A 55,488-nucleotide genomic window follows, 5' to 3' on the forward strand; every position below is an offset into this window, starting at 1 on the left:
GCGTGGCCGGGGGCGGGGCGGGTGAGGTGCGTTTGCCGGCACAGCCAGCCAGGGCCAGCAGCAGGCACAGCAGCAAGAGGGGAATGCGCGGGTTCACGCTGGTAGCCTCCCTGGGTAGAGGCTGGATGAGGTCTTCTGATTATAGGAGCGGGAAGGGCCGCAGAGCGGCCCCTTTTTGCAGTGCGAAAGCCATGTTCAGCCCTCGCGTTTCAGATGCAGCAGCGGATACGGATCGCCCTGGCCATCGACTTCGCTGCGTCCGGTCTGGACGAAGCCCTGGCTGAGGTAGAAACCCACGGCCTGCGGGTTCTGTTCGTTGACATCGACCTCGCGTACGCCCAGTTCGGCGACGACGTCAGCCAACAGCGTCTTGCCGATGCCCTGGCCGCGGTAGATCGGATCGACGAAGAGCATCTCCAGCTTGCCCTCGTGTACCCCGGCGAAGCCGAGGATCTGCCCCTGTTCATCGTACGCGGCGCGCAGCTGGACGAAGCCCAGGTACTGGTCGCGTACCAGCGGGCGCAGGCGTTCGATGTAGCCTTCGGGAAGAAAATCGTGCGTGGCCCGCACCGAGGCTTCCCACAGTTCGGTCAGTCGCTCGAACTGCTCTGCGCCGACTGGCGCGATGGTGTGTTGCATAAGACCTCCTGGCGTGTAATTGCCGGGCGCATGGTAAGGCGCCCGGCAAGCCTTGGCCAGCGAGGCCTCAGCTCGGCCAGCAGGACTGGCGGATCACGCTGCAGAAGTTGCCGGGATGGAAACCCGGTTCCTTGTCGGCGATGACATCGCCCTTGACGTTGCCGAAGGTGGTCTGCGGCTTGTGGCGGATGCCATCGTAGAAGGCCTGGATGATCGCTTCCTTGAACTGCTCGCCGCGAGGGTGGACCTGGACCACGGCGTCGCGCTCGGTGGCGCTCAGCCCCTCGTGGTGCAGGCCGAGGACGTCGGTCTCGACACCGGCGGTCACCAGTGCGATCAGCGGGTGCATGAACTCGGGAATACCCGGTGTGGTGTGCAGGGCGATGGCGGTCCAGACCCGCTCGATGTCGCGTTCGGCGATGCCATGGCCCTTGAGGAAGTCGCGGGCGGCGTTGGCGCCGTCGACCTCGAAGCGGCAGCAGTCGCTGCTGTGCTGATGGGTCAGGCCCATATCGTGGAACATGCAGCCGCAGTACAGCAGTTCGCTGTCGAACTTCAGACCCAGGCGCTTGCCGGCCAGGGCGGCGAAGTAGAACACCCGGCTGGAGTGGTGGAACAGCAGCGGCGAGGCGGTGTCGCGGACCAGTTCGGTGATTTCACGGGCCATGGCGCTGTCAGGCACCTGGATACCGGCGATGGAGGTGGACATGGGTGACTCCTGGTGTGGTGGTGGAGTCAGTGTGGCGGGGCGAGTGATTGTCCTCAATTGACGTTATGCGCCATATCCTGCCATTGTCGGTCTGCGACAGACATGGCCTGCGCATGGGGTCGGCCGGGGTTTTATGCTGTCGCTACCCACCCTTTGCGCGCCTACAGGATCTCCAGATGCCCTCGCTGACCCTCGCCATCCTTGCCATGCCCGGCGTCCAGTTGCTCGACGCCAGCGGCCCGCTCGATGTTTTCGCCGAGGCCAACCGCCAGGCCGGTCGCGAGGTCTATCGCCTGCGCCTGCTGGCCTGCGAGCCCGGCCCGCTGGTCAGTTCGTCCGGCGCACGCCTGCTGCCCGATGGCTGGATCGGCGACACCCACGAGCCCATCGACACCCTGCTGATCGCCGGTACGCCACAGGCGGCCAGCCAGCACCTGCGTAGCGGCATCCTCGACTGGCTGCGGGGGCGCGCCGCCAGTTGTCGACGCTACGGATCAGTCTGTACTGGCGCCTTCGCCCTGGCGGCTGCCGGCCTGCTCGATGGCCGACGCATCACCACGCACTGGGCGGTCGCCGAGGCCTTGGCCGAGCGCTATCCCGAGGTGCAGGTGGACGCCGATGCGATCCAGGTCCATGACGGCAAGGTGCGCACTGCGGCAGGGGTGACGTCCGGGCTGGACCTGGCGTTGAGCCTGGTGGAGGAAGACCTGGGGCGAGAGCTCGCCAAGCAGGTGGCAGGGCAGTTGGTGATGTACTTCAAGCGTCCGGGCGGGCAATTGCAGTTCAGTCGCCAGGGCGCCTCGTCGCCGGTCGGGCGCTCTGTGTTGCAGGGGCTGCAGCGCTATGTGGCCGCCAATCCGGCCGAGGATCACAGCATCGCCAGCCTGGCGCAGCGGGCGGGTCTCAGCCCGCGGCACTTCGCCCGGCTGTTCCAGGCCGATGTGGGCATGACCCCGGCCGCCTGGGTGGAACTGGCACGGGTCAATGCCGCCCGTGAGCGCCTCGAGGGCGGACGCGAGCCGCCCAAGCAGGTGGCCGCCTTGTGTGGCTTCGCCAATGTCGACACCCTGCGCCGCGCCTTCGTGCGGCATGTCGGGGTCACCCCGGCGGACTACCGCAAACGTTACGCGCGCACGCTCTGATCGAGGTCGAGCTTGGCTTCGAGGCGGTCCAGGTGCTGGTGCATCAACGCCAGCGCCGCGGTGCTGTCGCCATCTTCCACCGCGTCGATGATTGCCGCGTGCTCTTCCCAGGCGCAGTGCTCGCAGCAGGGCGACTCGTAGCGGGCGATGATCAGCGAGGTCATCGGCACCAGGCCATTGAGAAAGCGCGCCAAGGGTGCGTTGTTGGCCATCTGCGCAAGCTTGAGGTGGAATTCGCCGCCCAGACGGATGGCCGTGCAGCGCTCGCCGCGTTCGTGGTGCAGGCGCTCGCGCTCGACCAGTTGGCGCAGTTGGCGGATCTGCCCCGGACGCGCGCGCTGGGTGGCCAGGCCGATCAGTGTGGTTTCAGCCAGGCGCCGTGCACTGAGCACCTGGCGCGCCTGCTGTGGATCGGGCGCGGCCAGGTGTGCGGTGTGGCTGGGGCGCTGCACCACCACCTGCTGGTCGGCCAGGCGCCCGAGCACCCGGCGGATCACTGTGCGGCTGACGCCGAAGGCATTGCCCAGCGCTTGCTCGGGCAGGGCGCTGCCAGGTGGCAGGCGCTGTTCGAGGATGGCGTCGAACAGGCGCGGGTAGATCTGTTCGGCTCCCAGGCGGCCTTCGCCGGTCTTGATCAACTGGGGCAGGCACGGGTCGGCGTGGGCGAAGGCGGTCATGATCGCTCTCCTGACGTCAAAGATGCGGGTCCGGATGGTCGTCCGGGATATTCAGTTCGATGCCCATGCGCTGGCCCTCGGCAAGGATGTGCCGGCGCATCTGGGCGCTGGCCTGGGCGCTGTTGCGTGCGCGGATGGCGCGCACCACCGCCTCGTTCTCGTCGAGCCGTGCGGCAAGGTGTTCGGGGGAGTCGCGCAGCATGGCCGCGCTCTGCTTGAGCGCGTTGCTGGTCTGCTGCACCACGCTCTGGAAGATCGGATTGGTGGTCAGTGCGAACAGCGCCTCGTGAAAGGCGATGTAGGCGGCTACGCCTGCCTCGCTGTTGCAGGCGTCAACGGCTTCGCGCAGGTCCATCAGGGTCAGGCGCAGCTGACCGATGTCCTGGTTGCCCGCCGATTGCGCGACCAGCCCGGCGATGAAGGGCTCGAGGGTGTAGCGCAGCTCCAGCACATCGGCCAGGCTGGCAGCGCCGACGCTATCGGTGCTTTGTACCAGCGTGGCGTCGGCGTCCAGCACCAGCACACCTTTGCCAGGCATCGAACGCACCAGCCCGAGGGTTTCCAGTACGGTCACCGCTTCACGCAGGCTGGGGCGGCTGATGCCCAATTGTTCGGCCAGCTCGCGCTGGCCTGGCAGCATTTCGCCGCTGCGCCACTGGCCGCGGGCCAGGGCCTTGCGCAGCTTTTCCACCACGGAGTTGACGACGGTCGATGAGCTGATCACGGTTCGCTCCCTGATTGAAACCTGAGTCTCGGCGCCTGTGGGCCGGCGCTGAACGCCGGCCCTGGCACGGTCAGAATTCCTGCTGATGGGCCTGGCCCGGTTTGCGCGCTACCGGTGCGAAGCCGGGCTTGCCGGCCAGCACGTTGTTGGCGCGCTCCATGTCGATGTCCTTCTCCCAACGGGCGATGGCCACGGTGGCGACACAGTTGCCGATCAGGTTGGTCAGTGCCCGGCCGATGCCCATGAACCAGTCCACGGCCAGCACCAGCACCAGGCCGACCACCGGGATCGCCGGCACAGCGGTCAGGGTGGCGGCCAGGATCACCAGCGCCGAGCCCGGGATGCCGTGGGCGCCCTTGGAGGTGACCAGCGACACCAGCAGGATGGTCAGCAGGTCGGTCATGGCCAGCGGCGTGCCGGTGGCGTTGGCGATGAACACGATGGCCAGGGTGAGGTAGATCGAGAAACCGTCCAGGTTGAACGAGTAGCCGGTCGGAATCACCAGTCCCACGGTGGAACTGCCGATCCCCAGGTGTTCGAGCTTGCGCATCACCTGTGGCAGTACGGCGTCGGAGGAGGCGGTGCCGAGGACGATGGTCAGTTCCTCGCGCAGGTACTTGATGAACGGGATCAGCTTCAGGCCCGACACGCGCATTACCGTGCCCAGGATCAGCAGCACGAAGCCTGCACAGGTGATGTAGAACAGCGCCACCAGCCCGCCCAGGTGCTGCAGCGATTCCAGGCCGTACTTGCTGGTGGTGAAGGCGATGGCGCCGAACACGCCGATCGGCGCCAGGCGCACGATCATGCCCATGATGCGGAAGATCACATGGCTGAGTTCGTTGATCAGGCGCGAGATGCCCGAGGCTGACTCGCCGACCAGGTTCAGTGCACTGCCGAACAGCACGGCGAACAGCAGGACCTGGAGGATGTTGTTGTCGGCGAAGGCACCGATCACCGAGGTCGGGATCAGCTCCATGAAGAACGCCGTGGCGCCGTGGATGTGCGCACCGCGATCGGCCAGGGCGCCGGCATCGGCGCTGGAGAGCTGGTCGAGGTGGATGTTGGCACCTTGACCAATGCCGGTGGAGAAGGCCAGCACCAGGCCGATGACCAGGGCGATGGTGGTGAGGATTTCGAAGTAGATCACCGACTTCAGGCCGATGCGTCCGACCTTCTTCAGGTCGCCCGCGCCGGAGATGCCGCTGACCACCACGCAGAACACGATGATGCCGATGAGCATCTTGATCAGCTTGATGAAGCCGTCACCGAGGGGTTTGAGCTGCAGGGAAACTTCGGGAAAGCTGAGACCGCAGATAACGCCCAGGGCTAGGCCCAGGACAACTTGGAGGAAGATCGAACGCGAGCACCATTTGAGCATGGGAGGGATCTCTGATTCGGTGTCCCTGCTTCGATGCACGCCAGGGGATGGCGGGCGAAAGAGCGCAGGACTTAATTATTGTGGTCTTACCGGTTTGTCCAGTGCGGGGTAAATGTAAGCGCGAATTTCCGAGCTTGGCAAGGGCTTTTGGACTTACCGGTCTGACCAGTTTCAGGCGAGTGCACTGCAGGCGCTCTGCGCGGGGTGTTGGAAGGGAAAATAAATTTTGACGGGTGCGGCGTCGCTGGATACCGGGCCGACGGGCGGCCCGATATCAGCGAATGGGGGATTTTGAAGGGGTCAAGCTTGTGGTGCGAGGCTCTTGACCGACGCCAGTTCCGGGTGGGCGACCAGCTTGTCGATATGCAGTTCGTCGTCGTTCATCCAGGCTTCGGTCAGCACCCGGTAGTGCTCCATGTCGCGGCAGCGCATGCGCAGGCTGTAGTCGAAATGGCCGCTGATCAGCTGGCATTCATAGACCTGCGGGCAGGCCCGCACGGTGGCCTCGAAGGCGCGCTGGGCGGAACGCCCGCTCTGGTTGGACAAGGCCACCAGGACCAGCAGCGACAGGCCAGGCGACACCTGCTGCAGGTCGATGATCGCACCGTAGCCGCGGATCACACCTCGGCGCTCCAGCTTGCGCACCCGCTCAAGGCAAGGCCTGGGCGTGAGGTGCACGAGGGTCGAGAGCTTCTCGTAGGTGATCCTGCCGTGGTGGCGCAGCACATCGATGATCGCTTCATCGATGCGGTCCAGCGGCGGGTTGGCGGGGGAGCGGGTGGCCTTGCTATCCATACGGCGTGACTTCACTTCAAACGGTTTGAGAGAAACTGTTGCAGCCGCGCGCTCTGCGGGTGGTCCAGGATGTCGGCACTGCCGTGCTCCTCCACCAGTCCCTGGTGCAGGAACAGCACCTGGCTGGACACCTGGCGGGCAAAGCCCATCTCGTGGGTGACCATGAGCATGGTACGTCCTTCCTCGGCGAGCGTCTGTATCACCTTGAGCACTTCGCCGACCAGCTCGGGGTCGAGCGCCGAGGTCGGTTCGTCGAACAGGATGATCTCCGGCTCCATGGCCAGTGCGCGGGCGATCGCCACCCGCTGCTGTTGGCCGCCGGAGAGGAATGCAGGGTATTGCTCGGCGGCGCGCGCGGGCAGGCCGACCTTGTCCAGATAGGTGCGCGCTCGTGCCTGGGCCTCGGCGGCACTGATGCCCAGTACCTTGCGCGGCGCCAGGCAGATGTTTTCCAGCACGGTCAGGTGGCTCCACAGGTTGAAATGCTGGAACACCATCGCCAGGCGTGTGCGCAGGTTCTGCAGTTGTGCAGGTGGCGGTGTGCGGGTGCCGGGGCGGATCTGCAGGGTCTGGCCGTCGAGGGTGATGCTGCCGGCATCGGGCTGTTCGAGGAAGTTGATGCAGCGCAGGAAGGTGCTCTTGCCCGAGCCACTGGCGCCGATCAGGCTGATCACGTCGCCCTTGCGGGCTTGCAGCGATACGCCCTTGAGCACCTGGTGCTCGCCGTAGTGCTTGTGCAGGCCGTCGACGCTGAGCTTGATCGCGCTCGCATGGGCCTGGGTGGAGGGCGCGTGTTCGAAGTTCAAAGGCAGTGCGGTGGCGGTCATGGAATCAGCCTCGTACGGGATCAAGGAAGCGCATCCAGCGGCGCTCGGCGAGTCGGAACAGGCCGACCAGGGCGAAGGACAGCAACATGTACAGCAGCGCAGCCACGCCGAAGGCCTGGAAGGTCAGGAAGGTCGCGGCGTTGGCGTCGCGCGCCACCTTGAGGATGTCGGCGACGGTGGCGGTGAAGGCCAGCGAGGTGGCATGCAGCATGAGGATCAGCTCGTTGCTGTAGGCCGGCAGCGAGCGGCGCAGGGCCGCCGGCAGTACCAGGAACAGGTTCAGCTTCCATCCGCGCAGGCCATAGGCCTGGGCCGCCTCCAGTTCGCCGGCGGGCAGGTTGCGGATCGCCCCGGCGAAGATCTCCACGGTGTAGGCGCAGGTGTTGAGCACGAACGCAAGCAGGGTGCAGTTGAGTGCGTTGCGCAAGAACTGGTCGAGCACCGCGTGTTCGCGTACCACCTCCAGGCTGTAGAGGCCTGTGTAGCAGATCAGCAACTGGATATAGAGCGGTGTGCCGCGGAACACGAAGGTGTACACCTGCACCGGCACGCGCAGCCAGCTGTGGCGCGACACCCGCGCCAGCGCCAGGGGTAGCGAAAGGACGAAACCCAGGACCATGCTCGCCAGGAACAACCACAGCGTCATGGCCAGGCCCGACAGGCCACTGCCATCGTTGTACAGATAGGCGATGCCGTATTGCTGAAGGAGTTCGATCATCGTGCCAGTCCCCGCACGCCGGTGTTGTAGCGCCGCTCAAGGTGCTTGAACAGACGATTGGAAAGGGTGGTGATCAGCAGGTAGACCAACCCGGCCACGCACAGGAAGAACAGCATGTCATTGGTGGTCTTGCCGGCGTTCTGCGCGGCCTTGACCAGGTCGGCCAGGCCGATGATCGACACCAGTGCAGTGGACTTGAGCAACACGAGCCAGTTGTTGCCAAGGCCCGGTAGGGCGAAACGCATCAGTTGCGGGAACAGCACCAGGCGAAAGCGCTGGGCACGGCTCAGGCCGTAGGCGGTGGCTGCCTCCAGTTGACCCGCTGGCACGCTGAGGATCGCGCCGCGAAAGTTCTCGGTGAAGTAGGCGCCGTAGATGAAGCCCAGGGTCAGCACGCCGGCGCCGAAGGGGTCGATCTCCACGTAGTCCCAACCCAGTGCTTCGGTGAGGTCGTTTAGCCAGATCTGCATGCTGTAGAACAGCAACAGGATCAGCACCAGGTCCGGGACGCTGCGGATCAGTGTGGTGTAGAGGGTGGCCGGGATACGCAGCACCTTGGAGTGCGACAGCTTGGCGCTGGCGCCGACCAGGCCGAGCAGCAGGCTGAGCAGCAACGACAGGAATGCCAGCTTCAGGGTCATCCAGGTGCCTTGGGCCAGCAACGGGCCGAAGCCTTGCAAAGAAAGCAAGTCGTTCATGAGAGGGGTCTCGTGCGACGGGATGGCTTGGGGATCGAAGCTGTCGGCGCTGGCCGCTTCGCGGGCAAGTCGGGGCCAGCGCTGGCAGCGACGATCACTCGTTGTAGATGTCCAGGTCGCCCACGTACTTCTTCTGGATTTCGGCGTAGGTGCCATCGGCGTGGATCGCCGCGATACCCTTGTCGAGCAGGGCCTTGAGCTCTGGATCGGTCTTGCGCAGGCCCATGGCGATGTCCAGCGGCAGGCTTGGGTCCTTGATCGCCGGGCCGCTCTTGAAATCGGCGCCCTCAGGCTTGGAGAGGAAATTCAGCTGGGCTTCGAGGCGGTCGGTGACGGTAGCGTCGAGACGACCGTTCTGCAGGTCGGCGTAGTTCTGGTCCTGGGACTGGTAGGCCTTGACCTGCGCGCCGAGCGGGGTCAGCACGGCGCGGGCGTAGGCTTCCTGCAGCGAACCCTGCAGCACGCCAACCTGCTTGCCCTTGAGCGACTCGGGGGTGTCGCCGAAGGTGGCGGACTTGCGCGCCACTACCGAGGTGGGGCTGAGGAACAGACGGTCGGTGAAATCGATCTGCTTCAGGCGCGCGGGCGTGACCGCCATCGATGACATGATGGCGTCGAACTTGCGCGCACGCAGCGCCGGGATCATGCCGTCGAACTCGTTGTGCACCCAGGTGCACTTGACCTGCAGCTTGGCGCAGATGGCATTGCCCAGCTCGATGTCGAAGCCTTGCAGGCTGCCATCGGCGGCGACGGATTCGAAGGGTGGGTATTCGGGGAAGACGCCGAAGCGGATTTCTGTCCATTCCTTGGCCTGGACGGCAGTGGCACACAGCGAGAACAGCAGGACGCCGAAGCGTTTTCGCATGGAGAGCATAGGTGTGGTCCCTGGGTGTTGTTATTGGTTGTAGGGCGGCGCAAGTGCGTAGGTCTGTCCGTGACTCTGGAGTCGGGGTCAGGATGCGCGAGGCAGAGGGTTTTTTTGTGTCGTTTGTGCGGGTGCTGGAGACCGGATTCGGTCGTTAACGGCGGAGCGACGGCGGAATCCGCTGTCATGACATCGATTTACAGATGTGCGACAGCGGTTTTGGTGGGTGGGCCCGGAAATAGGGCGGGTGCGATCCTGGTCGTCGCTATTCGGTCGGCGCTATTCCAGGGTGCGCCCGGCCCGCCAGTAGCCCATCAGCGTCAGGCTGTCGCGTGCCAGGCCACGCTCTTTGATCAGGTAGCGGCGGATCTCCATCACCGTCGCTGACTCGCCGGCGATCCAGGCGTGAAAGGCGGCGGCCTGGTCGCTGGCCAGCTCCCAGAGGCGCTGGTCGATGTCGACCTCCTCGAGCTCGGCGTTGCGGGGCGCTGTCGCGTTCGGCAGCGTGGCAAGTTCGTGTATCGCGTGCAGCATGCCTTGGCCGTGATCGCAGGCCAGCACGTCGCGGGGCAGCCAGTGCACCCGGGTGGCCGGGCCATGGTGCAGGTCAAGGCAGTCGAGCTCCAGGGGAACCTCGATAAAGGCTTCGACCGCCAGGTGCGGGCGGGTGTCGGCCAACTGTTCGAGCGCCCCGGCGATCGCCGGCAGCGCGGTCTCGTCGCCTACCAGCAGAATCTGCCGTGCCTCGCGTGGGGGCTTCCACTCATAACCGCCGGGGTCGCCGTCATAGGCGAGGTTCGGTGCAACCATCTGCAGCCGATCACCGGGACGCGCATGGGTCGCCCAGGCCGAGGCGGGGCCATTGATCCCATGCAGGACGAAATCCACCTCCACCTCATGCTGCTCGCGCCGCAGCGCGCGCAACGTGTAGGTGCGCATTGGGGGCGTCTGCTCCGCCGGGAGGTCGCGCCGTGCCTGCTGCCATTTCTCGTGCTGGGGGAGTCGTGGCGGCTGGCCGTCAGGGGAGGGGAAAAACAACTTGATGCGCTGGTCCGGCGCCAGGGTGGTCATCTGCCCGATGTCTTCGCCGGTGAAGACGAAGCGACACAGCGAAGGGCTCAAAGGCACGATGGTCTTGAGTTCGACATCGAAGATCCGGTAGGCGCTGGCGCGATGCGGGCGTATCAGGCGCGACAGGAAGGAGGTCATCGGCAGCCTCTGCTGGCAAGGAGTCTTCTGAAGGAACGAGTGCCACCTGCGGTGAATTAGCCCCGGTAAATTTTGCCCGCCAGCGTACGTTCTAGCTTGGATAGAAGCCGCAGCATGGCTGGAACGGATAGAGGCGCAATGACCATTTCCCGACGAGGATTCATCGCAGGCCTGGCAGTGGCGGGGGCCGCGGGTACCGCCGCCTACTATGCGCACAAGGAGCTGACCCACGACCCTGAAGACGACATCGTCACCCCGGGCGAGGCCAGCGTCGAGCTTGCCGACCTTGCCGGGCAACTGCTGGCCGACCATTTGCGCGGTGTCTGGGATATCCGTTTCGAAGGCGCCGATGGCGGCCTTGAAGGCCTGCCGCGTGAGGGGGTCGAAGTGTTCTTCGACGTCGCCACCAAAGGCCGTGGCCTGCGCGGTTTCGTCGATACCGGCGAGCGCCTGCGGGCTGATGGGCCCGCCGCCTACCGGGTGCTGGGCGATCTGGTCGGCGCGTCGTCTGCCCAGGTGCGCTGGTGTCTGCTCAGTGAGAAAGGCGGGCCGGGCTATGAGTGCGTGGCCAGCCTCGACGAGGTCTGGGGCGAGTTCGCCAACGCCGGCAGCGGCACCCTCAGCGGCCGCTTGCAGCGCCTGGACCGGCCCTTGACCTTGCCGGTGGAGGACAGCCGTTTCGTTGCCGTCAAGCGCCTGTTCCCAGAGGCGCGTGAGCGCCTGCCCTATACCCCGGCCATGCAGGCCTGGGTCATCAGCCCCGAGCACCGCCTTTTCCACCAGCTCTGGCATGCGACCCGCGATCAGTGGCACAAGATTCCCGAAGACAAGCGCAATGCGTTGCGCGGCCTGGGTTGGCAGCCAGGGCCGCGGGACCGCGAACGCGATGCCCGCGGGCCGCGCAAGCACCGCAATGGTTCGGGCGTGGACTTTCTGTTCATGCACCGGCACATGCTCGATGCTGCACGCGCCCTGCAGGACCTGCCCTCCTGGCAGCGCTTTCCGCTGCCGCAGCCCAATGTCGAGTTCGACCGGCAGGGTTTTGCCCGCTATTACGACAACCACGACGGCTGCTGCGTGCCGCCGCCCTGGCAAGCGCCGGGCGACGACGAGTATGGCCAGTGGGTGTCGGCGATCAAGGCCGGGGAGACGTTCTGCAGCAATTTCCAGGTCTGGGAATCGCAGTACCAGGACCCGCAGTACCTGTCGAAGTTGAGCCTGGGTACCTTCGGCTCGGAAGTGGAGATGAACCTGCACGACTGGCTGCACATGTGCTGGGCCTCGGTCCCCCGGGACCCGTCCAACAGTGCACCGGTGCCCTTTGCGCGCGACCCGTCGGATTTCGCCGGGCGCTGGTTCGGCCGCGAGAACGACTTCCTGGGCGATCCGTTTTCCTCTCACGTACACCCGGTGTTCTGGGGTTTCCACGGCTGGATCGACGACCGGATCGAAGACTGGTATCGCGCCCATGAGCGCTATCACCCGGGCCAGGTGCGGCGCCTGCAGGTCAATGGTGTGAAGTGGTTCGCGCCGGGCCCTTGGGTGGAAGTCGCCGACCCCTGGCTGGGGCCGGACACGCATGGGTGCAGCACCACGCCGGGTATTCGTCCGGGCAAGACGGTGGAGATGGATGTCGAGGTGATGAAGCTTGCGCTGCGTATCACCTTCGGCGAGGAGGACGGCATCGCCGACCTGCTGCGGCGGGTGCCGCGTCGGCCTTGGTACGCGCGTAACCTGTCGATGAAAAATATTCTTTCCTGAGTAACACCGAGTCGTGCTTATCGCGCGCAAGTCTCAGCGGCGGTTCGCCGCTGCGACTTGCCCGCGAAGAAGACAACCCGCGCCGACGGGCTGACCTCAGAGCCTCCATCCCCCGCCCAACGCCTTGTACAGCGCCACGCTCCCCAGCAACCTGGCCAGGCGCAGCTGCGCCTGCTGGTCTTCAGCCAGGTACAGGGTGCGCTGCGTTTCCAGTACCGTCAGCAAGGTTTCGGCCCCCGACGCATAGCGCTGTTCGGCGAGGCTGAAGGCGATGCGCGCCTGTTCCACTTCCTGATCCTGCCACTGGCGTTGCCGGTCGACGCCGTCGATCGCATTGAGCGCCTTTTCCACGTCGGCAAATCCCGCCACGATCTGAGCGCGATAATTTTCCAGCAATTCTTCCTGGCGCGCCTTGGCCTGGTCACGTTCGGCGCCGCGTCGGCCTCGGTCGAAGATGGGCGCGGTGAGGGCGGTGGTGAGGGTATAGAAGGGGCTGTCGAGCACGTTGGCGAAGGTTCGGGCGCCACTGCCCAGGTCGGCGCCCAGTACCACGCGCGGCAGCATGGCGGCCCTGGCGACCTGCACGTCGGCGCTGGCCGCCGCCAGGCGTGCCTCGGCGGCGGCGATGTCCGGGCGGCGACTGAGCAGTGCACTGGGTACGCCGCTGCCGATGCCTGGCCAGTTCAGTGCACTGATCGACTCCTGGCTGGTACCCAGGCTCTGCACCGGGTCACCGAGCAGGGTGGCGAGTGTGACGCGGTTGTCCTGCCACTGTTGCTCCAGCAACGGCACCTGGCGCTCCTGGGCGGCGACCAGGCCGCGTTGCTGGGCCAGTTCCAACCGGGTCGCCGAACCGGAGCGTTCACGGGCTTCGACCAGGCGCAGGACATCGCGCGCGTTGTCCAGGTTGAGCCGGGCGATACGCCGCTGCTCTTGCAATGCCAGCCCTTGCAGGTAGCTGTCGGCGACAGCGCTGAACAAGGTGAGCTCGACCGTCTGGCGGTCGAATCGGCTGGCGTCGAGGTTGCGCAATGCACTGTCGCGGGCGGCGCGCAGGCCGCCCCAGAAATCGATTTCGTAACTGGCGCTCAGGCGCGTGGCGAAGGCGGTACTGGTGCGTTCGCTGCTGGTGGCGTCGAGCTGGTCGTTACCGTCGCCGCGCAGCAGGCGTTGGCGGCTGCCGTCCACCCCCAATTGCAGTTCGGGCAACAACGGCGCTCCGGCGATCACGGCGCGGGCCTGGGCCTGGCGCACCCGTGCGGCAGCGGCCGCCAGGTCGTGGCTGTTGCTGCGGGCGCGCCCGATCAGGCGATCCAGTTCGCGGCTGGCGAACGCCTGCCACCAGGCGCTGTCCGGCAGCGCCTGGTGGGTGTCGGTGGCGCCTTGCCAGGTGGGCGGTGGCGTGATGTCGGCCTGCGGCGGCGGTGTGCTGTTGCAGGCGGCGAGGCAGAGGCTCAGGGTCAACAGGCTGATGCGGCTTGGCAATGTCATGGGCTACACGCTGGTAAGGGCTTTGACCGGGTCGAGTCGGGCGGCTTTGCGCGCCGGCATGAAGCCGAACACGACACCGGTGATCACGGCGCAGGCAAAGGCGCCGAGGATGGCGGGCAGGGCGAAGGCCACGGCGATATCGGCCAGCAGCAGCGCACCGCCGATGGTCAGGGCCAGGGCGATGCCGGTCACGCCGCCGACCATCGACAGCATCACCGCCTCGGTGAGGAACTGGCGCAGGATGTCGCGCTGGCGAGCGCCGGTGGCCATGCGGATACCGATCTCGCGGGTACGTTCACGCACGGTCATGAGCATGATGTTCATCACCCCGATGCCGCCGACCAACAGCGAGATGGCGGCAATCGCGCCGAGCATCAGCGACAGGCTGTTCTGGGTGCGCGCCTCGGCCTGGATCAGCGCCGCGTCGTTGGTCAGGTCGAAATCCTGCTTGCCCTGATGACGCTTGCGCATCAGGTGGGCGATGGCCGCTTCGGTCTCCGAGACCCGGCTGGAGTCGGCAGCGGTGATGATCACGTATTCGGGATCGTGCTTGCCGAACAGGCGCATGGAGGCGGCCGAGTAGGGCACCACGATGCGCTCGTCGCTGTCCTGGTTGCCGGAGCTTGCGCCTTTGGCCGCGAGCACGCCGACGATCTGGAAGGGCACGTTCTCGATCAGCAGGTACTGGCCCAGCGGATTGCTACCGGGGGGCAGGAGCTTTTCCTTGACCTTCTGGCCGATCACCGCCACGGCGGCGCCGCTGCGCTCGTCGGCGTCGGTGAACAGGCTGCCTTCGACCACCGGCCAGTTGAGGATGTGCGGGAATTCGGTGTTGTTGCCCCCCACATAGAACGACTGGTTGTTGTTGCCGTGGCGAACCATCAGCTCGCCACCGATCACCGGCATGATGCGCTGCACCTGGGGCAGGCCGGCGATGGCGGCAACGTCGTCGAGGGAGACCAGGCCCGCCGCTTCGCGGGCGGTGGCGTGCTTGCCGCTCAGGTAGAGGATGTTGGAGCCGAAGGCGGCCATCTGCGCCATCACCTGGCGCTTGCTGCCTTCGCCGACGGCGAGCATCACCACCACCGAGGCCACGCCGATAACGATGCCGAGCAGGGTCAGGGCAGTGCGGAAGCGGTTGATCCACATGACCCGCCAGGCGGCCTGCAACGATTCGACCAACTCGCCTTTCCAGGCGCCGCGCAGGCTGGCGCCGCGGTCCAGACGCTGGCGCAGATCATCGGCCTGCAAGCCAGGTGTGGGCGCAGCGGGCGAGCGATCGGCGGCCGAGTCGCTGATGATCGCACCGTCGCGGATCTCGATGATCCGCCGCGCCCGCGCCGCCACCTCACGGTCGTGGGTGATGAGGATGATCACGTGACCTTGGCTGGCCAGTTCGTCCAGCAGGGTCATGACCTCGGCGCCGCTGTGGCTGTCGAGGGCGCCGGTGGGTTCGTCGGCGAGAATGATGTGGCCGCCATTCATCAGTGCCCGGGCGATCGATACCCGTTGCTGCTGGCCCCCGGACAACTGGTGCGGGCGGTTGCCGGTGCGGCTGGCCAGGCCCAGGCGTTCGAGCAGCGCGGCGGCGCGCGCATGGCGTTCGGCTGCAGGTGTACCGGCGTAGATCGCCGGCATCTCGACGTTCTCCTGGGCCGAGCCTGAGGGAATCAGGTGATAGCCCTGGAACACGAAACCGAAGGCCTCGCGGCGCAGCCAGGCCAGTTCGTCGCTGTCGAGTTCGGCGACGTCACGGCCAGCGAAGCGATAGCTGCCTCTTGAGGGGCGGTCGAGGCAGCCCAGGATGTTCATCAGGGTGGATTTGCCGGACCCGGAGGCGCCGACGATGGCGACGAACTCGCCAGGCTGGATGCTCAGGCTGATACCACGCAGCACCTGGACCTCGGGCGAGTCGATGCCGCCGTAGACCTTGTGGATGTCATCGAGCTCGATCAGCGGTGCGTTCATTCAGCCTCCGCTGGCGCGTGGTGCGCCGATGACCAGTTGCTCGCCTTCGCTCAGGCCGTCGAGGATCTGTACCCGCAGGCGATCGCTCAAGCCGGTGCGTACCTGGCGCTGTTCGACTTTGCCGTTACGGTTCAGGACCTGCGCCAGGCGCATGCCTTCGGTGGGCGCGTCGTCCAGCGCCGCCAGCGGCGCGGTGAGCACCTGGCTGGCCTGGCCTGCGACGAAGAACACCTGGGTGGTCATCTCGGCCATCAGTGCGCCGTCAGGGTTTTCCACGTCGAGCAGTACCGTGTACTGCACCACCTTGCTGCCGGTGGTGCCGCTGCTGGCGCTGGCCGGGCTGCCGCCGCCCTGGCTGGTCTGGTCGAGCGGCTTGGGTGGGATCGGCAGGATCTGGCGCACGGTGCTGGTCCAGCGGCGTTTGCCACCGGCCAGTGTCGTGAAGTAGGCGGTCATGCCAGGCTTGACCTGGCCAATGTCGGCCTCCGAAACCTGGGCCCAGACGGTCATCGGCGACAGGCGGGCAATGCGCAGGATCAGCGGGGTCTGCTGCTGGGCGTTGAGGGTCTGGCCTTCGCGCGCGTCCACCGCCACCACGGTGCCGTCCATCGGTGCGTAGATCCGCGTATAGCCGAGTTCTGCCTCGTCGCTGCGCAGGCTGGCCTGGGCCTGGCGGATCTGCGCCTGGTACATGTCGATGCGTGCCTGGGTCACCTTGAGCTGCGCCTGGGCCTGCTGGACATCCTCCTGGCGGGTCGCGCCGGCCCTGGCCAGGTCGTGCTGGCGCTGAAACTGCTGTTGGGCCAGCAGATACTGGGCACGCTGTTCGGCAAGCTGGGCCTTGAGGTTCTCGATCGAGTAGCGGCCGGCGTCCAGGCGGGCCTGTTGAGTGGAGGGGTCGATCTCCACCAGCAGTTGGCCCTTGCGCACTTCATCGCCGGCTTCCACGTGCAGTTTGCGAATCTGCCCGGAGGCCTGGGCGCCGACATCCACATAGCGACGAGGCTGCAGGGTGCCAAGGGCGGTGACGCTGCTTTCGATGTCGCCGCGGGTGACCTGCACGGTGCTGACCGGCAGAGTGCCGAACGGCAGGGCTTTCCAGGCCAGCAGGCTGCCCAGCGCGGTCAGGCCCAGGCCGCCGAGAACGAGGCGGCGACGGAGTGTGGATGTACGTCTCATGCAGACTTCCAGCCAGGGATGAAGGGCGTGTCGCGCCTTGCAGGGCACGCACGGAGGTCACAGTTAGACGAACACTGGGGAAATGGATTTAGCCGCAGGTGAGAGGGTGTGTTGCTGAGAATGGTTGTAATTTGTAAGATGACACGCTGATATCACTGATGCGTATTTTCAATCGCATTGACGTTGCCCAACGGGAGAGGCAAGGGCCGTGGTGGAACATTACTATCGCGAACTGGTGAGTTTCCTCTCCTCGCGTCTGGGCAGCCGGCACGCGGCAGAAGATGTTGCCCATGACGCCTGCCTGCGCCTGCTCGAGCGCGGCGGTCACCCGCCGATCGAGCGACCCCGTTCCTTCCTCTACCGCACGGCACTGAACCTGGTGATCGACCGGCACCGGCGTCAGTCGGTGCGCCAGTCCGAGCCGCTTGAAGTGCTGGACAGCGACGAGCGCTGGCACAGTCCGGCACCGTCCCAGCTGCTGCACCTCGATGAGCGCCTGGAGATGGTTCGGCGCGCACTGGACGAGTTGAGTGCGCCGTGCCGCGAGAGCTTCCTGCTGCGCAAGCTCGAGGGTCTGTCGCATCCGCAGATCGCCGAGCGCCTCGGGGTTTCGCAGAGCGTGGTGGAAAAGCACATCGTCAATGCCATGAAGCACTGTCGCCTGCGCATGCGTCAGTGGGAGCAGTGAAAAGCGCGTGAAACAGGGGTGAAAAATCCCTGTGCAGCGCCTTGATTTATCGTCGGTTCCCGACAACTATCAAGAAAGAGACCCGTCATTGCCCGCACAGGCGCAGCAAGGCCAGGCAGTGTCTCTGACCACCTTGCCGCCAGGGTCCGGACCATGCCGAACAAGTCCATGCGTATCCTCATCGCCGACGAGCATCCCGCTCAGCGCCTGCAGCTGGAACGCATGCTCAATGGCTTGGGCTACTACCGGATCGCCCCGGTGGAAAGCTTCGAAGACCTGCAGCGCCTGGTGCAGAGCGCGTTGCACCCGTTCCAGCTGTTGGTGGGCAATATCGAACTGGGCAGCCATGCCGGCGTCGATCTGGCCCGCTTCTGCCGCGTCAGTCCGCAGATCCAGCATGTGCTGCTGTACCACTCCCAGCATCTGAAAGTGCCGAGCGTCGCGCAGAGCGAACGCCAGGCGGTCAGTGTCAGCCTGCCCAAAGTGCCCGATAGCGAGGCACTGGAATCGTTCATGGCGATCATCGACACCCCGCAGTTGCTGGGGCAGGTTGCGCTGCCGTCGGCGCTCGCTGGCGGTGCAGGCTGCTCCTGGCGGCGGATGAGCTTCTCGCACACCGCTTTCAGCCGTTCCAGCTGAGACGCATCGGCTTTTGCTATCCTCTTGCCCTTTGCCGATCTGCGGAACCCAGAAATGACTGCCATCGATACCGCCCGCGCGCCTCGTTTCAGCCGCGGCGATCACCGTACCCTGGGCCTTGCGGCCCTTGGCGGCGCGCTGGAGATCTACGATTTCATCATCTTCGTGTTCTTCGCCCTGACCCTGAGCCAGCTGTTCTTCCCGCCACAGATGCCGGAGTGGCTGCGCCTGCTGCAGAGCTTCGGGATCTTCGTCACCGGCTACCTGGCACGCCCTCTGGGCGGCATCCTCATGGCGCACTTCGCCGACCATCTTGGGCGCAAGCGCGTGTTCAGCCTGAGCATCCTGATGATGGCCCTGCCGTGCCTGCTGATCGGAGTCATGCCGACCTACGCCGACATCGGCTACGCCGCTCCTCTGCTGCTGCTGGCCCTGCGTATCCTGCAGGGTGCTGCGGTCGGCGGCGAGGTGCCCAGCGCCTGGACCTTCGTGGCCGAGCACGCACCGCCTGGGCGTCGCGGCTACGCCCTGGGCTTCCTGCAGGCGGGGCTGACCTTCGGTTACCTGCTTGGCGCGCTGGTCGCCACCTTGCTGGCGCGGCTCTACACCCCACAGGAAATCCTCGACTTCGCCTGGCGTTATCCCTTCCTGCTCGGTGGGGTGTTCGGCGTGTTCGGTGTCTGGCTGCGCCGTTGGCTGAGCGAGACGCCAGTGTTTCTTGCCCTGCGTGAGCGGCAGGCGCCGCCCGTGGCATTTCCGCTGCGCACGGTGCTCACCGGCCACCGCGCTTCGCTGATCCCGGCCGCGTTGCTGACGTGCGTGTTGACCTCTGCGGTGGTGGTGCTGGTGGTGATCACCCCGACGGTCATGCAGCAGCGCTTCGGGATCGACGCCGGGCATACCTTCGCGCTCAGCAGTGTGGGTATCGTCTTTCTCAATATCGGTTGCGTACTGGCGGGGCTGCTGGTCGACCGCATCGGCGCCTGGCGCGCGGTGACGATCTACAGCCTGTTGCTGCCGCTGGGGATCGGCGTGCTGTATGCCAGCCTGGTAGGGCAGTGGGGCTGGACCTGGGCGGCTTATGCGTTAGCCGGGTTGTCGTGTGGCGTGGTGGGGGTGGTGCCATCGGTGATGGTCGGGCTGTTCCCCGCGCAGATCCGGGTGTCGGGGATTTCCTTCACCTACAACCTGGCCTATGCCCTTTGGGCGAGCACCACGCCCTTGGCGCTGATCGCGCTGATGCCGTGGAGCCCCTGGGTGTGCGTCGGGTTCTGCCTGATCATGGGCGTGGTCGGGGCCTTGACCAGTGTCTTCTACGCCCAGGCCACGCCCCTGTGTGCCGAGGAGCGTGCGGTCGGTTGTTGAGTGTGCAGGCGCGCGGCACGTCGGGGCGCCGAACCGGCGCCCCACAAGGAGGGTCAGGACTTGAAGCGCCCGACCAGCCCGTTCAACTCTTCCGATAGCTGCGACAGCCTGCCCGAGTCCGATTGCGCCGAGCTGGCCAGGCCTTCCACCAGCCTTGCCTCGTCGTAGATCTGCTGGATGTGCCGGTTGATCTCTTCGGCCACGCTGTGCTGCTCTTCGGCAGCCGCCGAGATCTGCAGGTTCTGATCGCGGATCTCGTTCACCGACAGCTGGATACCCTCGAAGCTGTCCCGCGCACGTGCGATCGACGACACGCTGGCCCGCGACAGGTCCAGGCAGCTTTCCATCTTCTGCGACACCTCCTGGGTCTTGTTGCCCAGGGTGTTGAGCAATTGGTCGATCTCGCCGGTGGAGTCGGCGGTACGCTTGGCCAGCGCCCGCACTTCATCGGCGACCACGGCGAAACCGCGGCCCTGGTCACCGGCACGGGCAGCCTCGATCGCTGCGTTCAGTGCCAGCAGGTTGGTTTGTTCGGCGATGGCGCGGATGGTGCCGAGGATCTGGTTGATGTTGCGGCTGCCTTCCTCGAGCTCGACCATCGCCTGCGACGACTCGCTCAGGCGGCTACCCAGGCGATTGACGTTGTCGGTGGTCAACTCGATCTGCTGCTTACCCTCGGCGACGCGGTGATGGCCGTTCTCTGCGGCGTCGGCTGCGCTGCTGCAGGACCGCGCGACCTCGTTGGCGGTGGCGACCATCTCGTTGAAGGCGGTGGACACCAGTTCCACGGCTTCACGCTGGCGCCCGGCGGCTTCGTTCATGTTGCCGGCCAGTTCGCTGTTGGCCCGCGATGCCTCGTGCAGGTTGCCCGAGGCGGCGCCGATGTGCTGGATGAGTTGGCGGATCGCCGCGAGGAACTTGTTGAACCAGCCGGCCAGCTCGGCGGTTTCGTCCTTGCCCTGGATCACCAGGTCCTGGCGCAGGTCGCCTTCGCCCTGGGCGATCTGCTGCAAGCCCGTGCTGACCTGGCCGATAGGCTTGACGATGACCCGCGAGAACGCGGCTGCAACCAGGGCGAAGACCAGTGCCAGCACCAGCACGATGACGGCGGTGAGGTAGGTCATGTGGGTGGCGGCGCCCATCACTTCGCTGTACTCGATCAGGCCGACGAAGCGCCAGCCCAGGTCAGGCGAGGTCCAGACATTGGCCATGTAGCGCACACCATTGATCACCACCTCGGTGGATCCTTGCTCGGTGGCTGCCAGTTGTGCGTAGGGCTCGCCCAGGTCCTTCAGTTGCTTGAAGCCATGGCTGGCATCACGTGGATCAACCAGTACGGTGCCGTTCTCGATCAGCATCACGTAGCCGCTCTTGCCCAGCTTGATGCTCTTGACCAGCTCGGTGAGGTTCTTCAGCGACACGCTGACCACGAACACCCCCTTGGGCTTGCCGCTGGCATCGTTGAGCGTACGCGCGGTGCCGACCAGGGCGACGTCGTCCTTGTCGTAGTAGTAGGCGGCGGTGCGCACGGTCTTGCCTGGGGTGGCCATGGCGGCCTTGTACCAGGGGCGTGCGCGTGGATCGTAGCTGGCCAGTTTCGGGTCATCCGGCCATTTGGCGTAGGTGCCATCTTCGAGGCCGATGGAGATGATGGCGGCCGCAGGATGAGTGGCGCCGTAGCGGGCAAAGGCGTCGATGACCTGTTGGGTGGCTGCAGGCAGGGGGTGGCTGGCAGCGTCGGCAGAGGTGTAATCCTTGAGTGTACTCACTGATGTGTATACAGGATCCGTCGCCATTTGTTCCACGTTCTGCAGCGTGCCGTCGAAGAACTGCCGCATGTTGCCGTCGATCTGGCGAATTTCGCGGGTGCTGCCGTCGAGGAACTGATCCACCGCCTCAGCGCGGATGTTCACCACGGAAATCACACCGACCAGGGCCACCGGGATGAAAGCCACCAATACGAACGCAAGCACCAGCTTATTTTTTATCTTCATCGGGACGAACCATTCGTGGGAGTGAAAAGCAGTGGGCCATTTCGCACGCGTGATGGCTAACTGCTATTTATCCTGTTTCGGCGCGTCGCGGTGAAATCTTTAGCGCATATTTCGTGTACAAAAAAATAAATGATTGTTTTGGATTCTCGGGCCTGCCCGGGGCGCGGAAACGAAAAACCCGGCGCAAGCGCCGGGTTGTAAGGGATTCATGGGCTTCTCAAGCCTTGCGGACTTTCTCCACCCGGCTCTGCTCGAGCTCCTTGCAGGCCTCCTGGATCATCTGTTCGGTGATCGGAACCTCACGGCCCTGGGCATCGATGATCGAGCCACACACCTGCGGTTTCGGGGGCTGGGCGTTTTTTACGGTGTCGCTGCTATGTTGCAAGCTCATTTCCTGTCTCCTCATCAGGTTGCAAGCTCAGGGTAACCACTCGCCGTGACTGACCTGTGACAGCTCCTTCGGTATCACGACAGGCACAGTGCAACAGAAAGTGCAGTAAAGCTCCAGTGACAGGTTAGATCGATAAGCTATAGCCACTGGCCCTACCGAACTGCGACCCCGCGGCGGTTGCAGGCGTTCCACTCGGGCAGATGAATGGTAGTCTGCAGGTTTCCCGCTCACCGGTCCGCGCCATGTCCGATCCGCTTTCCTCCCGCCAGCGCCGCGCCTTGGGGCTGGCCTGGCAATTCGTGCGTCCCTATCGCCGACAGGCCATGCTCGCCTTGCTGGCGCTGATCGTCACGGCAGCCATCACCCTGTCCATGGGCCAGGGTATTCGCCTGCTGGTGGATCAGGGTTTCATGACCGGTTCTGCGCACCAGCTCAACCAGACGATTGCGCTGTTCATGGTGCTGGTGCTGGCCTTGGCGGTTGGAACCTTCAGCCGCTTCTACCTGGTGTCGTGGATTGGCGAGCGTTGCGTCGGCGATATCCGCCGTGCGGTGTTCGATCACTTGATCAGCCTGCATCCGGGGTTCTTCGAGGATAACCGCAGCTCGGAGATCCAGTCGCGGCTGACCGCTGATACCACGCTGCTGCAATCGGTGATCGGCTCGTCGCTGTCGATGTTCCTGCGTAATGCGCTGATGGTGCTGGGCGGGGTGGTGTTGCTGTTCGTCACCAATCCCAAGTTGACCAGTATCGTGGTGCTGGCGCTGCCGCTGGTGCTGTCGCCGATCCTGCTGTTCGGCCGCCGGGTGCGCAGCCTGTCACGCCAGAGCCAGGACAGGGTCGCTGACGTCGGCAGCTACGTCGCCGAGACGCTCGGGCAGATCAAGACCGTGCAGGCCTACAACCACCAGGCCCATGATCGCCAGTTGTTCACCGATACCGTCGAGGCGGCTTTCGATGTGGCGCGCCGGCGCATTGCCCAGCGGGCGTGGTTGATCACCGTGGTGATCGTTCTGGTCCTGGGCGCCGTGGCCGTGATGCTCTGGGTGGGCGGCATGGATGTGATCGCCGGGCGCATCTCCGGGGGCGAGCTGGCCGCGTTCGTGTTCTACAGCCTGATCGTGGGCAGCGCCGTGGGCACCTTGAGCGAAGTGATCGGTGAGTTGCAGCGGGCTGCCGGGGCCGCCGAGCGTATTGCCGAGTTGCTCGCGGCAAGCAGCGCGATCGTACCGCCGTCGCAGCCCTCGACACTGCCCGGCGCACGGGCCAGCGGGCAGATCGAGTTGCGCGATGTGCACTTCGCCTATCCGTCACGCCCGTCGGTGGCTGCCATCGATGGCCTGAGCCTGGTCATAGCACCTGGGCAGACCGTGGCGTTGGTGGGGCCATCGGGGGCGGGCAAGTCGACGCTGTTCGACCTGCTGCTGCGTTTTCACGACCCACAGTCCGGTAGCATTCTGCTCGATGGACAGCCGATTGCAGCGCTCGACCCCGACGACCTGCGTCGCCAGTTCGCCCTGGTGGCGCAGAACCCAGCGCTGTTTCGTGGTACGGTCGAGGCCAATATCCGCTACGGAAGGCCGCAGGCGAGTGCCTCCCAGGTCGAGGCGGCGGCGCGCAGTGCCCATGCTCACGAATTCATCCAGCAATTGCCCCAGGGCTACCAGACGCCGCTGGGCGAGGGTGGCGTCGGCCTGTCGGGTGGTCAGCGCCAGCGCCTGGCGATTGCCCGGGCGCTGCTGGTGGATGCGCCGGTGCTGCTGCTCGATGAGGCTACCAGCGCGCTCGACGCGCAGAGCGAGCACCTGATCCAGCAGGCCTTGCCGCAGTTGATGGCCGGGCGTACCACCTTGGTGATCGCCCACAGGCTGGCGACCGTGCAGCATGCCGATCGCATTGCGGTGATCGACCAGGGTAGGGTGGTTGCTGTCGGCAGTCATCGCCAACTGGTCGAGGAAAACCCACTCTATGCCAGGTTGGCGGCGCTGCAATTCGCTGCAGGCAGCGCCTGAATGGCGATCACCCAGGCACGAAAAAGCCCGCACTAGGCGGGCTTTTTCGAAGGATCTGGTCGGAGAGACAGGATTCGAACCTGCGGCCTTCTCGTCCCGAACGAGACGCGCTACCTGGCTGCGCTACACTCCGATTTCGAAAATCCTACTGCATCGTATTTTTGAACGCAAGCCCTTGTTGTTAAAAGGCCGTTTGCTCAAAACGAGGTGCAGATCAGAGCTCTTTCACGGTGCGAATCTGATCCTTGTTGATGCGTGTACGCTTGCCATCGAGTTGTTCGAATTCGTAGAAGCCGGAGTCTTCGTCATAGGAAGGTTTGTCCACGGCCTGAATCTCGCGGCCGTCGTTCAACGTGATGACGGTTGGCGAAGCGCAACCGGCGAGGGTGGCCAGGCCCAGGGCGAGCATGAAGGCGGGAATTGTCCGTTGAATCATCGTGTTTCTCCAGTGCGATGGTGCTTGATGACGTTATGACGCGAGGCGTCCTTGCAAAGTTCCTCGCATAGTCGAGCATAGCGGCAATCAGCGGGCATTGACCAAGAACAAGGCTGCGCTGTGATATAACTGGCGCATTCTTTCCCCCTGCGACGGACCCTCATGAAAGCCAAGGCAGATACCCCCTTCGTGCCGTTGAACATTGCCGTGCTGACAGTCAGCGACACCCGTACCTTCGACAACGACACCTCCGGGCAGATGTTCGTCGATCGCCTCAGCGCCGCAGGCCACCGCCTTGCAGAGCGGGTGCTGCTCAAGGATGACCTCTACAAGATCCGCGCCCAGGTCGCCACCTGGATCGCCGACGACCAGGTACAGGTGGTGCTGATCACCGGCGGCACCGGGTTCACTGGCCGCGACAGCACCCCCGAAGCCGTCGCCTGCCTGTTGGACAAGCAAGTCGATGGCTTCGGCGAGCTGTTCCGGCAGATCTCGGTGCCGGACATCGGCACGTCCACCGTACAGTCCCGCGCCCTTGCGGGCCTGGCCAACGGCACCCTGGTGTGCTGCCTGCCCGGCTCGACCAACGCGGTGCGCACGGGCTGGGACGGCATCCTCGCCGAGCAGCTCGACGCCCGCCATCGTCCCTGCAATTTCGTCGCGCACCTGAAGCAGGCGCAGGCCTGTGACAGCCGTGGCTGAGGCTGCGTCGAGCCGGCCGTTGATGCCGGTGGAAGAAGCGCTGGAGCGCCTGCTGGCGCTGGCCGAGGCGGCGCCGATCAGTGAAACCGAAGAGGTCGAGCTGGCCGATGCCGAAGGCCGTGTACTGGCGCACGACCTGTTCGCCAGCGTCGACCTGCCGCCCTGGCCGAACAGCGCCATGGACGGCTACGCCTTGCGTCTTGCCGACTGGCAGGGCGAACCGCTGCCGGTGAGCCAGCGCATCTTTGCCGGTCACGCTCCGGCACCGCTGCAACCTGGCACCTGCGCGCGGATCTTCACCGGTGCGCCGCTGCCTGAAGGTGCCGACTGCGTCGAAATGCAGGAAAACGCCGAGGTGCTCGACGATGGCCGCGTGCGCTTTGTCGAAGCTTTGGCGCCGCACCAGAATGTGCGCCCCCAGGGCCAGGAAACCCGCGCTGGCGAGCAGGTGATGAACGCCGGCACGCTGTTGGGCCCGATCGAACTGGGTCTTGCCGCCACCCTGGGCCACGGCTACCTGCGTGTGCGGCGCCGGGTGCGGGTCGCGGTGTTGTCGACCGGAGACGAGCTGGTCGAGCCGGGGCTGCCGCTGGGCCCGGGGCAGATCTACAACAGCAACCGCCGACTGCTGGTCAGCTGGTTGCAGCGCATGGGCTGCGAGGTCATCGATGCCGGCATCCTCGCCGATGACCTGGCGCTGACCCGCCAATGCCTGGCCAGTCTGGGCGACGTCGACCTGATTCTTTCTACCGGCGGTGTGTCGGTAGGGGAGGCCGACTACCTGGGCATGGCCCTGCGCGAGGCTGGCGAGCTGGCGCTGTGGAAGCTGGCGATCAAGCCGGGCAAGCCACTGACCTTCGGGCTTTTCCGTGGCGTGCCGGTGATCGGCCTGCCGGGGAATCCGGCGTCCACCTTGGTTACCTTCGCCTTGCTGACACGTCCCTACTTGCTGCGTCGCCTGGGCGTCGAGCAGGTCACGCCGCTGCGTTTCGACGTGCCGGCAGGTTTCGACTGGCCCAAGCCGGGCAATCGTCGCGAATACCTGCGTGCGCGGATCGAGGGTGGGCAGGTACGCATCTACTCGAACCAGAGCTCGGGTGTACTGCGCAGCGCAGCCTGGGCCGAGGGGCTGGTCGAGGTGCGTGAGGGCACGACGGTGAGCCCAGGCGACAGCGTGACGTTCATCCCATTCAGCGAGCTACTTGGCTAGCATCCCGCCGAGCGGCGCGGCCTGCGCCGGTGCCAGTTGGGTCAGGCGCATGTGCACGTTCTCCAGTTGCTGGGCGGCAACGCTCCAGTCATGGCGCTGCCGGGCGAACTGTCGCCCGGCTTCCCCCAGTTGGGTCATGCGCCAGGGCTGGTTGAGCAACTGGGTCAGCAGCAGCGCCAGTTGGCTGCCGTCGTCACCGCCCAGGTAGTGCTCGCCATTGTTCACTGCCAGGCCCGAAGCGCCCTTGCCGGTGGTGATCACCGGCATCCCGGCGGCCATCGCCTCAAGAATCTTCACCTTCGACCCGCCGGCATAACGCAGCGGCGCGAAGAACAGCGCCGAGCGCCGTTGCACTTCGCGAAGGTCGGGGCGGTAGCCAAGCCATTCGATGCGCGGGTCGTTCCAGTGCAGCTTCCAGTGCGCGGGCAGGGCGTGCCCGGCGATGGCCAGGCGCACTGCCGGATTGCTCTGCCAGACCTGGGGCAGGATGTCTTCCAGTGCCCACTCGATGGCCTCCAGGTTCGCGCCGTATTCGAAGTTGCCGACGAACAGCAGACGCTGACTGTGCAGGGCCGGTTGCACGTGCTGGTAGTGATCGCAGTCGACGCCATTGACCACCACGTTCACCGTCCGCCCGCTGATCTGTCCGATCAGCTCGGCGTCGTGCGGGCTGACCGCCACGACTTCGTTGGGCTGGCGCAGCACGCGCTGCTCCCAGCGCCGGTAGCGCCAGCGATCGAAGGCGTTGAGCGGACGCAACCACAAGGGCAGGCGATCATGGCAGGCTGCGCCCATCACCGACTCGAGGGTGTGTTCGCTGAGCAGGTAGGGCAGGCCGCGCCGTTGCAGGGCCTTCTCGAAGGGCTGGAAGGCGTAGCTGTGTTCGATCTGGATGACATCCCAGGGCTCGTCGAGCAACTGCTCGAAGCGGTGCCGAAGGCAGGGCGCCAAGCCATTGATGATGGCGCGCATGGGGTAGTCGATGATGGGTGAGGCGAGCAGGTTGAGCGGGCTCTGCACGGGGCGCCGTGGCAACACGATCAGGCGTTCGAGCAGCGGTTCGAGGGCTTGGCGCGCGGGATCGGACAGAGGCACCTTCGATTGCACCAGCAACGTGATGCGATGGCCGTGATGTGCCAGTTCGCGCAGCAAGTGGTACTGGCGGGTCTTGCTGCCGCTGGTGGTGGGCCAGGGCAGGTAGGGCAATGTCCAGAGAATACGCATGACCGCTCCTGTCAGGTGAGGCTGCACAAGGGTCAATAATATGACTGTGTGGCGGGGCTCTCTTAAGCGTAGCCAATTATTTGTCGAGTGATGGCCTGGGTTGAATTTTACGTTGCCGTGCAGCAATTGCCGGTTGCCTGTGGTCGAGATTGAGGTTGGCGTGTTCTAAGGAGAATCTCGTATGCACGGGCACAAGGCGATGTTGATCCTGCATGGCAAGCAGGCCATGAACGAAGAGGTGCGCAGCGCCGTGGGCGTGCGACGCGAGCGCGGGCAGGTACTGGATGTGCGCCTGACCTGGGAGGCGGGCGATGCCCGGCGTTTGGTCGAAGAAGCCCTGGCGGGCGGTTACACGCACGTGGTAGCCGGCGGTGGCGACGGTACCCTTCGCGATATCGCCGAGGCCATGGCCCAAATGCAGGCCGACGCCAGCCTGGCCTTGCTGCCGCTGGGCACTGCCAACGACTTTGCCCGCGCCGCCGGTGTGCCGTTGGAGCCAGCGGCCGCCCTGGCCTTGCTGGATGTACCGGCCCGTCCCATCGACCTGGGGCGGGTGGGTGAGCAGATGTTCCTCAACATGGCCACCGGCGGCTTTGGCAGCCAGGTGACAGCCAATACGTCCGAAGACTTGAAGAAGGTACTGGGTGGGGCGGCGTACCTGTTCACCGGGCTGTCGCGCTTCAGTGAGTTGCAGGCCGCTTCGGCGACCCTGCACGGGCCTGATTTCCACTGGCAGGGGCAGTTGCTGGCCTTGGCCATCGGCAACGGTCGCCAGGCCGGCGGCGGCCATGTGCTGTGCCCCGAGGCGCTGGCCGATGATGGCTTGCTGGAGGTCGCGATTCTGCCTGCACCCGAGGCGATGGTGGGCGCACTGCGTGACTTGCTGACGGGCGAGGAGCTGTTCGTGCGTGCGCGCCTGCCCTGGGTCGAGATCGGCCAGGCCGAGGGGCTGGACATCAACCTGGACGGTGAGCCGTTGCAGGCCGGCAGCCTGCGTTTCGAGGCGGCGCCGGGCGCCCTGCGCGTGCACCTGCCCGCCGATTCGCCGCTGTTCAGTCGTCCAGGCTGATGATTTTCTCGCGCACCGCGAACAGCACCAAGCCCGCGACATCGTAGATCTGCAGACGCTTCATGATTTGCGAGCGGTGAGTTTCAACGGTCTTGATCGACAGCCCCAAGCCTGCGGCGATCTCGCGCGTGGACTTGCCACGCACGATCAGGCGCAGGATTTCCAGTTGTCGGGCGGTGAGGTTGTGGCGATCGCTGCTCGGCTGCTTGCTGGCCTGTGCGCGCAGCAGGGCCTGATTGATCACCGTGTGGGCGATGGCCGGGCTGAGGTAGCGCTCGCCGTTGCGCAACGCGGCCAGGGCGTGCTCCAGCTCGTTGGCGGTGGTGTCCTTGAGCAGGTAGCCGTGGGCGCCGCTTTCGAGGGCACGCATGATCAGGTCGGGGTCGGTGTGCATCGACAGGATCAGCACCTTGCAGGTGCAACCGTTTGCGCGCAATTGCGTCAGAGCGTCGAGGCCGTTGGTCGAGCGCATCGAGATGTCCAGCAGGACGATGTCGGGGCTCAGGCGCTGGACCATCTCCAGCAGGTGCTGGCCGTCGTCGGCTTCACCGACCACGGTGTAGTCGGGAATATCGGACACCAGTGCGCGCACGCCCGCGCGAATCAGCGAATGGTCGTCGATCAACAGCAGTCTAATCATCGGTGGCGGGTGTCCTGGCACGTTCCTGGCTGCGTGCAGGCCAGGGGAACAGCGCTTCGATTCGGGTGCCCGCTCCAGGCTGGCTGGTCACGCTCAGGCTGCCCTGCAGGGCGGTGGCTCGCTCCTGCATGCCGGCCATGCCACGTTGCCCGACTTCGCCCGGTTTGCTGGCCGGGACGAAGCCCACACCGTCATCGAGGATCGTCAGCAGCAACCCGGCGGGGGTGCGTTGCAGGCTGATCAGCAAGTTGCGCGCCTGGGCATGGCGCAGCACGTTGGTGACCGCTTCCTGGGTGATGCGAAAGGCGGCCATGGTCACTTCCTCGGAGATGCCGCCCAAGCGCTGTTTGCATTCCAGGCTCCAGTGCACCTCGCTGTTCTCGAGGGCACGCAGCAGATGCGCGCGCAGGCTGGCCTCCAGGCCCAGGCTGGCCAGTTGCCGTGGGTTGAGCAACGCCGAGACGTCACGCACGTTGCCCAGGGTGTCGTCGAGGGTCTTGCGCAGCGTGTCGCACTGCGCCTGCAGCGGTGCAGGCACGCGACGTTGCAACCAGTCGAGTTGAAGCTTGGCGGCGGTGAGCAACTGGCCGATGTCATCGTGCAACTCGCGGCTCAGGTGCTGGCGTTCGCTTTCCTGGACCTTGAGCATGCGGTCGGCCAGCTCCGCCGGCAGCAGGTTGATCGATCGAGCGCCATGACGCAGGTGCCAGCCGGCCCCGAGCAGGGCGGCCAACTGCAGCGCCAGGGCACCGGCCGATACAGGTTGCCCGTTGCTGTAGAGCACCAGGTTGGTGACCAGCGATGCCACGCACAGCACGGCGGTTGCCGCACGCAGCAAGGCGGTGCGAGAGCGACAACGCAGGGAAATCTTCAAGCGTGGGAGCATAGATAGGAAAGCCACTGAATTATTGCCGGCGCAGGTCGCCAATCTCTCTGGAGAATCGTGAATGTCCTGCCTTTCAACCAGGAACGAGCCCTGTTGTAATCGCTGAAGATCCGTTGGGCGTTCGTTCATTTGCGCGCATGGTATCACTTCGAGTTGGTTTGGTCCCGGCTGGTTAGTTGCCTGAAACCAAGGTGTTTCCGAGGCATGGCAATGGGGTGCAATGCCTGTAGAAGTGGCAATAAGCCATTATCGTTTGAGAAGGCAGTAACTTCCAAACTCAACTAACGCGGCGAGTCTGCGGAACTAGACAGAACTTGTACAAACTTGCCAAGTTGCCATGTGTTTGGGGCCGCCAGTCACACGAGTTACGCGGGGCCACATCACTAGGGGTCTGTCTGAAATGTGTCTGCACATTTCAGACAGACCCCTAGTCTTTGCGAGTTGATGTGCCGTAGGCGTGCTTGGGCTCAATGGTCATATTGAGCAACTGGGGGTGCACGCAGTGGCGCTCGTTTTCGTCGCACAGGGTACAGGCCTGCGGGAGTGGTTGATCCAGCACACCCGCCAGGGTGACCAGCAGCAGGTGCTGCTCGCTGCTGTCCAGGTTCAGGTGTCCGGTGCGTTCATCGACCAGTTCCAGTTGCCAGGCCAGCAGTGTCAGGCAGTCGGCCAGTGCCGGCAGCGCGCCCTGCGGCAGGTTGCGGCTGGTGCAGCCAGGCGCCAGCAGGCGGTGCAGGGCCGAGGCGTAGTGGGCGATCTCGAGTACGCCCGAGGCGTCTGCTCGACGGGCGAGTGTCTTGAGGGCTTTGCTCAGGCAATGGCAAGCGTCAGCGTCGTTGCTGATCAGCTCCAGGTGTTGCAGGCATTCCTGGGACTCGTTCAGCAGGACCTGCGCATCCAGCAGGAAGTCCTGCAGGATCGCTGTGTTCGAGAGCGCCCGCTCCATCATGAAACTCCAACGTGCGGGGTTGGAGCAGGGGTTGGCCACACCGAGATGTTCGCTGACAAGAGCCTGACTCCGTTCATGCAGTGAGAATGGCGTCACATTAATGGCTAATGGATATTGCGAATATCAGGTTGCTCCCGATTGCTCCTAGGGGTTTCCCTGATGAGGTCTCAGAGGCAGTGGTACGTCCGCAGCGCGGCGGATGAGGAGGGATGTGGCAGCAGTAAAGCATGATGGTAAAGTGATATCAATCGCCGTTCAGGCATTTTTCTGCAGGGGTCAAGCTCCGGCAGATTGTGCCGATACAGGGCGGATGTATCCACTTTTTCCGGCACAGAGCCAGGGGGTTGCGCAATGGCTGGCATTCTCGACACGGTAGATCAACGCACGCAATTGGTAGGCGAGAACCGCCTGGAAATCCTCATGTTCCGCCTGGCGGGGCGACAGCTGTTCGCGATCAACGTGTTCAAGGTGCAGGAGGTGCTGCAACTGCCCAAGCTGACCCTGATGCCGCAGCGCCACACCTTCGTCTGTGGCGTGGTCAACCTGCGCGGCCAGACGCTGCCGGTGATCGACCTGTCCCAGGCGATCGGCATGCGCCCGCTGCAGCCAGGGCCGGACAGCACCATCATCGTCACCGAGTACAATCGCTCGGTACAGGCCTTCCTGGTGGGCGGCGTCGACCGCATCGTCAACATGAACTGGGAAGCCATCATGCCACCGCCTACCAGTGCCGGCCGCCAGCATTACCTGACCGCGATCACCAAGGTCGACGAGAAACTGGTGGAGATCATCGACGTGGAGAAGGTGCTGGCCGAGATCGTGCCCTACAGCGCCAAGGTGTCGCGCGACAAGCTCGAAGACCCGGTGCTCGCCCGTGCCCGCGGTCGTGAAGTGCTGCTCGTGGATGACTCCAGCGTGGCCCTGGCCCAACTGCGTGACACCTTGTCGCAACTGGGTGTGAAGCTGCACATCGCCAGTGATGGCCTGAAGGCGCTGCGCATGCTCAAGGGCTGGGCCGATGCCGGAGAGGACGTCTGCGAAAAACTGCTGATGATCTTCACCGATGCCGAAATGCCGGAGATGGACGGTTACCGCCTGACCACCGAGATCCGCAATGACCCGCGTCTGCGCGGGCTTTACGTGGTGCTGCACACGTCGCTGTCGGGCAGCTTCAACGAGTCGATGGTGAAGAAGGTCGGCTGCGACAACTTCCTCTCCAAGTTCCAGCCGGACCGCCTGGTGGATGTGGTGCGCGAGCGTCTGTCGCTCGATCATGCGCCAGTCTGATACCTGCACACGCCCCGTGGTGGGTATAAGCTTGGCTTTTTGACTGGCACAAGGCGGGCTGGGATGTTTCTGAGTGCGTTGTATCGGTATCCGGTGAAGTCTTGCCAGGCGCAGAGTCTGGGCGAGTCTACGGTGGATGCCATGGGACTGTCGGGCGACCGGCGCTGGATGGTGGTCGAGCAGGACACCGGGCGCTTCCTTACCCAGCGTGCCTGGCCACAATTGGGACGGCTCACGGCCACCGGTGGCGATGAAGAAAGCCTGCTGCTGCAAACCCCTGGGCAGGCGCCGCTGACGGTCAAGGTGCCGGGTGCCGACGACGACCTGCGCGGGGTGACCATCTGGCGCGACACCTTGCGCGTGCCTGATGCCGGCGACGAGGCCGCCGCGTGGCTCAGTCAGATGCTCGGCAAGGCGGTACGTCTGGTGCACTGTCCGCAGCAGCGAGCACGCTACCTGCCCAGCGGCTATGGCCTCAACAGTGACCGTGCGGCCTTCCCCGACGGCTTTCCTTTATTACTGATCGGCCAGGGCTCGCTCGATGAGCTCAACCGGCGCATCGGCCGGCCGATGCAGATGCTGCGTTTTCGTCCCAACCTGGTGGTCGAGGGCGCCGAGGCGTTTGCCGAAGACGGCTGGAAGCGTATCCGTATCGGCGACCTGACCCTGCGGGTGCTCAAGCCCAGTGTGCGCTGCATCCTCACCACCCTCGACCCACAGACGGGTGAGCGCAGTAGCGACCGGGAGCCGTTGACCACCCTCAAGACCTTTCGTGAGCGGGAAGGGGACGTACTGTTCGGGCAGAACCTGGCGGTCGATGGCAGCGGGCGACTTGAAGTCGGCATGCCGGTCGAGGTACTCGAGTAATCGACGGCTGGCGCAGGCGACGAAACGCGGGGTGAGGTTCATAATCGGCGCTTAATCCCGTTTTGTTGCACTGCGCATCCACCTACCCGGAGATTTCCCATGCACGTACTGCTCTGCGAGGACGACGACCTGATCGCCAGCGGCATCTGCGCCGGCCTCACGGCCCAGGGCCTGACCGTCGATCGGGTCGCCAGCGCCTCGGCGGCACGTGCACTGCTCCAGGCGGCCCAGTTCGACGTGATGATCCTCGACCTGGGGTTGCCCGACGAAGACGGCCTCAAGCTGTTGCGGCGCCTGCGCCAGCAGGGCGAGGTGCTGCCAGTGCTGGTGCTCACGGCCCGTGATGCGGTCACCGACCGGGTCGATGGCCTGCAGGCCGGCGCCGACGACTACCTGCTCAAACCTTTCGACCTGCGCGAGCTGGCGGCGCGCCTGCACACGCTCCTGCGCCGCGTGGCCGGGCGCGCCGTGAATGTCATCGAGCACGGCCCCTTGGTCTATAACCCCAGCAGTTGCGAGGCGACCCTGGCCGGTCGTGCGGTCGATCTGTCCCGACGCGAGCAGGCCTTGCTTCAGGCCTTGCTGCAGAATCCCGGGCGCGTGCTGTCCAGCGAACAGCTCAAGGATTGCGTCTATGGCTTCAGCGATGAAGTCGAGAGCAATGCCCTGAACGTTCACATCCACCACCTGCGGCGCAAGCTTGGCAACAGTATCGTCGAGACCGTACGCGGGCTGGGCTATCGCCTGGGTGCAGCGCAGGCCCCGCAGGAGACCGCGCCATGAGCCTGCGGGTTCGTCTGTCGCTGATCCTGGGCAGTGCCTTCATCCTGATCTGGATCCTGGCCGCGGCCTGGATGTTGCGCGACCTGCGCCAGCAGATGATGTTCTCCCTCGACCAGCGCCTGGTGGCTTCGGCACGGATGGTGGCGGGCCTGGTCGACCAGTTGCCGCAGCCGTTGGGGGCCAAGGGCCGGGACGCGCACTTTGCGGCCGACCAGTTCAGCGTGCCGGACGGCATGGCCTGCCAGGTCAGTTCCCTGCGCGGCGAGATCCTGGCCAGCAACCACAAACACGATGGCAGCATGGACGATCAGCGCAGCGGCTTCCGTGACCAGACGATCGATGGCAGTTCATGGCGCACCTTCACCTACAACCACGGCGATGTGCGGATCACCACGGCCGATCGCCATCAGGAACGCGAGGCGCTCAACCAGTCGATCCTGCTGGCCGCTTCGGCACCGGTGCTGATGGCCTTGCTCGGCAGCCTGGGGCTGCTGTGGATTGGTCTGGGCAAGGGGCTGGAGCCGCTCAACCGCATGCGCGATGCCCTGCGCAAGCGCCGCGCAGACAGCGTCGAACCCTTGCAGGTGGCGGGCATGCCCAGCGAGCTGCAGCCATTGCTGGAAACCCAGAACCAGCTGTTCCTGCGGATCGCCCAGACCATCGAGCGCGAGCGACGCCTGACCGATGATGCGGCGCACGAACTGCGCAGCCCTCTGACCGCCATCAAGACCCACCTGCAAGTGGCGCGCATGACCGATGGAAGCGTGCGCGAGCAGGCCCTGGAGCATGCCGAGCAGGGCGCCGACCGCATGCACCGGACCTTGGAGCAACTGCTGATGCTGGCCCGGGTCGAGGGTAGCCTGTCGTTCGAAGATGGCGTGCTGTGCAGTGCCGAGCAAGTCGCGCGCCAGGCGGTGCAGGACGCCGGTGGCGGCGACAACCGGCGGATCGTCCTGCGCCTGCCCGAAGAGGCCACCCGCATCTACCTGGGCATGCCCGCGCCCTTGGCGGTGGCGGCGCTGCGCAACCTGCTGGACAACGCCCTGCGCCATGGTGGCAATGAGGCGGTGGAGCTGGAGGTGCAGATGGCCGATGGGCAGGTGGGCTTTCTGGTTCGCGATCATGGCCCGGGCATTGCCGACGAGGACCTCAAGCACCTGACCGAGCGTTTCTGGCGCAACAGCAAGAGTGTCGGCAGTGGGCTGGGATTGGCGATTGTCCAGGCGATCGTCCAGCGCTGCGCGGGCAGCTTGCGTTTCGACAGTCGCAGTGACGGGCTGCGGGTCTGGTTGCAGGTGCCTGCGCGGGAGGCTCGGGCCTGATCATCGGTCAACGTGGCTTTCGCGGACGCCTCTGCGAAAAGCCACGTTGGCCCCAAAATCTGCTAAATCCACACCCTACTCAAGCGTCTCCCAAGCGATGACTTCCCGACACACATCCGGTTACAGGGACGTGGCGGGCATTCCTACTTGCTTGCGAGGGTTCGCCGATGTCTACCGCTTCCAGCCTTGCCCAGGCACTGCCGGCTGTTGCGCCGGAATCTCTGTACCAGTTCGAGGATTCAGCCTTGCTGCTGCGCCAGCAGCAACAGGAGTCCAATGCCCGCAGCTACCCACGTCGCATTCCGCTGGCGCTCAAGCGCGCCCGGGGCATCCATGTCGAGGACGTCGAAGGCCGTCAGTTCATCGACTGCCTGGCCGGTGCCGGTACCCTGGCGCTGGGGCACAATCACCCGGTTGTGGTCGAAGCGATCCAGCGCGTGCTGGCCGATGAGCTGCCGCTGCACACCCTCGACCTGACCACGCCGGTCAAGGATCGCTTCGTTCAGGACCTGTTTGCGGTACTGCCCGAGGCATTGCGTCGCGAGGCGAAGATCCAGTTCTGCGGGCCGACTGGCACCGATGCGGTGGAAGCTGCGTTGAAGCTGGTGCGTACCGCCACCGGGCGCAGCACGGTGCTGGCTTTCCAGGGGGCGTACCACGGCATGACCCAGGGCGCCCTGAGCCTGATGGGCAGCCTGGGGCCGAAAAAGCCCCTGGGTGCACTGCTCAACAGCGGCGTGCAGTTCATGCCCTATCCCTATGACTACCGCTGCCCGTTCGGTTTGGGCGGCGAGGCGGGGGTGCGTGCCAACCTGCATTACCTGGAAAACCTGCTGCTCGACCCGGAGGCCGGGGTACAGCTGCCGGCGGCGGTGATTCTTGAGGTGGTGCAGGGCGAGGGCGGTGTGATTCCGGCCGATATCGAGTGGCTGCGCGGTGTGCGCCGTATCACCGAGCAGGCTGGGGTGGCGCTGATCGTCGACGAGATCCAGAGCGGCTTCGCCCGCACCGGGCGTATGTTCGCCTTCGAGCATGCGGGCATCGTGCCAGACGTGGTGACCCTGTCCAAAGCCATTGGCGGCAGCCTGCCGCTGGCGGTAGTGGTCTACCGTGAGTGGCTCGACACCTGGGCGCCTGGGGCTCACGCCGGGACCTTCCGTGGCAACCAGATGGCCATGGCCGCAGGATCGGCGGTGATCAATTACCTGGTGGAGCATCGCCTGGACGAACACGCCGCCGCCATGGGCCAGCGCCTGCGCGGCCATCTGCAGCACCTGCAGCGTGACTACCCGCACCTGGGCGATATTCGCGGCCGAGGCTTGATGCTGGGGGTCGAGTTGATCGATCCGGACGGTGCGCTGGATGCCCTCGGCCACCCGGCGGCCTCACGCAGCCTGGCACCGAAGGTTCAGCGCGAGTGCCTCAAGCGCGGCCTGATTCTCGAACTGGGTGGCCGGCATGGCGCTGTAGTGCGTTTCCTGCCGCCGCTGATCATCAGCGCCGAGCAGATCGACGAAGTGGCCGACCGCTTCGCCCGTGCCGTCCAGGCTGCAGTGGCCGGCGACTGATCCAGACCTGCGGGGGCTGCGCACTACAGCCCCCGCTTTTTTATGCTGCGCTGGCGTTACGCGCCGCGGCTTTTGGTTGCAGCAGGGCGAACAGGTCCTTCGGGTTCTCGAGCTCGGGCACCAGGGCAATGTCGTGGCCGATATCCAGCGCCTTGGCCACATCCAGCACATAGCGCAGCGCCGAGTAGTCCTCCAGGGCAAAGCCCACCGAATCGAACAGGGTCACCTGCGCGGCGTTCTCGCGACCGGCAGCGATCCCTTCGACCACCTGCCAGAATTCTGTGGTCGGCGAATCCGCCGGCATCTGCTGGATTTCACCCTCGATGCGGCTCTGCGGTTCGTACTCGACGATCACCCGTGCGCGCTCGACGATCTCGCGGTGCAGTTCGGTCTTGCCCGGGCAGTCGCCGCCCACGGCGTTGAGGTGCATGCCCGGTTCGATCATTTCGGGGGTGAGAATGGTGGCATAGGCCTTGTCGGCAGTGACCGTGGTGACGATGTCGGCACCGCGTACCGCATCGGCCACGGATGCTGCGATGATCAGCTTGAGCTTGGGGTAGCCGGCCAGGTTGGCCGCGAGTTTCTGCGAGGCGGCGCGGTCGATGTCGAACAGGCGGATCTCTTCGATGCCCAGCAGGGTGTGGAAGGCGATGGCCTGGAACTCGCTTTGCGAACCGTTGCCGATCAGCGCCATGCTTCGGCTGTCCTTGCGTGCCAGGTAGCCTGCGGCCAGGGCCGAGGTGGCGGCGGTGCGAATAGCGGTGGTCAGGGTCATTTCGCTGAGCAGCACTGGGGCGCCGGTGCCGACATCGCCCAGCGCACCGAACGCCATTACGGTGAGCAGCCCGTTGTGGGTGTTCTTCGGGTGGCCGTTGACGTACTTGAAGGCGTACAGGCTGGCGTCGGACACCGGCATCAGTTCGATCACGCCATCGGGCGAGTGGTTGGCCAGGCGCGGGCACTTTTCGAAGTCGTGCCAGCGCAGGTAGTCGTCACGAATGTATTCAGCCATCTCCGCCAGGCAGGTGGGCAGACCCTTGCGGTTGACCAGGCGGGCGAGGTCTTGCACGTCGATATAGCGAGTCATGGAGTGCTCCTTTGGGGGCTCAGTGGCGCGAGGGAAGGTGGACTTCGGCGAGCATGCAGCGTGCGCTGCCCCCGCCAATGCGTTCGATGTGGTAGATATCGACCACCAGCGGATGACTGTGGCGCTCGACCTGGCGGCGTTGGCTGGCGTCCAGCGAGCGCCAGGCGTTGCGCGACATCACCAGCAGCGAGCGACCGCTGCGGTCGTGCACTTCGAGCATGTTGCCGGCGAAGCCCTCCAACTGGTCGAAACCCAGTGCCAGCACCTCCTTGCCGGTGTCGCGCAGGGAGTGTTCGAGGGTGCGGCGTTCGTCGGCGTGGGGCAGGGCGTCAAGGCAGGCCACAGCCAGGGTGCGGCCGACATTCATCATCACGTTGCTGTGGTAGATCGGTGCCTGCTGGCGATCGAGGGCGTGGAACAGGCACAGGCGGTAGCCGAGGCGTTCGGCGAACTGGCGCAGCGCCTGTTCGTGGGTGCGGCCGGAATGGCAGGCGTAGCTGATACGGTGCTCGCGATCCAGAACCATGCTGCCAGTGCCTTCGAGGAACAGATTCTGCTGTTCCAGTGGGCTCAGGTCGATGGTGCGTTCGATGGCGAAGCGTTCCTCGATCACCTGCAGCACACCCTTTTCGCGCTCCAGGCGACGGTTGTGACCTTCCATCGGGTAGAGCACCAGGCTGCCATCGGCATGGCTGCTCCACCAGTTGTTGGGGAAGATCGAATCGGGTGTGTGCGGTTCGGGCGTGTCCTGCACCACCAGAACCTCGACGCCGTGCTGGCGCAGGGTCTGCACATAGCCGTCGAACTCCTCGAGGGCTTTGCTGCTGGCGGCGTCAGGGTCCAGCGGTGCGCTCTGGAAGCGGTTGGTCAGGGCGGTGTCGGGGTTGAAGGCGAACCGCGCCGGGCGAATCATGAGGACGGTATTTGTTGTTTGCATTGGGCACGCATCCACAGGTGGCTGTGTGTCCATTTTCCGGTGCGGAAGTAGGAAAAGCCTGCTGAACGGCAGGTGACGGGCAGCGGCTCCAGCTGAAATGGTGGGCGTTGCAGCGGAATCGGCTGCGCTGCCCTGGCTCAGCCTGCGGCCGTCGAGCGCAGCCGCTTGTACAGTGTCGTACGGCTGATCCCCAGCGCCCGCGCCACCGAGGAAAGATTACCGTTGGCTTCGCGCAGCAGCGTGTTGAGGTCTTGCCCGGTGTCGGCCCGTTCGGGTGCAGGCAGGGGGGCCGAAGCTTCCACCAGGAACGCCGCTGGCAGGTGCTCTTCGCCGATGGCATCAGGCCCCGCCAACGCCAGGGCAACCTGCATCACGGTCACCAGCTCGCGCAGGTTTCCCGGCCAGGGGTGCTGCTCGAACAGCGCCAGCATCCGTGGCGACAAGTGTTGTACCTGTCCGGGTTCGCGGTAACGTGCATGCACCTGCTCGATCAGCGCCCGCCGATCGCTGCGCTCGCGCAACGGGGGCAGTACCAGTGCCAGCCCGGCGATGCGGTAGTAGAGGTCCTGGCGAAATCGCCCGGCGCGGACTTCGGCAGCCAGGTCGAGGTTGCTCGCCGAGACCACGCGAATGTCCACCGCCACCGGCTCACCACTGCCCAGCGGCTGGATGCAGCGCGACTGCAGCACACGCAGCAGTCGGGCCTGGGTTGGAAGGGGCATGTCGCCAATTTCGTCGAGAAACAGGATGCCGCCGTCAGCCTTGCGGATCAGCCCGGTGTTGCCTTTGTGGTGGGCACCGGTGAAGGCGCCTTTCTCGTAGCCGAACAGCTCCGACTCCACCAGTTCTGCCGGGATCGCTGCGCAGTTCACCGCGATCAACGGCTGGCCGACGCGGCTGCTGGCCTGATGCAGGGTATTGACGAAGACCTCCTTGCCAACGCCCGTCTCGCCCTGGATCAGCACCGGAATATCCTTCTCCAGCAGCAGGCCGGCCTGGGCCAGCGCCTTGCTCACGCGCGGGTCGCTGCTTGGCGGTGTGCTGCGCATGGGTTGATGCGGTGCGCGCCACTGGCAGTGGAAACGGTGGCGACCGGCGACTTGCAGGGCGAAGGCGCTCTCCTGAGGGTGGGCGAGGATCTGTTTGAGCGAGGTCTGGAACAGCTGTTCGAGCGTGCATTGCCGCGGATCCTGGCCCAGCAGGCTGTCTGCGCGATGATTGGCTGCCAGCACCCGGCCACGTTCGTCGAACAGCAGCAAGCCGGCCCAGGGGCTGTCGAGGTTGTCGGGTGCGGTATTGAACACCAGTTGCCCGTGCCGGTCGCCGTGGGCGGCGAGGATCAGGCGGTTCTCCAGGCTCTGGCCCATCATGCGCACCAGGCCAAGGGTCTGGGCGACGGGCAGGTAGCCATCGCTGGAGACATCCAGTACGCCCACCAGGCGGCGCTCGGCATCGAACAGGGGCGCGGCAGCACTGGCCATGTAGCGGTTCTGGCGCAGGAAATGTTCGTCCTGGCCGACGTGGATGGCCTCACCGCAGGCCAATGCCGTGCCCAGCGCGTTGGTGCCCACGCCGCGCTCCTGCCAGTGTGCACCGGGTGTGAAACCGTGCTGCTGGCGCGGTTCGACGAAGCGCCGCGTGCCCCAGGCGTCGAGCAGGCAGCCTCCGGCGTCGGCGAGCATCACCAGGTAGCTGGAATTGCCCAGCAGGTGTGTGTACTGCGGCAGCACGGCGTCGCGGGTCAGTTGCAGCAGGGCCTGGCGGTGCTCGAGCAGTTCGCTCAGTTGCGCGCCGGTCAGGCAGTCGAAATCCGGCGCGCTGTGCGGTTGCAGGCCGTATTCGCGGCAGCGGGCCCAGGAGGCCTGGATCAGGTGGGCGTGGGTCGGGGTATCAGCGGCCATGGGCCTGTCCCTGTGTGATTGTTGTTGTCGACGACCGCCCTTGAGTGTCGTTCACAACTGTTCATTGTCAATGCCGTGGTTGTTCAACTGTCCAGCGAAACTGTTCATTTGTGTTCGCAGGCGAACAGGGCGCTGCTGCGTGGAGCCGGTGCCAGAGCGTTCGGCGGTTTCTGGCACGGTTCTGGCTCCGTTCGGCGGACAACAATCACAAGAAGGCTACGCCATGACCCTGGTGCTGGAGCAGGTCAGCCGCCACGTCGATAACCAGGCCTGGATCGCCGAGGCCAGTCTGCGTTTCGAGCCGGGCTCGTTCAATGTGTTGCTTGGCCGTACCTTGTCTGGCAAGACCAGCCTGATGCGCCTGATGGCCGGCCTGGATCGGCCGGACAGCGGGCGGGTGCTGATGGACGGCGAGGACGTTACCGGGCGCCCGGTGCGTGAACGCAATGTGTCGATGGTCTATCAGCAGTTCATCAATTACCCCACCCTCAGCGTGTTCGAGAACATCGCCTCACCGCTGCGCCAGGCGCGCCTGCCAGAGGCGCAGATTCGCCAGCGGGTGTGCCAGACCGCCGAGATGTTGCGTATCGAAGCCTACCTGCAGCGCTTGCCGCTGGAGCTCTCCGGTGGCCAGCAGCAGCGCACGGCAATGGCTCGCGCGCTGGTCAAGGACGCTTCGCTGATCCTCTTCGACGAGCCGCTGGTCAACCTCGACTACAAGCTGCGTGAAGGGCTGCGCCAGGAGCTGCGCGCGCTGTTCGCCGAACGCAACTGCATCGCCGTGTACGCCACCACCGAGCCGAACGAAGCCTTGGCCCTGGGTGGCACCACCACCATCCTCCACGAAGGCCGGCTGCTGCAGAGCGGCCCGACCGCCGAGGTCTACCACAAGCCTTGCAACGTGCTGGCTGCCGAGCTGTTCTCGGAGCCGCCGATCAACCTGGTCAGCGGGCGGGTCGCGGGCAACGAGGTCAGCCTGGCCGGTGCGGTGCACTTCGCCCGTACCGACGATCTGCGCGCCCTGGCCGATGGCGACTACCGCTTCGGTGTGCGCCCCAGTCACATCACCCTGGTGCCCTCCCATGACGACGACCTCGAGCTGACCGTGCTGGTCGAGCTGGCTGAGATCAGCGGCTCGGAGACCTTCCTGCATGTGCGCAACGAGCACTGGCGGATGATCCTGCACCTGCCGGGGGTGCACGAGTATCAGGTGGACACCCAGGTCCCGGTGTTCATCCCCACCCACAAGCTGTTCGTCTTCGACAGCACCGGTCAACTGGTACAGGCCCCCGGCCTGCGTCAGGGGAGGCGCCGCTGATGGCCGAGATCCGCTTGCATCGCCTGGCCCACAGCTACAGCCGCCAGCCCTCCGGCGCTGGCGACTATGCCTTGCACGAACTCGAGCATGTCTGGGAGCAGGGCGGGGCCTACGCCTTGCTCGGACCGTCCGGCTGCGGCAAGTCGACCTTGCTCAACATCATTTCCGGCCTGCTCAGTCCGTCCCAGGGCGAGGTTCAGTTCGACGGTCAACCGGTCAATGCGCTGTCGCCGCAGCAGCGCAACATTGCCCAGGTGTTCCAGTTCCCGGTGGTGTACGACACCATGAGCGTATTCGACAACCTGGCCTTCCCCCTGCGTAACCAGGGCCTGGATGAGCAGCGGGTGAGGGCGCGCGTCGAAGAGATCGCCGAGGTGCTCGACCTGGGGGCGGTGCTGAAGAAAAAGGCGCGCAACCTGAGCGCCGACGAAAAGCAGAAGGTTTCGATGGGCCGCGGCCTGGTGCGCGACGATGTGTCGGCGATCCTTTTCGACGAGCCGCTGACGGTGATCGACCCGCACTTGAAGTGGAAGCTGCGGCGCAAGCTCAAGCAGATTCACGAGCAGTTCAACATCACCATGATCTATGTCACTCACGATCAACTGGAGGCATCGACCTTCGCTGACAAGATCGCGGTGATGCACGGTGGGCGCATTGTCCAGTTCGGCACCCCGCGCGAATTGTTCGAGCGTCCGCGCCATACCTTCGTGGGCTACTTCATTGGCAGCCCCGGGATGAATCTGATCGAAGTGCGTGCCGAAGCCGATGGCGTGAGTTTCGGCGGTCTGCACCTGCCATTGCCGGATGGCCTGCGCGAGCGCCTCGCCGAGCAACCGCGCGAGCGCTTGCAGGTGGGGATTCGCCCGGAGTTCGTGCAGGTCTGGGACCGTCCGATCGATGATGCCTTCGAGGCCCAGGTCCTGGATATAGAAGACCTGGGCACCTACCGCATCCTCACCCTGGAGCTGGCTGGCGTCACCCTCAAGGCTCGCATGGGTGAGGACCGTCCCCTGCCTGAAGGGCGCGCGTGGGTCAGCCTGCCAGCGCAATGGCTGATGCTCTATGTCGATGACCTGCTGCTGGAGGCCACGCCATGAACAAGGTGCCGAACAACAAGGCCTGGTGGCTGGTGCTGCCGGTGTTCCTGCTGGTGGCCTTCAGCGCCGTGGTGCCGATGATGACGGTGGTCAATTACTCGGTGCAGGACATCTTCGACGCCTCCAACCGCTATTTCGTTGGCGCCGACTGGTACCGCCAGGTGTTGCGCGACCCCGCGCTGCACGATGCACTGCTGCGTCAGTTCATCTATTCGGGCTGCGTGCTGCTGATCGAGATCCCGCTGGGGATCGCCATTGCCCTGACCATGCCGACCAAGGGGCGCATGGCCTCGGTGTGCCTGATCATCATGGCCATTCCGCTGCTGATCCCGTGGAACGTGGTCGGCACCATCTGGCAGATCTTCGGCCGCGCCGATATCGGGCTGCTTGGCGCCACCCTGGCCAAGCTTGGGGTCAGCTACAACTATGCAGGCGATCCGCTGGATGCCTGGGTCACCGTGCTGGTGATGGATGTCTGGCACTGGACCTCACTGGTGGCACTGCTGTGCTACTCGGGGTTGCGTGCCATTCCCGATGTGTATTACCAGGCTGCACGCATCGATCGCGCCTCGGGTTGGGCGGTGTTTCGCCATATCCAGCTGCCGAAGCTCAAGAGCGTGCTGCTGATCGCGGTGATGCTGCGCTTCATGGACAGCTTCATGATCTATACCGAGCCTTTCGTGCTCACCGGTGGCGGGCCGGGCAACGCCACCACGTTCCTCAGCCAGACCCTCACGCGCATGGCGGTAGGACAGTTCGACCTGGGGCCGGCGGCGGCGTTCTCGCTGGTGTACTTCCTGATCATCCTGCTGGTGTCGTGGCTGTTCTATACCGCCATGACCCACGCCGACAAGGATTAGGCCATGACCTTGCGCAAAGCGGTGCCGCTGCTGCTGTACTTCTTCTTCCTGCTGGTGCCGATCTACTGGCTGTTGAACATGTCGTTCAAGAGCAACACCGAGATCCTGGGCGGGCTGACCCTGTGGCCGCAGGCGTTCACCTTTGACAACTATCGGGTCATTTTCACCGACCCGAGCTGGTACAGCGGCTACCTCAACTCGCTGTACTACGTGTGCCTGAACACGGTGATCTCACTGGCGGTGGCCTTGCCGGCCGCGTATGCCTTCTCGCGCTATCGCTTTCTCGGTGATCGCCATTTGTTCTTCTGGCTGCTGACCAACCGCATGGCGCCACCGGCGGTGTTCCTGCTGCCGTTCTTCCAGCTGTATTCGTCCATCGGCCTGTTCGACACCCACATTGCCGTGGCCCTGGCCCACTGCTTGTTCAACGTGCCACTGGCGGTATGGATCCTGGAGGGTTTCATGTCGGGGGTGCCGAAAGAGATCGATGAAACCGCCTACATCGATGGTTACAGCTTCCCGCGCTTCTTCGTGAAGATCTTCATACCGCTGATTGGCTCCGGGATCGGCGTGACGGCCTTCTTCTGCTTCATGTTCTCGTGGGTCGAGCTGCTGCTGGCGCGAACCCTGACATCGGTGAGCGCCAAGCCGATCGCGGCGGTGATGACCCGTACCGTGTCGGCCTCGGGTATCGACTGGGGGGTGTTGGCTGCGGCCGGGGTGCTGACCATCCTGCCTGGCATGCTGGTGATCTGGTTTGTCCGCAACCATGTGGCCAAGGGCTTTGCCCTGGGTCGGGTATAGGAGGGCGCAACGATGGAGTGGATGGCCTGGACCTTGCCCACGGCGCTGTTCTTTGTCGCCGTCGGTGTGCTGCTGTCGTGCATGACAGTGTTCGAGCTGCGTCGCCCCTGCGTGGAGCGGCGCGGTTTTCTGCCGCTCGTCACCAGCCGTGGCGATCGGTTGTTCATCGGCCTGCTGGCCAGTGCCTACCTGCACCTTGCGGTGATCGGCGCCAGCGACTGGCCGCTGTGGGTGGCCTCGCTGCTGTCGCTGGCCTGGCTCGTGGTGGTGCTGCGCTGGGGTTAGCCCGGGGCGGCGGATCATTTCAATCGGGAGATCACAATGTTCGATAACGACAACAAGCGGCGACATTTGACTCTGGCCGCGGCGCTGCTGCTCGGCGGCCTGCAGGGCACGGCGTGGGCCGATCAGTACGAGGACGCGGCGAAAAAATGGATCGGCAGCGAGTTCAAGCCCTCCACCTTGAGTGCCGAGCAGCAGATGGCGGAGCTCAAGTGGTTCATCAAGGCCGCCGAACCGTTTCGTGGGATGAAGATCAACGTGGTGTCGGAAACCCTCACCACCCATGAGTATGAATCCAAGGTCCTGGCCAAGGCATTCAGCGAGATCACCGGCATCCAGCTCACCCACGACCTGTTGCAGGAAGGCGATGTGGTGGAGAAGCTGCAGACGCAGATGCAGTCGGACAAGAACATCTACGACGGCTGGGTCAACGATTCCGACCTGATCGGCACGCACTTTCGCTATGGCAAGGTGCAGTCGATCACTGACCTGATGGCCAACGAAGGCAAGGACTACACCTCGCCTACGCTCGACCTGAAAGACTTTATCGGCATTTCCTTCACCACCGCGCCAGACGGCAAGGTCTACCAGTTGCCTGACCAGCAGTTCGCCAACCTTTACTGGTTCCGCGCCGACTGGTTCGAACGCCCTGACCTGAAGGCCAAGTTCAAGGAAAAGTACGGCTACGAGCTGGGCGTGCCAGTGAACTGGTCGGCCTATGAAGACATTGCCAAGTTCTTCACCGAGGACGTCAAGGAGATCGATGGCAAGCGTGTCTACGGCCATATGGACTACGGCAAGAAAGATCCCTCGCTCGGCTGGCGTTTCACTGATGCCTGGTTCTCCATGGCCGGCGGCGGCGACAAGGGCCTGCCCAATGGCTTGCCGGTGGACGAGTGGGGCATTCGCGTCGAGGACTGCCACCCCGTTGGCTCCAGCGTCACCCGTGGTGGCGATACCAACGGCCCGGCAGCGGTGTTCGCGACGCAGAAGTACGTGGACTGGATGCGCGCCTATGCGCCGAAGGAAGCGCAGGGCATGACCTTCTCCGAGTCAGGCCCGGTGCCGGCCCAGGGCAATATCGCCCAGCAGATCTTCTGGTACACCGCCTTCACCGCCGATATGGTCAAGCCCGGGTTGCCGGTGGTCAACGCCGATGGCACGCCGAAGTGGCGCATGGCGCCGTCGCCGAAGGGGCCGTATTGGGAGGAGGGCATGAAATTGGGTTACCAGGACACCGGTTCCTGGACCTTCTTCAAGTCCACCCCGGAAAAGCAGCGTCTCGCGGCATGGCTGTACGCGCAGTTCGTGACCTCGAAAACCGTGTCGCTGAAGAAGACCATCGTCGGTCTGACGCCGATCCGCGAATCGGACATCAACTCCCAGGCCATGACCGAGATGGCGCCCAAGCTGGGTGGGCTGGTGGAGTTCTATCGCAGCCCGGCACGGGTGCAGTGGACCCCGACCGGCACCAACGTGCCTGACTATCCGCGCCTGGCGCAGCTGTGGTGGAGTCATATCGCCGAGGTGGCCAGTGGCGAGAAGACCCCGCAGGAGGCCCTCGACGGCCTGGCCCGTGACCAGGACCGCATGATGGAGCGGCTGCAGCGTTCCAATGCCCAGGCCACCTGTGCGCCCAAGCTCAACCCAGAGCGTGATGCGCAGTACTGGTTCGACCAGCCAGGTGCGCCGAAACCGAAGCTGGCCAACGAAAAGCCCAAGGGCGAGACGGTCAGCTACAACGAGCTGCTCAAGTCGTGGGAGGAGGCGCGCAAGTGATCAGTTGCCGAGCGTACTGACCTCTACGCAGGCAGCCCTGCGCTCCCGCAATAGCGTCGGTAGATTCACCGCTTGATGAAAAACGGCACCCTTGGGGTGCCGTTTTTCATTGCTGTGTGCCGAGAACGATTACTTGTGCAGTTCTTCAGCCGCATACAGGGTGTTCTCCAGCAGGCACGCACGGGTCATGGGCCCGACGCCACCGGGAACCGGCGTGATCCAGCCGGCGCGGGGCAGGGCGGTCTCGTAGACCACATCGCCCACCAGCTTGCCGTCTTCCTGGCGGTTGATGCCCACGTCGATGACGATGGCGCCTTCCTTGACCCACTCACCCTTGACCAGGCCCGGTTTGCCGGCCGCTACCACCAGCAGATCGGCGCGGCCGACGTGGCCGGCCAGGTCCTTGGTGAAGCGGTGGCAGACGGTGACGGTGCAACCGGCCAGCAGCAGTTCCATGGCCATCGGGCGACCGACGATGTTGGAGGCGCCGACGATCACCGCGTTCATGCCGTACAGGTCTTGCCCGGTGCTCTCCAGCAGGGTGATGATGCCCTTCGGGGTGCATGGGCGCAGCAGCGGGATGCGCTGGGCCAGGCGACCGATGTTGTAGGGGTGGAAACCATCGACGTCCTTGTCCGGACGAATGCGCTCGAGCAGCAGCGAAGCGTCCAGATGCGCTGGCAGCGGCAGTTGCAGCAGGATGCCATCGACGGCCGGGTCGTCGTTGAGACGGTCGATCAGCTCGGTCAGGGCTTGCTGCGTGGTGTCGCTGGGCAGGTCGAACGCCTGGGAGATGAAGCCGACTTCCTCACAGTCCTTGCGCTTGTGCGAAACGTAGACTTGGGAGGCCGGGTCGGTGCCGACCAGGATCACCGCCAGGCCTGGCGTGCGCAGGCCTTGCTGGCGGCGCTCGGCGACACGTTGGGCGATCTGCTTGCGCAGGTTGGCGGCGATCGCCTTGCCATCTATAAGGTGTGCAGTCATAGACGCGTGATTAACCATCGAGAAGGGAACAATAAAGAGGGCGCATTCTCGCACGAGCCGGGCCGAGGGCAAAGGCGCGTGGTCGGGCAAATCCCCTAACCCCTTAAATAATTTAAATTTTTTTGAAAAAAGTGTTGACGACCTTTCGGCTCGTCTATAACATTCGTCGCACTTGTCGGGCACAACCTAGCACTGGTTAGCAAAGTCAGGCAGAATGAGCGGATTTGCTAGCTCGTTCGGTAAGGCTGAAAATTGATTTGCAATCGTAATGGAAAGCAGATTGAATATGCGCCCGTAGCTCAGCTGGATAGAGCATCCGCCTTCTAAGCGGATGGTCGCAGGTTCGAGTCCTGCCGGGTGCGCCATAAGGCAGCTTAGGCAAGCAAGTAGGTAACGTAACACCGCAATATGGTGGGCGTAGCTCAGTTGGTAGAGCGCTGGATTGTGATTCCAGTTGTCGTGGGTTCGATTCCCATCGTCCACCCCATATTCTTCGAAGGCGCCTTGATTGTATAATCAGGCGCCTTTGTTTTAAGCGCATCACGCGGACGTGGTGAAATTGGTAGACACACTGGATTTAGGTTCCAGCGGCGCAAGCTGTAAGAGTTCGAGTCTCTTCGTCCGCACCATCTTCTGTTTTCAATGCGCGCTCAAACGCATGAAAACCTCCTGAAAATGCCGCCTTGTGCGGCATTTTTCATTTCTGCAGCAAATTCCCAGGGCAGCGGAATTCTGGCGCATTCGTGTCAGTTCGCTGGCGGGATTTTTTCTGTTCATCATTCGGCATCACCTCCCAGTCCAGTGTTCATGCGGGTTGTGCCTCGGTGTTGGCGGCTGGTCGGATTCTTGCTTGGCGTTTGGCGTTGATGCGATTCCGCGAATAAAAGGAACGAACATGAAAGTCTGCAGCACGCATAGGGATAGTCTGTATTACGTGGTTGGCGCGGTCTTCAATGCGCTGGAAAAACGCCCGGTGGTTGCCGAGCTTGGCGTGCTGCGCGGCGAGAACGCCCTCAAGCTGCGCGCAGCCCTGACGCCAGAACGCATGGTGCTGGCCGACAGCTGGAGCAAGGAGTCGAACAAGGCTTACAGTCCATTCGATCAGTTGCCGCCCTGGGTCTCTCCGGTGGAGGACTACGAGTACTACTATGGTGGCTCGCTGCACGATGACGCGACCTGGGACCGCTTGTACGAAGAGTGCGTGTCCAAGTTCCTCGATATGCCCGAGGTCACGGTGATTCGCTCCGACACCATCGGTGCGATCGACAGGATCCGCGAGCGGACCGGCATCGAGCAGTTCGATTTCGTCTACGTGGATGCCAACCACCAGTACGAGTACGTCCTGCGCGACATGATGTATTACCAGGAAATGCTTGGTCCGGACGGCATCATGATGCTCAACGACTGCTGCTTCAGTGCCAATGGCACCAAGCAGAACCTGGGCGTGCTCGAAGCGCTCGGCAGCTTCATGAAGCGTTCGGACTTCATTCCGGTGGCGATGACCAATACCGATTGGTCTGATGTGATCCTGGTGCGCCGCAATTCCGTGCTGGTGCAGCTGTTCGACATGGCGCTGAGCAACTCCGACGTTCCTTACGTCGAGATCCCTCACCAACTGATCACCGCTGCACGCGTGGTCTATGGCGCGCAGCGTCACAACCTCAGCTTCGTCTGATTTCGATGTGGGGCAGGGGTGTACTGGCTGTTGTGGGTGCTCTTGTGCTCGCTGCGTGCCAGTCGCCGCGCGAAGCGCTGGAGCACAGGGCTGCCGAGTACGGTCGTGAGGTACAGGTGCTGGCGCTGGGAAGCTTTCCACTGCTGATCGTGGCGCCCGCGCGGATGCCCGCAGCCAACGTGCTGCGGGTTTATCTGGAGGGTGATGGCCATGCCTGGGTCACGCCCTCGCAGCCGAGTCTGGATCCTACGCCGCGGCAGACTCTGGTGGTCGACCTGGCGATGCAGGATCCGACACCTTCCTTATATATGGCCAGGCCCTGTCAGTTCGTCAGCGTCCCTGGATGCACGCCGGCGCTGTGGACCAGTCGGCGCTTCTCCCCTGAGGTGCTGGGCGCTCTTGGTCGGGCGCTCGATGACGTGAAGTCGCGTTATGGCAATCAGGGCTTCGAGCTGGTGGGCTACTCCGGCGGCGGAGCGCTTGCCTTGTTGCTGGCGGGTCGGCGTGAGGATGTGTGGCAGGTCCAGACCCTTGCCGGCAATCTGAGTCCGGCCGAATGGGCGCGAATGCTTGAGCTGACGCCGCTGGAAGGTTCGCTCGAGCCTTTACAGTATCGGGAACGCCTGGCGCGTATTCCCCAGCGCCATTTGCTGGGTGCCGAGGATCGCCAGATGCCTGCTGGCGTTGCGGCGTTTTATGCTCGGCAGTTGGGAGAGGCGCCTTGCCTCGAACTGGTTTCCCTGTCGGGTGTGACGCATGAGCGGGGTTGGCAACAGGCCTGGCCGAGCTGGCGGCAGCGGTCGCTGGCGTGTGCACCTGTCGAGCGGAAGGATTGAGGGGCTTGCCCTCTGGTGGCCACGCTATAAAAGCTGATAGATTTCAGCCGGTTGAAACACCGGTCGGTGACCGGCAGGGGAAATATCGATGATTGCCAAAGAAGCGCGCCAGGCGTTGGCGCTGCAGCGCTTTCGCGAAGCCAACCCGCAATTGCTCGAGGAGATCCGCGAGCTTGACGCGCGCGAGCAGGCCCAGCAGGTCGAGTGGGCGTTCGAGGATGCGGCTCAGGAGCAGGGTATCGAGCCCTGGGAGCTGGCCTTGCAGTTGATCGCCGAAAACCCGGAGCAATTGCAGGCCATGCGCCTGGAGACTCACCGCGAGGTGGCCGAGGCGCTGGGCATGTCTTGGGAAGAATATTGCCAGTTCAATGAAATCGACTCGCAGTAACGGGCCGATTCTGCAGTTGTAACTGTTTGACAGGTTTTTTCGGCATGCGCCTCAAAGATGGCGCGCAGCCCTTGAGTAACGAGGCCTGGCGCGTTTTTGCGCCGGCCTGTAAACGAAATCGACCGGCGTGGTTGTCCGTCGTCCCGAGTGGGGTGACTTCTGGTGCGTGAGTCACTAGAATATTCGCCCTTGATTCTGGAGTCGGGCTATCGCCGGCTAACGTCTGTGCAACGAGGAATATCCATGCAAGTTTCTGTTGAAAACACTTCCGCTCTCGAGCGCCGCATGACCATCGCCGTTCCGGCCGAGCGCGTCGAGAACGAAGTCAACAAGCGTCTGCAACAGACTGCCCGTCGCGCCAAGGTCCCGGGCTTCCGTCCAGGCAAGGTGCCAATGAGCGTTATCCGTCAGCGTTACGAAGACGCTGCCCGCCAGGAAGCCTTCGGTGACCTGGTCCAGGCCTCCTTCTATGAAGCCGTGGTCGAGCAGAAGCTGAACCCGGCTGGCGCCCCGGCTGTCGAGCCTAAGTCGTTCGAGAAAGGCAAGGACCTCGAGTTCGTCGCCGTCTTCGAAGTCTTCCCTGAATTCACCGTTGCCGGCTTCGAGTCGATCAACGTCGAGCGCCTGAGCGCCGACGTCGCTGACGCCGACCTGGACAACATGCTGGAAGTGCTGCGCAAGCAGAACGTCCGTTTCGAAGCCGTCGAGCGCGCTGCCGAGAAAGACGACCAGGTCAACATCGACTTCGTCGGCAAGATCGACGGTGAGGCCTTCGCCGGTGGTTCGGCCAAGGGCACCCAGCTGGTACTGGGTTCCGGCCGCATGATCCCGGGCTTCGAAGATGGCCTGGTTGGCGCCAAGGCCGGTGAAGAGCGCGTCGTCAACGTGACCTTCCCCGAGGACTACCAGAACCTGGATCTGGCCAACAAGGCCGCCGAGTTCACCATCACTGTCAACAGCGTTTCCGCACCTGTGCTGCCAGAGCTGAACGAAGCCTTCTTCGCCCAGTTCGGCATCAAGGAATCCACCCTGGAAGGCTTCCGCACCGAAGTTCGCAAGAACATGGAGCGCGAACTGCGCCAGGCCATCAAGGCCAAGGTCAAGAACCAGGTCATGGACGGTCTGCTGGCCGCCAACCCGGTAGACGTGCCGAAAGCCCTGCTGGAAAACGAAGTCAACCGTCTGCGCGTGCAGGCTGTCCAGCAGTTCGGTGGCAACATCAAGCCTGAGCAACTGCCGGCCGAGCTGTTCGAAGAGCAAGCCAAGCGCCGTGTGGTCCTGGGCCTGATCGTCGCCGAGGTGGTCAAGCAGTTCGAGCTGAAGCCGGACGATGCCAAGGTTCGCGAGATGATCGAGGAAATGGCTTCCGCTTACCAGGAGCCTGAGCAGGTCATCAACTGGTACTACAAGAACGACCAGCAACTGAACGAAGTCCGTTCGGTTGTGCTGGAAGAGCAAGTTGTAGATACTGTCCTGCAGAAAGCGACTGTGACCGACAAGTCGGTCTCGTACGAAGAGGCTGTCAAGCCAGCACAGGCTCCTGCCGAAGCTGAGTGATTTGCTACTCTCGTAGGAAACCCCACAAGCCAGCCTTCGGGCTGGCTTGTGCGTTATTAAAGCCATGACTATTTGGGAGTGAGTGCAGGACATGTCCCGCAATTCTTATATTCAGCAGAGCTCTGACATCCAGGCCGCAGGCGGTCTGGTCCCGATGGTTATCGAGCAGTCCGCCCGTGGCGAACGTGCCTACGACATCTACTCGCGCCTGTTGAAGGAGCGTGTGATCTTCCTGGTGGGTCCTGTAGAGGACTACATGGCCAACCTGGTTGTGGCGCAGCTGCTGTTCCTTGAAGCGGAAAACCCGGACAAGGATATCCATCTGTACATCAACTCGCCGGGTGGCTCGGTCACCGCAGGCATGTCGATCTACGACACCATGCAATTCATCAAGCCGGACGTCTCCACCATCTGCATCGGCCAGGCCTGCAGCATGGGCGCCTTCCTGCTGGCAGCCGGTGCGGCAGGCAAGCGTCACTGCCTGCCGAACTCGCGCGTGATGATTCACCAGCCGCTGGGCGGCTTCCAGGGCCAGGCGACCGACATCGAGATCCATGCCCAGGAAATCCTCAGCATCAAGGCGCGCCTGAACGAGCTGCTGGCCTTCCACACCGGCCAGGACCTCGAGACCATCAAGCGCGACACCGAGCGTGACAACTTCATGAGCGCCTCGCGCGCGGCCGAGTACGGCCTGGTCGACTCGGTCTACGACAAGCGGCAACTGGTATCCTGAGCCCAGGCGCCAGAGCGGGCGGGCGCCGAAAGGGCCCGCCTGCGGACTTGAAAAAGCCCGCAATTGCCTTCATCTTGTGTTGCAAGCCTACCGGATTGGATCGATCGAATGACTGACACCCGTAACGGCGAGGACAACGGCAAATTGCTCTATTGCTCCTTCTGCGGCAAAAGCCAGCACGAAGTGCGCAAATTGATTGCCGGGCCCTCGGTATTTATCTGCGACGAGTGCGTCGACCTGTGCAACGACATCATCCGAGAGGAGGTGCAGGAAGCCCAGGCCGAGAGCAACGCGCACAAATTACCTTCGCCGAAAGAAATCAGCGGTATCCTGGACCAGTACGTCATTGGTCAGGAGCGCGCCAAGAAGGTGCTTGCCGTAGCGGTGTACAACCACTACAAGCGCCTGAACCAGCGTGACAAGAAGGGCGACGAGGTCGAACTCGGCAAGAGCAACATCCTCCTGATCGGGCCTACCGGCTCGGGCAAGACCCTGCTCGCCGAAACCCTCGCGCGCCTGTTGAACGTGCCGTTCACCATCGCCGACGCCACCACCCTGACCGAAGCCGGTTATGTGGGTGAGGACGTCGAGAACATCATTCAGAAGCTGTTGCAGAAGTGCGACTACGATGTGGAAAAGGCCCAGATGGGCATCGTCTACATCGACGAGATCGACAAGATCTCGCGCAAGTCGGACAACCCGTCCATCACCCGTGACGTCTCGGGCGAGGGCGTGCAGCAGGCATTGCTGAAGCTGATCGAGGGCACCGTGGCTTCCGTGCCGCCCCAGGGTGGCCGCAAGCACCCGCAGCAGGAGTTCCTGCAGGTCGACACGCGTAACATCCTGTTCATCTGCGGTGGCGCATTCTCGGGTCTCGAGAAGGTCATCCAGAACCGCTCCACCAAAGGTGGTATCGGTTTCGGCGCGGAAGTGCGCAGCAAGCAGGAAGGCAAGAAGGTGGGTGAGTCGCTGCGCGAAGTCGAGCCGGACGATCTGGTCAAGTTTGGCCTGATTCCGGAATTCGTCGGTCGCTTGCCGGTTCTGGCCACGCTCGACGAGCTGGACGAAGCGGCGTTGATGCAGATTCTCACCGAGCCGAAGAACGCCCTGACCAAGCAATACGCCAGGCTGTTCGAGATGGAAAGCGTGGACCTCGAGTTCCGCAGCGACGCGCTCAAGGCCGTTGCTCGCAAGGCCCTGGAGCGCAAGACCGGCGCCCGTGGCCTGCGTTCGATCCTCGAAGGCGTGCTGCTCGACACCATGTACGAGATTCCTTCGCAGAAGGATGTCAGCAAGGTGGTGATCGACGAGAGCGTCATCGACGGTACTTCGCAGCCGCTGCTGATCTACGAGAACAACGAGCCGCAAGCCAAGGCCGTGCCTGACGCCTGAGTCGCACGCCTGATACGTTGAAGCAGAAAGGGGCCCGCGGGCCCCTTTCTGCTTTTCTGGCGCCAGCGCTTGTATTTTTGCGGACCTGCCCCCACATTAGCTCCAAGCACTATTTCCACCGGTTTCCGGCCACAAGGCCGCTGTAGAGGCGAAATCATGAAGACCACCCTCGACTTGCCTCTTTTGCCATTGCGCGATGTCGTCGTCTATCCGCACATGGTTATCCCGCTGTTCGTGGGACGCGAGAAGTCCATCGAAGCCCTAGAGGCCGCAATGACGGGCGAAAAGCAGATCCTCCTGCTGGCCCAGAAGAATCCAGCCGACGATGATCCGGGCGAAGATGCCCTGTATCGCGTCGGCACCATCGCTACCGTCCTGCAACTGCTCAAGCTGCCTGATGGCACCGTCAAGGTGCTGGTCGAAGGCGAGCAGCGCGGTGCGGTCGAGCGCTTCACCGAGGTCGAAGGCCACGTTCGCGCCGAAGTCAGCCTGATCGACGAGGTCGAGGCGGCCGAGCGCGAGTCCGAAGTGTTCGTGCGCAGCCTGCTGTCGCAGTTCGAGCAGTACGTTCAGCTGGGCAAGAAAGTGCCTGCCGAAGTGCTGTCCTCGCTCAACAGCATCGAAGAGCCGGGGCGCCTGGTCGATACCATGGCCGCACACATGGCGCTGAAGATCGAGCAGAAGCAGGAAATCCTCGAGATCATCGACCTGTCTGCCCGTGTCGAGCACGTACTGGCGCTGCTGGACGCGGAAATCGACTTGCTGCAGGTCGAGAAGCGCATCCGTGGCCGGGTCAAGAAGCAGATGGAGCGCAGCCAGCGCGAGTACTACCTGAATGAGCAGATGAAGGCCATTCAGAAGGAGCTCGGCGACGGCGACGAAGGCCACAACGAAGTCGAGGAGCTGAAAAAGCGTATCGATGCTGCTGGCCTGCCCAAGGATGCCCTCACCAAGGCCCAGGCCGAGCTGAACAAGCTCAAGCAGATGTCGCCGATGTCCGCCGAGGCCACGGTGGTGCGCTCTTACCTCGACTGGCTGGTGCA

General features: G+C 64.2%; 52 protein-coding genes and 4 tRNA genes (1 of these 56 only partly in view). 30 read left to right on the top strand and 26 right to left on the bottom strand.

Translation table 11 applies throughout. The features are described from left to right. Positions 1-195: 195 nt before the first annotated feature. A complete protein-coding gene (locus IAE40_RS11865) occupies positions 196-639 on the bottom strand; it encodes a GNAT family N-acetyltransferase (RefSeq protein WP_112897857.1) in 444 nt (147 codons plus the stop codon). 67 nt (positions 640-706) lie between these two features. Next, the gene (locus tag IAE40_RS11870; protein WP_200603216.1) at positions 707-1,348 is read right to left on the bottom strand and encodes an HD domain-containing protein; all 642 of its coding nucleotides are present in this window, start codon (positions 1,346-1,348) and stop codon (positions 707-709) included. A 176-nt stretch (positions 1,349-1,524) separates the two neighbouring features. Here IAE40_RS11870 and IAE40_RS11875 point away from each other — a divergent pair, with 176 nt between their 5' ends. Continuing rightward, positions 1,525-2,490 (top strand): GlxA family transcriptional regulator, encoded by a 966-nt coding sequence (locus tag IAE40_RS11875; RefSeq protein ID WP_054892433.1) that lies wholly within the window; start codon positions 1,525-1,527, stop codon positions 2,488-2,490. Here IAE40_RS11875 and IAE40_RS11880 read toward each other — a convergent pair. The 9 genes from IAE40_RS11880 to IAE40_RS11920 all read right to left on the bottom strand — a co-directional run bounded on the left by IAE40_RS11880 (position 2,472) and on the right by IAE40_RS11920 (position 10,384). Next, positions 2,472-3,167: a GntR family transcriptional regulator gene (locus tag IAE40_RS11880; RefSeq protein WP_054892432.1), complete on the bottom strand. Its 696-nt coding sequence runs from the start codon at positions 3,165-3,167 to the stop codon at positions 2,472-2,474. The two genes, IAE40_RS11875 and IAE40_RS11880, sit on opposite strands and share 19 nt — an antisense overlap. Before the next feature lie 16 nt (positions 3,168-3,183). After that, entirely contained in the window at positions 3,184-3,891 is a 708-nt protein-coding gene (locus IAE40_RS11885; RefSeq protein WP_200603217.1) for a FadR/GntR family transcriptional regulator, read from the bottom strand. A gap of 70 nt (positions 3,892-3,961) precedes the next feature. Beyond that, positions 3,962-5,272, bottom strand: coding sequence for a C4-dicarboxylate transporter DctA (locus IAE40_RS11890; RefSeq protein ID WP_054892430.1), 1,311 nt, complete (start codon positions 5,270-5,272; stop codon positions 3,962-3,964). 300 nt (positions 5,273-5,572) lie between these two features. Continuing rightward, positions 5,573-6,067, bottom strand: a complete 495-nt coding sequence (locus tag IAE40_RS11895) for an Lrp/AsnC family transcriptional regulator (protein ID WP_054892429.1) — start codon at positions 6,065-6,067, stop codon at positions 5,573-5,575. An 11-nt stretch (positions 6,068-6,078) separates the two neighbouring features. Further along, positions 6,079-6,894, bottom strand: a complete 816-nt coding sequence (locus IAE40_RS11900; protein ID WP_232233559.1) for an ABC transporter ATP-binding protein — start codon at positions 6,892-6,894, stop codon at positions 6,079-6,081. A 4-nt stretch (positions 6,895-6,898) separates the two neighbouring features. Then, positions 6,899-7,612, bottom strand: a complete 714-nt coding sequence (locus IAE40_RS11905; protein WP_197892539.1) for an ABC transporter permease — start codon at positions 7,610-7,612, stop codon at positions 6,899-6,901. Then, complete coding sequence (locus IAE40_RS11910) at positions 7,609-8,310, bottom strand: ABC transporter permease (protein WP_200603218.1); 702 nt, start codon at positions 8,308-8,310, stop codon at positions 7,609-7,611. The genes IAE40_RS11905 and IAE40_RS11910 overlap by 4 nt, the downstream gene beginning before the upstream one ends. 94 nt (positions 8,311-8,404) lie before the next feature. Then, on the bottom strand, positions 8,405-9,184 hold the full coding sequence (locus IAE40_RS11915) for an ABC transporter substrate-binding protein (RefSeq protein WP_065861294.1): 780 nt from the start codon (positions 9,182-9,184) through the stop codon (positions 8,405-8,407). 270 nt (positions 9,185-9,454) lie between these two features. Next, positions 9,455-10,384, bottom strand: a complete 930-nt coding sequence (locus tag IAE40_RS11920; protein ID WP_200603219.1) for a siderophore-interacting protein — start codon at positions 10,382-10,384, stop codon at positions 9,455-9,457. A 138-nt stretch (positions 10,385-10,522) separates the two neighbouring features. Here IAE40_RS11920 and pvdP point away from each other — a divergent pair, with 138 nt between their 5' ends. Continuing rightward, the gene (gene pvdP / locus IAE40_RS11925) at positions 10,523-12,145 is read left to right on the top strand and encodes a pyoverdine maturation tyrosinase PvdP (RefSeq protein WP_200603220.1); all 1,623 of its coding nucleotides are present in this window, start codon (positions 10,523-10,525) and stop codon (positions 12,143-12,145) included. A 96-nt stretch (positions 12,146-12,241) separates the two neighbouring features. On the opposite strand, the gene IAE40_RS11930 is transcribed toward pvdP, so the two are convergent. From IAE40_RS11930 to IAE40_RS11940, 3 genes are read right to left on the bottom strand one after another with little or no spacing between them, the layout of a single operon-like run. Next, complete coding sequence (locus IAE40_RS11930; RefSeq protein ID WP_200603221.1) at positions 12,242-13,636, bottom strand: efflux transporter outer membrane subunit; 1,395 nt, start codon at positions 13,634-13,636, stop codon at positions 12,242-12,244. Between the two features lie 3 nt (positions 13,637-13,639). Further along, positions 13,640-15,604: a MacB family efflux pump subunit gene (locus tag IAE40_RS11935; RefSeq protein WP_200603222.1), complete on the bottom strand. Its 1,965-nt coding sequence runs from the start codon at positions 15,602-15,604 to the stop codon at positions 13,640-13,642. Continuing rightward, positions 15,605-16,783 (bottom strand): efflux RND transporter periplasmic adaptor subunit, encoded by a 1,179-nt coding sequence (locus tag IAE40_RS11940; protein WP_200603223.1) that lies wholly within the window; start codon positions 16,781-16,783, stop codon positions 15,605-15,607. A gap of 211 nt (positions 16,784-16,994) precedes the next feature. Between IAE40_RS11940 and IAE40_RS11945 the strand changes: the two genes are divergently transcribed. The 3 genes from IAE40_RS11945 (at position 16,995) to IAE40_RS11955 (ending at position 19,475) form a co-directional block, all read left to right on the top strand. Continuing rightward, a complete protein-coding gene (locus IAE40_RS11945) occupies positions 16,995-17,471 on the top strand; it encodes a sigma-70 family RNA polymerase sigma factor (protein ID WP_054892480.1) in 477 nt (158 codons plus the stop codon). Between the two features lie 153 nt (positions 17,472-17,624). Continuing rightward, complete coding sequence (locus IAE40_RS11950; RefSeq protein WP_200603224.1) at positions 17,625-18,110, top strand: histidine kinase; 486 nt, start codon at positions 17,625-17,627, stop codon at positions 18,108-18,110. 54 nt (positions 18,111-18,164) lie between these two features. Further along, positions 18,165-19,475 (top strand): MFS transporter, encoded by a 1,311-nt coding sequence (locus IAE40_RS11955; protein ID WP_151924087.1) that lies wholly within the window; start codon positions 18,165-18,167, stop codon positions 19,473-19,475. A 53-nt stretch (positions 19,476-19,528) separates the two neighbouring features. On the opposite strand, the gene IAE40_RS11960 is transcribed toward IAE40_RS11955, so the two are convergent. Next, complete coding sequence (locus IAE40_RS11960) at positions 19,529-21,469, bottom strand: methyl-accepting chemotaxis protein (RefSeq protein WP_200603225.1); 1,941 nt, start codon at positions 21,467-21,469, stop codon at positions 19,529-19,531. A gap of 217 nt (positions 21,470-21,686) precedes the next feature. After that, on the bottom strand, positions 21,687-21,860 hold the full coding sequence (locus IAE40_RS11965) for a PA1571 family protein (RefSeq protein ID WP_172964782.1): 174 nt from the start codon (positions 21,858-21,860) through the stop codon (positions 21,687-21,689). A 242-nt stretch (positions 21,861-22,102) separates the two neighbouring features. Between IAE40_RS11965 and IAE40_RS11970 the strand changes: the two genes are divergently transcribed. Further along, positions 22,103-23,872: an ABC transporter transmembrane domain-containing protein gene (locus IAE40_RS11970; protein ID WP_200603226.1), complete on the top strand. Its 1,770-nt coding sequence runs from the start codon at positions 22,103-22,105 to the stop codon at positions 23,870-23,872. Positions 23,873-23,928: 56 nt separating this feature from the next. Here the strand turns inward: IAE40_RS11970 and IAE40_RS11975 are convergent. Together IAE40_RS11975 and IAE40_RS11980 are read right to left on the bottom strand one after the other, a co-directional pair. After that, positions 23,929-24,005, bottom strand: a tRNA-Pro gene (locus tag IAE40_RS11975). 81 nt (positions 24,006-24,086) lie between these two features. Beyond that, entirely contained in the window at positions 24,087-24,308 is a 222-nt protein-coding gene (locus tag IAE40_RS11980; protein ID WP_054892416.1) for a YgdI/YgdR family lipoprotein, read from the bottom strand. Between the two features lie 162 nt (positions 24,309-24,470). Here IAE40_RS11980 and moaB point away from each other — a divergent pair, with 162 nt between their 5' ends. After that, positions 24,471-25,010 (top strand): molybdenum cofactor biosynthesis protein B, encoded by a 540-nt coding sequence (gene moaB / locus IAE40_RS11985; RefSeq protein WP_054892415.1) that lies wholly within the window; start codon positions 24,471-24,473, stop codon positions 25,008-25,010. 22 nt (positions 25,011-25,032) lie between these two features. Next, entirely contained in the window at positions 25,033-26,220 is a 1,188-nt protein-coding gene (locus IAE40_RS11990; protein ID WP_200603254.1) for a molybdopterin molybdotransferase MoeA, read from the top strand. Here IAE40_RS11990 and IAE40_RS11995 read toward each other — a convergent pair. Continuing rightward, positions 26,209-27,444: a glycosyltransferase family 4 protein gene (locus IAE40_RS11995; protein WP_200603227.1), complete on the bottom strand. Its 1,236-nt coding sequence runs from the start codon at positions 27,442-27,444 to the stop codon at positions 26,209-26,211. The genes IAE40_RS11990 and IAE40_RS11995 overlap by 12 nt on opposite strands. Positions 27,445-27,625: 181 nt before the next feature. Between IAE40_RS11995 and yegS the strand changes: the two genes are divergently transcribed. Next, on the top strand, positions 27,626-28,513 hold the full coding sequence (gene yegS / locus IAE40_RS12000) for a lipid kinase YegS (protein ID WP_200603228.1): 888 nt from the start codon (positions 27,626-27,628) through the stop codon (positions 28,511-28,513). On the opposite strand, the gene IAE40_RS12005 is transcribed toward yegS, so the two are convergent. The 3 genes from IAE40_RS12005 to IAE40_RS12015 form a co-directional block, all read right to left on the bottom strand. Further along, entirely contained in the window at positions 28,497-29,153 is a 657-nt protein-coding gene (locus IAE40_RS12005; RefSeq protein WP_054892411.1) for a response regulator, read from the bottom strand. The two genes, yegS and IAE40_RS12005, sit on opposite strands and share 17 nt — an antisense overlap. Further along, the gene (locus IAE40_RS12010) at positions 29,146-30,039 is read right to left on the bottom strand and encodes a sensor histidine kinase (protein WP_200603229.1); all 894 of its coding nucleotides are present in this window, start codon (positions 30,037-30,039) and stop codon (positions 29,146-29,148) included. Before IAE40_RS12010 ends, IAE40_RS12005 begins: the two co-directional genes overlap by 8 nt. Before the next feature lie 427 nt (positions 30,040-30,466). Next, positions 30,467-30,988, bottom strand: a complete 522-nt coding sequence (locus tag IAE40_RS12015; RefSeq protein WP_234465133.1) for a histidine kinase — start codon at positions 30,986-30,988, stop codon at positions 30,467-30,469. A gap of 351 nt (positions 30,989-31,339) precedes the next feature. Between IAE40_RS12015 and IAE40_RS12020 the strand changes: the two genes are divergently transcribed. The 5 genes from IAE40_RS12020 to IAE40_RS12040 all read left to right on the top strand — a co-directional run bounded on the left by IAE40_RS12020 (position 31,340) and on the right by IAE40_RS12040 (position 36,815). Then, positions 31,340-32,275: a chemotaxis protein CheV gene (locus IAE40_RS12020; protein ID WP_063544080.1), complete on the top strand. Its 936-nt coding sequence runs from the start codon at positions 31,340-31,342 to the stop codon at positions 32,273-32,275. 63 nt (positions 32,276-32,338) lie between these two features. Continuing rightward, positions 32,339-33,142, top strand: a complete 804-nt coding sequence (locus IAE40_RS12025; protein WP_063544082.1) for an MOSC domain-containing protein — start codon at positions 32,339-32,341, stop codon at positions 33,140-33,142. A 99-nt stretch (positions 33,143-33,241) separates the two neighbouring features. Beyond that, positions 33,242-33,925, top strand: a complete 684-nt coding sequence (locus IAE40_RS12030) for a response regulator (RefSeq protein ID WP_054892406.1) — start codon at positions 33,242-33,244, stop codon at positions 33,923-33,925. Beyond that, positions 33,922-35,247, top strand: coding sequence for an ATP-binding protein (locus IAE40_RS12035; protein ID WP_054892405.1), 1,326 nt, complete (start codon positions 33,922-33,924; stop codon positions 35,245-35,247). Before IAE40_RS12030 ends, IAE40_RS12035 begins: the two co-directional genes overlap by 4 nt. 167 nt (positions 35,248-35,414) lie before the next feature. After that, a complete protein-coding gene (locus IAE40_RS12040) occupies positions 35,415-36,815 on the top strand; it encodes an aspartate aminotransferase family protein (protein ID WP_200603231.1) in 1,401 nt (466 codons plus the stop codon). A 40-nt stretch (positions 36,816-36,855) separates the two neighbouring features. Here the strand turns inward: IAE40_RS12040 and IAE40_RS12045 are convergent, their stop codons facing one another. The 3 genes from IAE40_RS12045 to IAE40_RS12055 form a co-directional block, all read right to left on the bottom strand. Continuing rightward, positions 36,856-37,902 carry an ornithine cyclodeaminase gene (locus tag IAE40_RS12045; RefSeq protein WP_200603232.1) on the bottom strand — a complete coding sequence of 349 codons (1,047 nt, stop codon included), beginning with the start codon at positions 37,900-37,902 and terminating at the stop codon, positions 36,856-36,858. Between the two features lie 19 nt (positions 37,903-37,921). Beyond that, entirely contained in the window at positions 37,922-38,839 is a 918-nt protein-coding gene (gene ctlX / locus IAE40_RS12050; protein WP_200603233.1) for a citrulline utilization hydrolase CtlX, read from the bottom strand. 137 nt (positions 38,840-38,976) lie between these two features. After that, complete coding sequence (locus tag IAE40_RS12055; protein ID WP_200603234.1) at positions 38,977-40,740, bottom strand: sigma-54-dependent Fis family transcriptional regulator; 1,764 nt, start codon at positions 40,738-40,740, stop codon at positions 38,977-38,979. 223 nt (positions 40,741-40,963) lie between these two features. On the opposite strand from IAE40_RS12055, the gene IAE40_RS12060 reads away from it, so the two are divergent. Genes IAE40_RS12060 through IAE40_RS12085 form a run of 6 tightly spaced genes read left to right on the top strand, consistent with a single transcriptional unit; the run spans position 40,964 to position 46,880 of the window. Further along, positions 40,964-42,058, top strand: coding sequence for an ABC transporter ATP-binding protein (locus tag IAE40_RS12060; protein WP_200603235.1), 1,095 nt, complete (start codon positions 40,964-40,966; stop codon positions 42,056-42,058). Further along, positions 42,058-43,155 (top strand): ABC transporter ATP-binding protein, encoded by a 1,098-nt coding sequence (locus IAE40_RS12065; RefSeq protein ID WP_125930344.1) that lies wholly within the window; start codon positions 42,058-42,060, stop codon positions 43,153-43,155. The genes IAE40_RS12060 and IAE40_RS12065 overlap by 1 nt, the downstream gene beginning before the upstream one ends. Continuing rightward, positions 43,152-44,015: a carbohydrate ABC transporter permease gene (locus IAE40_RS12070; RefSeq protein ID WP_054892398.1), complete on the top strand. Its 864-nt coding sequence runs from the start codon at positions 43,152-43,154 to the stop codon at positions 44,013-44,015. Before IAE40_RS12065 ends, IAE40_RS12070 begins: the two co-directional genes overlap by 4 nt. Positions 44,016-44,018: 3 nt before the next feature. Continuing rightward, positions 44,019-44,819, top strand: a complete 801-nt coding sequence (locus IAE40_RS12075) for a carbohydrate ABC transporter permease (protein ID WP_054892397.1) — start codon at positions 44,019-44,021, stop codon at positions 44,817-44,819. A gap of 12 nt (positions 44,820-44,831) precedes the next feature. Further along, positions 44,832-45,104, top strand: a complete 273-nt coding sequence (locus IAE40_RS12080) for a DUF2160 domain-containing protein (RefSeq protein ID WP_054892396.1) — start codon at positions 44,832-44,834, stop codon at positions 45,102-45,104. Positions 45,105-45,140: 36 nt separating this feature from the next. Continuing rightward, the gene (locus IAE40_RS12085; RefSeq protein ID WP_054892395.1) at positions 45,141-46,880 is read left to right on the top strand and encodes an ABC transporter substrate-binding protein; all 1,740 of its coding nucleotides are present in this window, start codon (positions 45,141-45,143) and stop codon (positions 46,878-46,880) included. Positions 46,881-47,009: 129 nt separating this feature from the next. Here the strand turns inward: IAE40_RS12085 and folD are convergent, their stop codons facing one another. Next, positions 47,010-47,864, bottom strand: coding sequence for a bifunctional methylenetetrahydrofolate dehydrogenase/methenyltetrahydrofolate cyclohydrolase FolD (folD, locus tag IAE40_RS12090; RefSeq protein ID WP_054892394.1), 855 nt, complete (start codon positions 47,862-47,864; stop codon positions 47,010-47,012). A 288-nt stretch (positions 47,865-48,152) separates the two neighbouring features. Here folD and IAE40_RS12095 point away from each other — a divergent pair. The 10 genes from IAE40_RS12095 to lon form a co-directional block, all read left to right on the top strand. Next, positions 48,153-48,229 (top strand) — tRNA-Arg (locus tag IAE40_RS12095). A gap of 46 nt (positions 48,230-48,275) precedes the next feature. Beyond that, a tRNA-His gene (locus tag IAE40_RS12100) sits at positions 48,276-48,351 on the top strand. Between the two features lie 57 nt (positions 48,352-48,408). Next, a tRNA-Leu gene (locus IAE40_RS12105) sits at positions 48,409-48,493 on the top strand. A gap of 266 nt (positions 48,494-48,759) precedes the next feature. Next, positions 48,760-49,539 carry a class I SAM-dependent methyltransferase gene (locus tag IAE40_RS12110; protein ID WP_153772947.1) on the top strand — a complete coding sequence of 260 codons (780 nt, stop codon included), beginning with the start codon at positions 48,760-48,762 and terminating at the stop codon, positions 49,537-49,539. Positions 49,540-49,544: 5 nt separating this feature from the next. Next, entirely contained in the window at positions 49,545-50,375 is an 831-nt protein-coding gene (locus IAE40_RS12115; RefSeq protein ID WP_200603236.1) for an alpha/beta hydrolase, read from the top strand. 88 nt (positions 50,376-50,463) lie between these two features. After that, positions 50,464-50,763 (top strand): DUF6388 family protein, encoded by a 300-nt coding sequence (locus tag IAE40_RS12120; RefSeq protein ID WP_153772949.1) that lies wholly within the window; start codon positions 50,464-50,466, stop codon positions 50,761-50,763. Between the two features lie 243 nt (positions 50,764-51,006). Beyond that, positions 51,007-52,320 carry a trigger factor gene (tig, locus tag IAE40_RS12125; RefSeq protein WP_054892390.1) on the top strand — a complete coding sequence of 438 codons (1,314 nt, stop codon included), beginning with the start codon at positions 51,007-51,009 and terminating at the stop codon, positions 52,318-52,320. A gap of 91 nt (positions 52,321-52,411) precedes the next feature. Beyond that, on the top strand, positions 52,412-53,053 hold the full coding sequence (clpP, locus tag IAE40_RS12130; protein WP_029613529.1) for an ATP-dependent Clp endopeptidase proteolytic subunit ClpP: 642 nt from the start codon (positions 52,412-52,414) through the stop codon (positions 53,051-53,053). A 108-nt stretch (positions 53,054-53,161) separates the two neighbouring features. Next, on the top strand, positions 53,162-54,445 hold the full coding sequence (gene clpX / locus IAE40_RS12135) for an ATP-dependent Clp protease ATP-binding subunit ClpX (protein WP_065861265.1): 1,284 nt from the start codon (positions 53,162-53,164) through the stop codon (positions 54,443-54,445). Between the two features lie 156 nt (positions 54,446-54,601). Beyond that, on the top strand, positions 54,602-55,488 hold the 5' portion of the coding sequence (gene lon / locus IAE40_RS12140; RefSeq protein WP_054892388.1) for an endopeptidase La. It continues 1,510 nt past the right edge of the window; only the first 887 of its 2,397 coding nucleotides appear in the window; the start codon lies at positions 54,602-54,604; its stop codon lies beyond the right edge, outside the window.

Origin of the sequence: Pseudomonas sp. S44 (assembly GCF_016624805.1) — a bacterium.
In the GTDB taxonomy this organism is placed as follows: domain Bacteria; phylum Pseudomonadota; class Gammaproteobacteria; order Pseudomonadales; family Pseudomonadaceae; genus Aquipseudomonas; species Aquipseudomonas machongensis.

Coding starts and splice junctions, on each gene's coding strand:
- IAE40_RS11865 (WP_112897857.1), bottom strand. CDS start 639: ATGCAACACACCATCGCGCCAGTCGGCGCAGAGCAGTTCGAGCGACTG.
- IAE40_RS11870 (WP_200603216.1), bottom strand. CDS start 1,348: ATGTCCACCTCCATCGCCGGTATCCAGGTGCCTGACAGCGCCATGGCC.
- IAE40_RS11875 (WP_054892433.1), top strand. CDS start 1,525: ATGCCCTCGCTGACCCTCGCCATCCTTGCCATGCCCGGCGTCCAGTTG.
- IAE40_RS11880 (WP_054892432.1), bottom strand. CDS start 3,167: ATGACCGCCTTCGCCCACGCCGACCCGTGCCTGCCCCAGTTGATCAAG.
- IAE40_RS11890 (WP_054892430.1), bottom strand. CDS start 5,272: ATGCTCAAATGGTGCTCGCGTTCGATCTTCCTCCAAGTTGTCCTGGGC.
- IAE40_RS11895 (WP_054892429.1), bottom strand. CDS start 6,067: ATGGATAGCAAGGCCACCCGCTCCCCCGCCAACCCGCCGCTGGACCGC.
- IAE40_RS11900 (WP_232233559.1), bottom strand. CDS start 6,894: ATGACCGCCACCGCACTGCCTTTGAACTTCGAACACGCGCCCTCCACC.
- IAE40_RS11905 (WP_197892539.1), bottom strand. CDS start 7,612: ATGATCGAACTCCTTCAGCAATACGGCATCGCCTATCTGTACAACGAT.
- IAE40_RS11910 (WP_200603218.1), bottom strand. CDS start 8,310: ATGAACGACTTGCTTTCTTTGCAAGGCTTCGGCCCGTTGCTGGCCCAA.
- IAE40_RS11915 (WP_065861294.1), bottom strand. CDS start 9,184: ATGCTCTCCATGCGAAAACGCTTCGGCGTCCTGCTGTTCTCGCTGTGT.
- IAE40_RS11920 (WP_200603219.1), bottom strand. CDS start 10,384: ATGACCTCCTTCCTGTCGCGCCTGATACGCCCGCATCGCGCCAGCGCC.
- pvdP (WP_200603220.1), top strand. CDS start 10,523: ATGACCATTTCCCGACGAGGATTCATCGCAGGCCTGGCAGTGGCGGGG.
- IAE40_RS11930 (WP_200603221.1), bottom strand. CDS start 13,636: ATGACATTGCCAAGCCGCATCAGCCTGTTGACCCTGAGCCTCTGCCTC.
- IAE40_RS11935 (WP_200603222.1), bottom strand. CDS start 15,604: ATGAACGCACCGCTGATCGAGCTCGATGACATCCACAAGGTCTACGGC.
- IAE40_RS11940 (WP_200603223.1), bottom strand. CDS start 16,783: ATGAGACGTACATCCACACTCCGTCGCCGCCTCGTTCTCGGCGGCCTG.
- IAE40_RS11950 (WP_200603224.1), top strand. CDS start 17,625: ATGCCGAACAAGTCCATGCGTATCCTCATCGCCGACGAGCATCCCGCT.
- IAE40_RS11955 (WP_151924087.1), top strand. CDS start 18,165: ATGACTGCCATCGATACCGCCCGCGCGCCTCGTTTCAGCCGCGGCGAT.
- IAE40_RS11960 (WP_200603225.1), bottom strand. CDS start 21,469: ATGAAGATAAAAAATAAGCTGGTGCTTGCGTTCGTATTGGTGGCTTTC.
- IAE40_RS11965 (WP_172964782.1), bottom strand. CDS start 21,860: ATGAGCTTGCAACATAGCAGCGACACCGTAAAAAACGCCCAGCCCCCG.
- IAE40_RS11970 (WP_200603226.1), top strand. CDS start 22,103: ATGTCCGATCCGCTTTCCTCCCGCCAGCGCCGCGCCTTGGGGCTGGCC.
- IAE40_RS11980 (WP_054892416.1), bottom strand. CDS start 24,308: ATGATTCAACGGACAATTCCCGCCTTCATGCTCGCCCTGGGCCTGGCC.
- moaB (WP_054892415.1), top strand. CDS start 24,471: ATGAAAGCCAAGGCAGATACCCCCTTCGTGCCGTTGAACATTGCCGTG.
- IAE40_RS11990 (WP_200603254.1), top strand. CDS start 25,033: ATGCCGGTGGAAGAAGCGCTGGAGCGCCTGCTGGCGCTGGCCGAGGCG.
- IAE40_RS11995 (WP_200603227.1), bottom strand. CDS start 27,444: ATGCGTATTCTCTGGACATTGCCCTACCTGCCCTGGCCCACCACCAGC.
- yegS (WP_200603228.1), top strand. CDS start 27,626: ATGCACGGGCACAAGGCGATGTTGATCCTGCATGGCAAGCAGGCCATG.
- IAE40_RS12005 (WP_054892411.1), bottom strand. CDS start 29,153: ATGATTAGACTGCTGTTGATCGACGACCATTCGCTGATTCGCGCGGGC.
- IAE40_RS12010 (WP_200603229.1), bottom strand. CDS start 30,039: ATGCTCCCACGCTTGAAGATTTCCCTGCGTTGTCGCTCTCGCACCGCC.
- IAE40_RS12015 (WP_234465133.1), bottom strand. CDS start 30,988: ATGATGGAGCGGGCGCTCTCGAACACAGCGATCCTGCAGGACTTCCTG.
- IAE40_RS12020 (WP_063544080.1), top strand. CDS start 31,340: ATGGCTGGCATTCTCGACACGGTAGATCAACGCACGCAATTGGTAGGC.
- IAE40_RS12025 (WP_063544082.1), top strand. CDS start 32,339: ATGTTTCTGAGTGCGTTGTATCGGTATCCGGTGAAGTCTTGCCAGGCG.
- IAE40_RS12030 (WP_054892406.1), top strand. CDS start 33,242: ATGCACGTACTGCTCTGCGAGGACGACGACCTGATCGCCAGCGGCATC.
- IAE40_RS12035 (WP_054892405.1), top strand. CDS start 33,922: ATGAGCCTGCGGGTTCGTCTGTCGCTGATCCTGGGCAGTGCCTTCATC.
- IAE40_RS12040 (WP_200603231.1), top strand. CDS start 35,415: ATGTCTACCGCTTCCAGCCTTGCCCAGGCACTGCCGGCTGTTGCGCCG.
- IAE40_RS12045 (WP_200603232.1), bottom strand. CDS start 37,902: ATGACTCGCTATATCGACGTGCAAGACCTCGCCCGCCTGGTCAACCGC.
- ctlX (WP_200603233.1), bottom strand. CDS start 38,839: ATGCAAACAACAAATACCGTCCTCATGATTCGCCCGGCGCGGTTCGCC.
- IAE40_RS12055 (WP_200603234.1), bottom strand. CDS start 40,740: ATGGCCGCTGATACCCCGACCCACGCCCACCTGATCCAGGCCTCCTGG.
- IAE40_RS12060 (WP_200603235.1), top strand. CDS start 40,964: ATGACCCTGGTGCTGGAGCAGGTCAGCCGCCACGTCGATAACCAGGCC.
- IAE40_RS12065 (WP_125930344.1), top strand. CDS start 42,058: ATGGCCGAGATCCGCTTGCATCGCCTGGCCCACAGCTACAGCCGCCAG.
- IAE40_RS12070 (WP_054892398.1), top strand. CDS start 43,152: ATGAACAAGGTGCCGAACAACAAGGCCTGGTGGCTGGTGCTGCCGGTG.
- IAE40_RS12075 (WP_054892397.1), top strand. CDS start 44,019: ATGACCTTGCGCAAAGCGGTGCCGCTGCTGCTGTACTTCTTCTTCCTG.
- IAE40_RS12080 (WP_054892396.1), top strand. CDS start 44,832: ATGGAGTGGATGGCCTGGACCTTGCCCACGGCGCTGTTCTTTGTCGCC.
- IAE40_RS12085 (WP_054892395.1), top strand. CDS start 45,141: ATGTTCGATAACGACAACAAGCGGCGACATTTGACTCTGGCCGCGGCG.
- folD (WP_054892394.1), bottom strand. CDS start 47,864: ATGACTGCACACCTTATAGATGGCAAGGCGATCGCCGCCAACCTGCGC.
- IAE40_RS12110 (WP_153772947.1), top strand. CDS start 48,760: ATGAAAGTCTGCAGCACGCATAGGGATAGTCTGTATTACGTGGTTGGC.
- IAE40_RS12115 (WP_200603236.1), top strand. CDS start 49,545: ATGTGGGGCAGGGGTGTACTGGCTGTTGTGGGTGCTCTTGTGCTCGCT.
- IAE40_RS12120 (WP_153772949.1), top strand. CDS start 50,464: ATGATTGCCAAAGAAGCGCGCCAGGCGTTGGCGCTGCAGCGCTTTCGC.
- tig (WP_054892390.1), top strand. CDS start 51,007: ATGCAAGTTTCTGTTGAAAACACTTCCGCTCTCGAGCGCCGCATGACC.
- clpP (WP_029613529.1), top strand. CDS start 52,412: ATGTCCCGCAATTCTTATATTCAGCAGAGCTCTGACATCCAGGCCGCA.
- clpX (WP_065861265.1), top strand. CDS start 53,162: ATGACTGACACCCGTAACGGCGAGGACAACGGCAAATTGCTCTATTGC.